The organism is Halomicrobium urmianum (genome assembly GCF_020217425.1).
In the GTDB taxonomy this organism is placed as follows: domain Archaea; phylum Halobacteriota; class Halobacteria; order Halobacteriales; family Haloarculaceae; genus Halomicrobium; species Halomicrobium urmianum.
The window spans coordinates 1-50,908 of sequence record NZ_CP084093.1; the positions used below are offsets into that span (position 1 = coordinate 1).

The following is a 50,908-nucleotide window of genomic DNA, read 5'->3' on the forward strand; positions in this document are numbered from 1 at the left end:
TTGATCGCGACTACAACGATGCGAAATATAGAACTCCAGGGTCTTCAAACCCCACGAAAGGCCGCTTCACAGTCATCGATTACTTACGGGTTATGTCCCGTTTGTGGAGCGGCTGTTGACGGCATCGATGCCGACGCGCGCGCCACCGCTGAGCCTTGCGGGCACGCGCTCGGAGAAGTAAGCCTTCGACTACTCACCATGACAGACTTCCCCGACACCGACGAGCATCGCGACCACCTGCGAGACATCTACGTGCGCGCTGGCGTCGTCGAGCCAGAGCGTGTCGAGGAGATCGCCACCGACGGCGGTCACGTCGAGCGCCAGCCCCTCCGAGAACTGGACGGTGCGACGGTTTACTACTACGACCACCGGGACTCGTCGACTCCGACACGGTCAGAGGACGTTCACGTCGAGATCTACGACGAGTGCGTTCGCCTGCGCTCGCCTGCTGACACGTGGATCCCCCGCCACCTCGTCGAAAAGGTGCTGCTATGAACGAGTGCCCGGACTGCGGGAGCGAGCACATCCACCCGTCGGGCGGCTGCCCGTTCTGCCCCGAGTGCGGGTGGTCGAAGTGCGGAGGTGGTCGCGCTTGAGTGCGCCCGTCGAGGATCCGAGTGAGCTGTCGGTCCGCGAGGTCTACGAGATGTTCCTCGACGCGAAGCAGCTCGACTACACGGACGAGACGCTCCGCGACTACGAGACCCGCCTTCGCCAGTTCGTCGAGTGGGCCGAGGACCAGGAGGCGATCGAGACCGTCGGCGACCTCTCGGGCTGGCACCTGGAGCAGTTCAAGCTGTTCCGGCAGGGGCAGGACCTCGCTCCAACGACGATCAAGGGCCAGATGGCGGCGTGCAAGGTCTTCCTCGAGTACGCCGCCGGCATCGAGGCCGTCGACGAGATGTTGCCCTACAAGGTCAACATCCCGAAGCTGGAGCAGAGCGAGGAGACCTCCGACGTCCGCCTCGACGCCGATCGCGCGTTCCGGCTAATCCAGCACTACCGTGATTCGCCGACTGAGTACGCCAGCGAGCGTCACGTCGCACTGGAACTGGCCTGGTTCACGGGTGCGCGGCTTGGTGCCCTCCGAGCGCTCGATCTCGACGACTACCGGTCGGACGACCAGATCCTCTGGTTCCGCCACCGGTTGCCGTCGACGCCGCTGAAAAAGAAGGAGCACGGCGAGCGTCCAGTCGCTGTTCCGGACCCCGTGTGCGAGGTGATCGACGCTTACCTGGAGGGCGTCCGCTACGACAAGCGCGACGAGCACGGTCGCGATCCGCTACTGTCTGGTCGCCAGGGACGCCCGGCGGCGTCGACGCTCCAGACCTGGGTTTACCAGGCTACGATTCCGTGCGCGGCTGCTCCGTGCCCGCACGACGAGGATCCGCGGTCTTGCGACTGGACCGCGCGCAACACTGCCAGTAGCTGCCCGTCCTCCCGATCTCCCCATCAGGTGCGTACGGGCAGCATCACCTGGCAGCTGAACAGTGGCCTCTCCTACGAGGCCGTGGCGGAGCGCGTCAACTCTGACCCTGATACGCTCCGTCGCTACTACGACAAGGCCGACGACGTTGAGCGGCTCGAGCAGCGTCGTCGGGAGTTTGTCGACCGACTGGAGTTCGATCCCGATGATCAGGACTAACCCCAACCGGCAGTCGAACGGCTCGTCGTATCGACAAGAAAGTGACGGAAAGTCGAAATACCGATACCCCTCCGACCCCACTCCGTATAAAAGTAAAGCGGCGCTTCTTGCCGCTTGTACTCCGCCACTCCAGAGCGGTGCGTTCGGGAGGTGGTCGGCGTGAGCCGGACTCGCCGGTCTCACGACCAGCCCCTCCCGCTCATCTGTGAGTTCTGCGGGAGCACCATCGAGGACGGAGAGCAAAGCTGTCCTGCTCTCGACGAAGGGAGGTGTCGGCCGTGAGCTCCGAGTCCGTTATCGGCGACACCGGCCACACGGAAGTCCGAAAGGACTCGGAGTTCATCTGTCCGCGCTGCCTCGCACGCTGCACTGAGTCGCCCAACAAGCCTATCGAGTACGGTCACTACGAGGGATGTCCTCGTCGAGACGACGATCTCCCGTGGGTCGGCTGTCGTACCTACAAGCCTGAGAAGGATCCGCTGCTAAAGGGATCACCCGAGGTCGCTGCCGACGGTGGCCGCCTCACTTGTGACGACTGCGGCGATGATATCGATCCCGACCAGCACAAGATCCAGATCCGGATCAACCAGCATCATCTGGACCTCTGCGCTGACTGCCAGAGCGAGTACAGGGCCGACCGGCAGTATGCTCCCGTCACCGACGGAGGTGAGCAGCAGTGACCTGGCCTGTCGAGGTCGACGACTGGGAGTTCCACCCGATCCCCCAGTCGTGGATCGAGCACGGTGTCGACGCCGACGCCGGCCAGAAACCCCGCGTCTACGCCGTCAGCGCGGCGACCGAGTACGGCGGCCGGATGCTTCAGATCCGGTACGCTCACCCCACCGAGCCCTACGTCATCCGCTACTCTCACGAAGGATACGAAGGCGAGAACGGCATCGTTCCTGCTGCGCTTTCCGATCGCCAGAGTGAGTGGCCACGTTCGCTCGTTCCAGCTACCGAACCGTCCGACGCGATTCGGGACTGCGAGTGGGATCACTTGCAAACGCTGTGGGGGGACCGCGTCGGGCGAATCCCCACACCTGACGACGCTGACGACCAACGGCTCATCGCTGACGGAGGACAGGTCGCGGAAGTTGATCGCACCGAGTTCCCGCGGCTGAAGGCCGATATTGGAGAAGACCCGGCTCGGTGGCTTGCACCGCAGACGGACATGGATCCGACACCACGGATCCGTGGCATCAGCGAGCCCGAGGTCGCCGCCGCGTGGCTCGCAGTCGCTCGCCGCCTTGGCGTCGATGGCGACGTCCGCGACAAGATCAAGCGTCGGCGCGATTATCTCGCTGATCGCGAGGCCGATCAACGGGGGGTCGACAAATGATCGTAGAGGAGGAGAACCCGATCGGCCTCGAGACTCACGGTCTGGGCCAGAACCTTCTCTGGGAGGATCACGGCCTCTCTCCGTACTGGGGCGTCGTCAGTGTCTTCGAGCCCGATCACGACGAGACTCTCGGCCCGTTCGAGGCCTGCGGCGAAACTTGGGAGATCGTCGGTGCCAAGCACTGGAACGGTCAGCTCGCCCATCCCGAGAATCCCGATGAGTTCGAAGACGGACTCTACGAATATCAGTACAAGCTCGAGGCTGTCGACGACTGGGGAGACCGTGACGCTGTTTTCCAGTTCCGGCCCGGCTTTCCCGACGCGATGAACGTCCACTCCGGGAACCCGATCCAGTCGATGCCTGACGACTGCCCGGAGTCAATTCGCGTCCAGTCCATCACGACAAACCTCTCAGTCGACGAGTCGCTCGAGTTGCTTCAGGCACTCGCTGATCACATCGGCCTGAACCCGGATTACTTCCACGAAAATCCGCACCCGTACTCCAGCATCTACCAGTTCGAACGCTACGGGCGTCTCGATCGGGCTGTCGCGCAGGATCACCTGACCGGGTCCGGCGGCATCATCGACGAGATTGCCGACTTCGCAAAGGATCAGCGCGGCCGTGGCGAGTACAAGTGGGACCACGAGGAGATTGAGGGCCACTACCAGAGCGTCGCGATCGATCCCGATACTTGGGACCTATTGCTTGAGGATCAGTCCTACGGTAAGCATTTCAAGTGCTATCACCCATTCCACGTTCGTTCAGAGAGTACGGACCGCGACGATGATCCGCTCGCCGATCCGAAGATCGAGATGTCCTATTCCAGTGAGTACCACCCCGGCGAGTCTCTCGACTGGCACGAGCGCGACGAGGTCGTCTCTGAGCTCGACGAGGCCGTCCACAACATCCTCTACTGGGCTGACGTTCCCGTCACGCCCGACGCGGACGTCTGGACCGACGAAGATCCCTACTTCGACGGCAACGCTGGCGACGCGGTCGAACTCGTCTCAAATCCGCTGCCTGACCTCCGCGATGCAACCGAGCATCACGTCGAAAGCGAGTTCGTTCGCGCTGACGTCACCGATACCGACCTCGAGATCGCGAAGGTCCTCACCGATGGCGGGAACCAGCACTACGAGGAACTCGCCGAGAACGCCGACGCCAGCACGTCGGCTGTCTACCGTCTCCTCGATAAGTTCTCCGCGCTCCTGGAGTCAGACAACGGGATCGTCAAGTTCATCGACGACGCTACGCGCCAGCACGCGACGGATATCCTCGAGCAGGTCCGCGAAACGACCGAATGGGCCGGAGACGCGATTCGTGAGGTCGTCGATCGGGATTCGCTGCTTCGTGGCGAAGGCACCTCTGCCCTTGAGAAGTGGATGCAGCGCCACGGGATCAAACTTGTCAACAGCCAGCGAGACCGTATTCGCCTCAAGCTCGGTCGGCGTGTCGGCGAGCGAGAGCTTATGAAGATTCTCCGCTCCGGGCTCGAGGCCGCCGAGGGCTCTGGTATCCCCACCGAGAAGATCAGGAACGGCCTGATTGACTGGGTCGACCGCGACGGCAATCCCCGGAAGGGCTGGCAGATCGTCGTCGACGGCAGCATCCTCAGGAAGGGCGGGGGCGACCCCTACGATTCAGTTTCGTTTACTGGCACGCCTGACGGGAACGTGAATAAGAGCGGCTGACGCCCGACAGGATAGAGGCATCACTATCCAGCCCCCTGTTTATTTTATAAAGGCAACCGCGTTCCAGCCGTTTTATTGCTGAAATATTACCAGTTCTCTCGACGCCTACGGTGGGCTGTTGGTCGCGCTTTGTCGTCGGCTGGGCATACCCCCTTTAGGGCGTGTACCTAAGGGCACGAATTTCAAATACACCCGGACCTTCGCTGGCGCTCGGTCCGGCTACCGCACTGCAACCGCAATACTACCGCCGATCAACAGCCAGTTGGGCTTTGAATGGGGGTTGATAGGTAGATACGTCGCCCCTACTGGCATGAGCGTCTCGAAAGCCAGACAGCTCGCTCTTCAGGGGAACTACCCAATGGCGGCCGTCGAGGCCGTCCCCGAGCCGGCGTTCGCGAGGATCTTCAACCTCCGCACACCACATCGCCTTGGACGACTTGCAGACGGCACCTGGCGACTCCAGCACGACCGCGACGGTCGGGACTGGATCGTGCCGCGTGCGCACGATGCACTCCGACTCTCACACATCGGCGCGGATCCACTGACCCGGACTCGAGAGAAGTACTTCGGTGCCACTCCGACCGAGTTCCACGATAGCGACCGAGACCACGTCGTCGACGTTGGCGCTTTCATCGGCGAGCTTGCCACCAGCCTCGAGGACGATCACGAGCGGATCCTCGCTGTGGAACCGGATCCACGGAACGCCACCTGCCTCCGACGCAACGTCGGCGAGAGAGTGGACGTAGACGGCCGTCTCGCGTGGCACTCGGACGAACCTGTCGAGATGGACCTCGCCACGGATGGCCCGAGTCCTCTGCTCTCGGTCTCGATCGAGGAACCACTGCTCGAGACACCACGTCGATCGACGGTCGAACCGTCACGACGATGGTCGACGAGTGGGGATACAACCCGGATCTGGTCAAGGTCGAAGCCGAGGGTGCAGAGCCAGAAGTCCTCGCCGGGACTGTCGATCTCGACTGCGAGATCGTCGTCGACGTCTCCGACGAGCGGGTCGGAGAGTCGACACGGACGATGTGCGAGGGGCTGCTCAACTCACACGGCTACGCTACCGAGTTCTGTGCAGCCGAGAGCGTTCTCTACGCCGAGCCATGATGGAGAACTGGGATTCGCTTTCTGAGTATCTCCTCGACGCCTACATTCACTTGCTGCTGCTCGTCGTTGGATTCCTGTCCGGCTGGCGAGCGAGCAACAACGCCACGCTACAGGAGGTGACGATTGGCTCTATCGGACAGATCCAGAACGCACCGATATCTGATCCTCCCGTCTGGATCTTCGCCTCGCTCCTTCCTGGAGTCGTCGTGATCCCGCTAAAGATTCGCGACTATCTCGACTGAAACAGCCGGCCAGTATTTCTCACTATGAGGTAGTGCCAATGGTGTTTGATCCGTTGTCTGTCACTGGCACCCCCACTATCGTATCCGCCACACCACCCGAGGTTCCAGAGCTAAATGTTATCGAACCGTTGCCACGGATCTTAGTGAGTAAACAATCAGGCTGATCGACTGTGATTGAGCCGCCCAGCCAGACCCGTTCAACAGCCGTCTCAGGCCCAGAGACTGTCCAATCCCCAGTTACGTATGTTGAATCTTGATATCTGATCCCTGTACCGACCAGCGTAATACCACCGAATGATCGATTAGAAGAATATTCCATCGGCTCAAGAAAGATAAGACTCCCTTCGCTCGGAGCGTCAGATAGCGCGTTATCTAATCTACTGTCAGGATCAGACCCATCGTACGCGCCAGCATAGAACCATCCGTTGGCCATCTCTTCTACACTGACCGGTCGCAGGAATTCGACTGCGCCCGTATCGTCGACGTCGGCGACGACATCCCCGCTGGGATCCTTCAGTTCGTCGAGGTAGACGTCGACCTCGTCGCCCGGCGCTCCGGCACGACGTGAGGACGTATCCGATCCGGATGCCGTTCCAGCCCCGAAGCCGAGCAGACCAGCGCCTGCCGCCGCTCCGCCGGCCTTCAGTACGTCTCGCCGGTTCGGCATCATCCGCTTGACCATGCTCTCCAGCTGCTCGATTCGCTCCTCCTGTTCGCGAACTCGCTGTCGCAGTTCGTTGGGATCTTCGTCGGTCATAGTTGTCTCGTTGGGTGACCCGCAACCTCGCCGATTTGCCGGGTCATCGGGAGCGGGTAGTCAGCGGATGGCTCTCAACAGGACCGTCGCGGCGACGACGCCGACGACGAATAGCGTCACCGGGTACGCCCACGTCGGGCCGATCCCGACCGTCAACATCGCGAACGTCGCGACGACGGCGATCACCGCACCTGCGACCGTCCCGACACCTGCACGGAACCCGGACGCCGCCATCACGCCACCGACGAGCAGGCCGGTCAGGAGTACGCCGGCACTGCCGACGCCGCCCTGGGCTGAGAACCCGCTCCCGATGATGAACGGACCGACCCTCGTCGCCATGTCGAGGATGCTCGAGAGCGATCCGTCGGTGACGCCCGACATCCACGTCTCGTTTCCGACCTCAGTGCTCTCGTTGTCGTAGTATGGCGCGTCGTTGGCGGCTGCTGCCGTTCCACCCATCGTGAGGGCCACAACAGTCAGCATCAGTACTCCGACCACGTACGCGGCCGCCACCGCCTGCTTGGTTCGTTTCTTCATCATGCACTCCCCCGGATCAGTCGGACAGTCGCTCCGATGAACGCCATCGAGAACGACCCGCCGAGCAGGACTGTCACGCGCGGCGGTGCGTTCGCGCTCTGGAGGACTGTAATCGGCCAGAACACGTAGCCGATCAATTTGACGATGAAGTTCCAAACTGCCAGAAGTGGACCACCCAGCTGCTGAAGCGACTGCTGGATCGGTCCACCCATATTTTCGAGATCGTCCGCGGTCGACTCGTTGGCGTCTACGCCGCCGGTCGTCGGGTCGTCGATGATGAAGCCCCCGACACCAGCCGAGTCCCACATGATCGCACCGCCACCCCACATGATTGCGCCGATCACGAAGTACGTGAGGATCACGTGCGAGAACCGCATCGTTAGATCCCCCTCCTGAGCGCGGTGAAGCTGATCCACGCCACGCTCGAGGCGAAGACCAGCCCGTACTGTACCCAGCCGATCACGCTGAACGCCGCGAGCACCAGCACGACCACCAGCCCGATCGACTCCGACGAGAGACGATAGTTGGTCGCCACAGCGCCCGCCATCAGGATCGACAGCAGGACCGACACCATCGTCTGGAACGCCGCCACGTCGCCAGCAGGCAGCAACGACGGCACGTCACCTGCGACGCTCAGTAGCGAGTTCGGATTCTCGAACTGCCGGTTGATCGAGTAATTCCGGTATCTGGTCCCGCTTCTGCCGGAGTCCATCTCGAACTGGGTCTTGACCACGAGTGTACTGTCGCTCATGTTGCTGAGGTCAAGTGAGAGCGTCAGGCTCCCGGCCCCTGTCGCCGAGTCGTTCGCGAGTACCGTCGAGTTCGTCTCGTTCTCGCGAATCGCCGTCACGTTGAACGACGACACCGACTCGTCGAGCTCGCGGACGTCGACCGTGACGTCCGTCTGGCCCGCCGGGACGACCCCGAGCATCGGCTTGTTGTTGACGATCGGCCCGACGTCGCGAATCTCGATCTCGCCGTCGGCGTGGACCCGAATCTGCTGTGCGCCGTCCGCAATGGGAGTGTATGGACCGAGGACCATTCGCTCGCCAGTCTCCGTGTTGAGGACAACGAGCCGATGCCTGACGTTATTCGCCAGTTGGACGCGGTACTCACCCGTCGATCCGATCACGTCGCCCTGGACAGTCCTCCACGATCCGTTGATCGCTCGCTGGACGAGGAGTGCCGTATTGTCTGCTCCGAATCGGCCAGTGTAATCGCTGTACTCGAAGACCTTCGAGTTGTATTCGGCCGACTCGTTCAGCAGGAACATGTCCTGCTGCTGGTAGAGCGACTCGACGTAGACTCGTCGTGGGAGGTATCCATCCGCGTCGACTAGCGCGACGAACTGCGCGTCGCTCGGCAGGCCGGTGAAGTTGACCGTCCCATCAGAGGACTGCCGTTCAACGACCTCCGTCGACTCCTTATCGTCGACGTAGAACCGAATCTCGGCAGAGACGTTATCAAGCAGTTCGTTGGTCTGCTCGTCCCTGATATACAGCGTCTCCGGCGTCTTCCGGATCCGGATGTCGTGGTCACCGCTGGACAGACCCTGGAACGTTGCCCGTCCGTCCGCGTTTGTCGTCGAGGTCGCCAGAATCTCGTCCGACTGGTCGTCGATTGCCGCGACGTCAGTGTCGCCCGGGAGGCCGCCGATCGAGACGTTCGCCGACGAGGTCGCCGAGTACCGGAAGTCGACAGTCCCGTCGTCCAGTTCGGTCGCGCTCTCGGGTTGCCACTCGATCGAGTCGAGGCCACCTCCGACCGTCACGCGCTGCTTGTCCGACGGGTTGATCGAGATGTCTCCCGTGCTGGCGTCGACTTCCGAGACCGTCGTCCACGACCCCTCGATGTTGTCGAGTCGGGCGCGCGTCCCCGCGGCACCGTCGACGGTCGCGTTCCCGGCCGTGGAGTTCACCACGATCGTCGACCCGCGCGTGAAGTTGCTCATGTCGACCTCGCACTCGCACTGGACGATCACGTCCGTCCCGTCGTCGTGACCGAGCGGGACGTTCCGCGTCGGAGTCCAGTAGTCGGCCGCCGCAGCGACGACGCCGGCCGTCAGCAGGAGTGCGATCACGACGTACACGCCGAGCCTGGCCCTCGGCGCGCTGTCGTCCGTCATCGTCGACCCCCCGCGGCGGCTTTCCTGAAGATGAGCCCGAAGATGACCAGGACCATCAGCGGCAGCATCAGACGGAACAGGTAGATCGTCCCCTGATCCATCTGGCCCAGATTATCCTCGAGGCCGGCCGCGAAAACTGGATACAGCGCTCCGACCATCGCTATCGCGCCGAGGAACATTGCGACGTCGGGCACCGTGATCCTGGCTCTGTCGTCCATGGTTACCCTCCTCGTCGAGCACTTGCGCCGATCGACAGGATCAGTCCGATCAGCAGGATCGGGATCGTCATCTGGAGGAGCAGGCTGCTGAACGGATCCGCTTCCGACGCTGCCATCGACGTGAACTTGCTGAAGAACGGTGCCATCGCGAGGATTGCGACGAGCGTGAATAACGCCAGGATGGCATCCGTCAGTTGGATTGCCGCGCGGTCGTTCATCATGCCGGACCACCCTCGAGCCACGATGCCAGGTAGAGCAACGCCAGCAGCGGGAACGTAATGTTCACCAGAAACGTTGACTCCGGGCTCAGGCTATCGACGGTCTGGAAGTTGTTGATGTACCAGAACCAGACCGGCGCGATCGCGACCAGCCCGAGGAACGTCAGGAGCGCAAACGGGACTTCAAAAACGTCCATCCCAGAACCCTCCTTCGCTCGAGTCGCCGCCGAAGGTGAACAGGTCCTCGGCGTCGGCGATCGCCTCGCGCGTCTCCGCGTCGCCGGTCACCTGTGCCTCCGTCGGCAGTTCGCCCGTCAGCCGGAGACCGAGTGGCTGGCCCTCGAGCGTCTCCGGATCGGGGGCGCGGGCCGCCTCGGGATCTGGGCCGAGTGCCGTCGAGACGACCGTCTCTTGGAACCAGCCCGTTGTGAGCGAGTTGCCCGAACTTCCACCACTGGCAGACCACGGATCGTCACCCCGGTCCGGCCCGTCCGCGCCGCTGAATTCGAAATCACGGGGCCTGCGGCGTCGGTTCCGGGAGTTGCTGAACTGGTTCGGATTCGGGAACTCATCGGGCTGTTGGAACCCTTGGCCTGTCTCAGGAGGAGACTCGAACGGATTACTGAGTTGCTGTGCCAGAGCAGGCTGTGCAACCGCAGCCGTATCGAGAGCTTCTAAACCGCGGGTCCGGGCATCTTCTCTGAACAGCGGCAGCGATCCGACGCCGGGTCGCGACAGAGGATCTGCTCTACCCGTCGATCCCTCTCCAACGCCGGTCTCTGGTCCGACACCGATTCCTTGGCCGATATCGGGCTGCTGAGCCGCTAACTCATCTGCCTCTTGGACTTGTCGTTCGCTCGCTTCATCTGACCTCTGCTGTGCTTCTTGCGACGACTGCTCAGCTGCGCTCTCTCCCGGGACCACGAGCGACGGGAGGTTTCGTTCTTGGAAGCTTGGTTCATCTTGCTCAGTCACTTCGCGCTGCTGTCCTTGCCTGTAGAGGTCCGAGATTCCGGAACCGCGCTCTTGATTGATCCGCTGCCCGGGGGCACGATTTCCAGGCTGCTCCGAGATGCGATCGTCGACGAGGTCCTCTTCCGTGATCTCGACGACATCGTCTCCAGTCTGTTCACCGACTTCGCCGATGACGATCTGTTCTGTCTGGATCGTCTGCGGATCAGTTTGGTCCTGCTGATCGGGAATCCCAATCTCAGAGGTGACCGTCGGATCTCGGATCGGGAGTTCCTGCTCAGTTGACTGCTGGTTCTCGGGCACCTGAAGTTCGCCAGTCTGCTCCTGCTGGTCGGGCACCTGGACCTCGGTCCGGTCTTCGACGGCGTCCCCCGGCTGAAGCTCTCCGTCGTCGGAGAACTCTCCGTAGGCGGCGAGTGCCGGGATGGCGACGGCACCAGCCGCCGCGCCGCCCAGACCGACGCTGGTCCCGCCAGCACCGCCGACACCAGTGCCGAGGCCTGTCCCAGTCCCGAAGCCCGTTCCGACGCCGGTTCCGGTTCCCACGCCCGTTCCGACGCCAGTCACGCCGACAGCCGCGGATGCACGTCCGAGATCTCCAGACGGCACGTCTGACGTGATGTCTTCCGCCTGCTGGTCAGCGTTCTCGATGACGGTATCGAACCCGTCAGTCACCCAGTCGACCCCACTGCGGACCGTGTTCGCTGCTTCCTGTCGCGTCTCTCGGACGGGCTCGCCGGGGATCCAGAACGCATCCTCGATGGTCTGAGCGATCGACTGCTCTGTCTGCCCTTCGACGCCGGTCGCCTCTTCGATGACCCCGAAGAACTGGCGCTCGGGACCGGTCTGCTGGGCATCGAGTTGAGCTTCTGGCGTGAGCCGGCCCGTCACTTGGCCACCCTCGCGTTCGAACTCCACGTCCTCGCGCGTGACGTCCATCCCAGTCTCGTCTTCCAGCTGCGCGATGATCTGCTGCTCCGGGTCGCGCTGCTGGCTGCGTTGTGGATTCTGGGGCGTCGGTGACTGCTGATCATTCTCGCCGAACACCCGCTCCTGGCCCGATTCTGTGAGCCCAGCCTGGACGTTCCCGTCGACGATCTGGACGTCGAAGTCATCAGTCGTCAGGTTCTCGTCGGTCTGGCTCTGGAGCCCCTGAATCGCCGCGATACGCGCCTGATCCCGTTCCTCGAGGCGCTCTTGCTCTGCGCGGGCCTGCCCGGTTTCGGTGACCTCGACGCTGAGTTGGTCGCCCTCCTGGACTACCCGAACGTCCTCCGGAGACTGGAGCGTGTCCGACTGCTCGATTGCCTGTTCTTCGTAGTACTGGGGCGTTATGTCGGCCTGAATCCCGGAGTCAGTCTCCTCCAGCACGAAGTCGTCGCCCCGCTCCAGCCCACGCTCCGACAGCTGGGAAGTAATCGATTCGGCTGCGCGCTGTTCGCGTGCGGCCGCTGCGGCTTGCTCTGCCTCTGGACCGACGTAGGCAGCGATATCGCCGGATGGCGTCTCAGCGAGTGCGATGTCGTCGCCCGGATCCGCTTGATCCCGGGCGCGGTTGAAGATGTTTCGGACCTGACTATCTGAGAGGTCGGTGTCTTCGTACGTGACCGCCGCGTCGGCTTGATAGACGGACAGTACTACGGATAGGTGACTCAGTTAGTGCAGAAGCATCACGTACACCATACTGACCAGTAGAACGCCAAACACTACTTTAACACTAAACACGGGATCCGCGGGAAGTTCGTCGTCTATTGAGCGTTCTCGATACTTTTCAGGACTGCGAACTGCAAGTACATCACTCTCTGTCGCCATTCCAAAAACTACGAGAAACGGTAGTAATACAATCAGAACCGTCAGCGGGTTGATCTCTACAGCTAAGATTCCCAGCGAAAGAATCCATGGGGGTAGCCAAAGGAATATAGACAGACCAGAAAGCCGTATTATCGCGCCGTCAATCGTCTCTATTCTTTTATGGCGAACAGCCTGCGGCACAAGCCCTCTTGCGATCCGCCAGTCGACTTCCGGGCCTGTATCCCCGAGTTTACCGACAGCCCAATGACTGCCCTCATGCAGATATGGTGCTATGATAAATCCAATCAGATAGACAGCAGCATACGCGAGAGTCCCTTCAACGTCGACCATATTGCCTGAAGGGGACCAGATTCTATAAAGTTAGTTTCCGCACCACGTCCTTCTCGGTCAGTCCCTACAGACCTCCAAGGTAGTACAGAACTGCACCGAACACCAGTAGGAATGCGAGAATCGCGAGTGCGTAATGGCGGATCAACCATAACGGGGCAAGTAGTATCGCCCGAAGCTTGTACCAGATCGATCTGATCATGCCACCCATCTGTTTCTCTTCTACCTTATATCTACAGATAAAGCCAGTCTGGTTACCACTTTCACTTTCACTACGCGTACAAGGATTTCCACTTTTACATAGGCTATCCTCGGTCGCTCCTGTCTATGTCCCAGAAGGAGCGCATCAACCTCGAAGACGACTACGATCGGTGGCAGTGGACCTGTCCGAACGGCCACCACGACTGGGAGCCGACGAACCACCACTTCTGGTGTGCCGCCTGCGCTCGGATTCCTGAAGTGGATGCCTCGTTCGACGAACTCCGAGATCAGAAGACTGGTCGGCTCTACGAGCGCGACGACGTCGAGCTCCACACGCCCGCTGGCCCCTACGACAGCGATCTCGACGGGAGGGGTTCCGCGTGATCCGAAGACAGTCAGACGTGAGGCTCGGGTTCGTCGCGGAGATCCTCCTCCTCGCGGAGATAGTCCTCTCCTTTCTCAGTAATCGCATAGTAAGATCCCTCTCCTTCGATCTCATAGATCAAGCCAGCTTCCTCCAACTTGGGGATTCTTCTCTTGAGAGTAGTGTAGGAGATGGACTGGCCCCTCTCCGCGAAGTTGTTCTCAATCCCGCGCAGACTGTGGCCGGCCCCCGTGTCTTCGAGGAACTCCAGAATACGATCGTCACTCCCAGTCATCCAGTCTGCCCGGAGACGGCCCATACTGTCTTGGCCAAAAAGCCAGTCAAAAGCGTCTTCGATAGCATTCATGATCCTGATATAATGGTTCTATTTGGTCCAAAGATAGCCCAATATTTATATCCAATGAACCATGATTGGGTCACTACGATCGACGCGGAGCTCCTCGGGGCGTCGTTGCGGAAAAGAGTCGACGCCCGTGTGGCAGCACGGGCGCCGCGTTGATCGCGACTACAACGATGCGAAATATAGAACTCCAGGGTCTTCAAACCCCACGAAAGGCCGCTTCACAGTCATCGATTACTTACGGGTTATGTCCCGTTTGTGGAGCGGCTGTTGACGGCATCGATGCCGACGCGCGCGCCACCGCTGAGCCTTGCGGGCACGCGCTCGGAGAAGTAAGCCTTCGACTACTCACCATGACAGACTTCCCCGACACCGACGAGCATCGCGACCACCTGCGAGACATCTACGTGCGCGCTGGCGTCGTCGAGCCAGAGCGTGTCGAGGAGATCGCCACCGACGGCGGTCACGTCGAGCGCCAGCCCCTCCGAGAACTGGACGGTGCGACGGTTTACTACTACGACCACCGGGACTCGTCGACTCCGACACGGTCAGAGGACGTTCACGTCGAGATCTACGACGAGTGCGTTCGCCTGCGCTCGCCTGCTGACACGTGGATCCCCCGCCACCTCGTCGAAAAGGTGCTGCTATGAACGAGTGCCCGGACTGCGGGAGCGAGCACATCCACCCGTCGGGCGGCTGCCCGTTCTGCCCCGAGTGCGGGTGGTCGAAGTGCGGAGGTGGTCGCGCTTGAGTGCGCCCGTCGAGGATCCGAGTGAGCTGTCGGTCCGCGAGGTCTACGAGATGTTCCTCGACGCGAAGCAGCTCGACTACACGGACGAGACGCTCCGCGACTACGAGACCCGCCTTCGCCAGTTCGTCGAGTGGGCCGAGGACCAGGAGGCGATCGAGACCGTCGGCGACCTCTCGGGCTGGCACCTGGAGCAGTTCAAGCTGTTCCGGCAGGGGCAGGACCTCGCTCCAACGACGATCAAGGGCCAGATGGCGGCGTGCAAGGTCTTCCTCGAGTACGCCGCCGGCATCGAGGCCGTCGACGAGATGTTGCCCTACAAGGTCAACATCCCGAAGCTGGAGCAGAGCGAGGAGACCTCCGACGTCCGCCTCGACGCCGATCGCGCGTTCCGGCTAATCCAGCACTACCGTGATTCGCCGACTGAGTACGCCAGCGAGCGTCACGTCGCACTGGAACTGGCCTGGTTCACGGGTGCGCGGCTTGGTGCCCTCCGAGCGCTCGATCTCGACGACTACCGGTCGGACGACCAGATCCTCTGGTTCCGCCACCGGTTGCCGTCGACGCCGCTGAAAAAGAAGGAGCACGGCGAGCGTCCAGTCGCTGTTCCGGACCCCGTGTGCGAGGTGATCGACGCTTACCTGGAGGGCGTCCGCTACGACAAGCGCGACGAGCACGGTCGCGATCCGCTACTGTCTGGTCGCCAGGGACGCCCGGCGGCGTCGACGCTCCAGACCTGGGTTTACCAGGCTACGATTCCGTGCGCGGCTGCTCCGTGCCCGCACGACGAGGATCCGCGGTCTTGCGACTGGACCGCGCGCAACACTGCCAGTAGCTGCCCGTCCTCCCGATCTCCCCATCAGGTGCGTACGGGCAGCATCACCTGGCAGCTGAACAGTGGCCTCTCCTACGAGGCCGTGGCGGAGCGCGTCAACTCTGACCCTGATACGCTCCGTCGCTACTACGACAAGGCCGACGACGTTGAGCGGCTCGAGCAGCGTCGTCGGGAGTTTGTCGACCGACTGGAGTTCGATCCCGATGATCAGGACTAACCCCAACCGGCAGTCGAACGGCTCGTCGTATCGACAAGAAAGTGACGGAAAGTCGAAATACCGATACCCCTCCGACCCCACTCCGTATAAAAGTAAAGCGGCGCTTCTTGCCGCTTGTACTCCGCCACTCCAGAGCGGTGCGTTCGGGAGGTGGTCGGCGTGAGCCGGACTCGCCGGTCTCACGACCAGCCCCTCCCGCTCATCTGTGAGTTCTGCGGGAGCACCATCGAGGACGGAGAGCAAAGCTGTCCTGCTCTCGACGAAGGGAGGTGTCGGCCGTGAGCTCCGAGTCCGTTATCGGCGACACCGGCCACACGGAAGTCCGAAAGGACTCGGAGTTCATCTGTCCGCGCTGCCTCGCACGCTGCACTGAGTCGCCCAACAAGCCTATCGAGTACGGTCACTACGAGGGATGTCCTCGTCGAGACGACGATCTCCCGTGGGTCGGCTGTCGTACCTACAAGCCTGAGAAGGATCCGCTGCTAAAGGGATCACCCGAGGTCGCTGCCGACGGTGGCCGCCTCACTTGTGACGACTGCGGCGATGATATCGATCCCGACCAGCACAAGATCCAGATCCGGATCAACCAGCATCATCTGGACCTCTGCGCTGACTGCCAGAGCGAGTACAGGGCCGACCGGCAGTATGCTCCCGTCACCGACGGAGGTGAGCAGCAGTGACCTGGCCTGTCGAGGTCGACGACTGGGAGTTCCACCCGATCCCCCAGTCGTGGATCGAGCACGGTGTCGACGCCGACGCCGGCCAGAAACCCCGCGTCTACGCCGTCAGCGCGGCGACCGAGTACGGCGGCCGGATGCTTCAGATCCGGTACGCTCACCCCACCGAGCCCTACGTCATCCGCTACTCTCACGAAGGATACGAAGGCGAGAACGGCATCGTTCCTGCTGCGCTTTCCGATCGCCAGAGTGAGTGGCCACGTTCGCTCGTTCCAGCTACCGAACCGTCCGACGCGATTCGGGACTGCGAGTGGGATCACTTGCAAACGCTGTGGGGGGACCGCGTCGGGCGAATCCCCACACCTGACGACGCTGACGACCAACGGCTCATCGCTGACGGAGGACAGGTCGCGGAAGTTGATCGCACCGAGTTCCCGCGGCTGAAGGCCGATATTGGAGAAGACCCGGCTCGGTGGCTTGCACCGCAGACGGACATGGATCCGACACCACGGATCCGTGGCATCAGCGAGCCCGAGGTCGCCGCCGCGTGGCTCGCAGTCGCTCGCCGCCTTGGCGTCGATGGCGACGTCCGCGACAAGATCAAGCGTCGGCGCGATTATCTCGCTGATCGCGAGGCCGATCAACGGGGGGTCGACAAATGATCGTAGAGGAGGAGAACCCGATCGGCCTCGAGACTCACGGTCTGGGCCAGAACCTTCTCTGGGAGGATCACGGCCTCTCTCCGTACTGGGGCGTCGTCAGTGTCTTCGAGCCCGATCACGACGAGACTCTCGGCCCGTTCGAGGCCTGCGGCGAAACTTGGGAGATCGTCGGTGCCAAGCACTGGAACGGTCAGCTCGCCCATCCCGAGAATCCCGATGAGTTCGAAGACGGACTCTACGAATATCAGTACAAGCTCGAGGCTGTCGACGACTGGGGAGACCGTGACGCTGTTTTCCAGTTCCGGCCCGGCTTTCCCGACGCGATGAACGTCCACTCCGGGAACCCGATCCAGTCGATGCCTGACGACTGCCCGGAGTCAATTCGCGTCCAGTCCATCACGACAAACCTCTCAGTCGACGAGTCGCTCGAGTTGCTTCAGGCACTCGCTGATCACATCGGCCTGAACCCGGATTACTTCCACGAAAATCCGCACCCGTACTCCAGCATCTACCAGTTCGAACGCTACGGGCGTCTCGATCGGGCTGTCGCGCAGGATCACCTGACCGGGTCCGGCGGCATCATCGACGAGATTGCCGACTTCGCAAAGGATCAGCGCGGCCGTGGCGAGTACAAGTGGGACCACGAGGAGATTGAGGGCCACTACCAGAGCGTCGCGATCGATCCCGATACTTGGGACCTATTGCTTGAGGATCAGTCCTACGGTAAGCATTTCAAGTGCTATCACCCATTCCACGTTCGTTCAGAGAGTACGGACCGCGACGATGATCCGCTCGCCGATCCGAAGATCGAGATGTCCTATTCCAGTGAGTACCACCCCGGCGAGTCTCTCGACTGGCACGAGCGCGACGAGGTCGTCTCTGAGCTCGACGAGGCCGTCCACAACATCCTCTACTGGGCTGACGTTCCCGTCACGCCCGACGCGGACGTCTGGACCGACGAAGATCCCTACTTCGACGGCAACGCTGGCGACGCGGTCGAACTCGTCTCAAATCCGCTGCCTGACCTCCGCGATGCAACCGAGCATCACGTCGAAAGCGAGTTCGTTCGCGCTGACGTCACCGATACCGACCTCGAGATCGCGAAGGTCCTCACCGATGGCGGGAACCAGCACTACGAGGAACTCGCCGAGAACGCCGACGCCAGCACGTCGGCTGTCTACCGTCTCCTCGATAAGTTCTCCGCGCTCCTGGAGTCAGACAACGGGATCGTCAAGTTCATCGACGACGCTACGCGCCAGCACGCGACGGATATCCTCGAGCAGGTCCGCGAAACGACCGAATGGGCCGGAGACGCGATTCGTGAGGTCGTCGATCGGGATTCGCTGCTTCGTGGCGAAGGCACCTCTGCCCTTGAGAAGTGGATGCAGCGCCACGGGATCAAACTTGTCAACAGCCAGCGAGACCGTATTCGCCTCAAGCTCGGTCGGCGTGTCGGCGAGCGAGAGCTTATGAAGATTCTCCGCTCCGGGCTCGAGGCCGCCGAGGGCTCTGGTATCCCCACCGAGAAGATCAGGAACGGCCTGATTGACTGGGTCGACCGCGACGGCAATCCCCGGAAGGGCTGGCAGATCGTCGTCGACGGCAGCATCCTCAGGAAGGGCGGGGGCGACCCCTACGATTCAGTTTCGTTTACTGGCACGCCTGACGGGAACGTGAATAAGAGCGGCTGACGCCCGACAGGATAGAGGCATCACTATCCAGCCCCCTGTTTATTTTATAAAGGCAACCGCGTTCCAGCCGTTTTATTGCTGAAATATTACCAGTTCTCTCGACGCCTACGGTGGGCTGTTGGTCGCGCTTTGTCGTCGGCTGGGCATACCCCCTTTAGGGCGTGTACCTAAGGGCACGAATTTCAAATACACCCGGACCTTCGCTGGCGCTCGGTCCGGCTACCGCACTGCAACCGCAATACTACCGCCGATCAACAGCCAGTTGGGCTTTGAATGGGGGTTGATAGGTAGATACGTCGCCCCTACTGGCATGAGCGTCTCGAAAGCCAGACAGCTCGCTCTTCAGGGGAACTACCCAATGGCGGCCGTCGAGGCCGTCCCCGAGCCGGCGTTCGCGAGGATCTTCAACCTCCGCACACCACATCGCCTTGGACGACTTGCAGACGGCACCTGGCGACTCCAGCACGACCGCGACGGTCGGGACTGGATCGTGCCGCGTGCGCACGATGCACTCCGACTCTCACACATCGGCGCGGATCCACTGACCCGGACTCGAGAGAAGTACTTCGGTGCCACTCCGACCGAGTTCCACGATAGCGACCGAGACCACGTCGTCGACGTTGGCGCTTTCATCGGCGAGCTTGCCACCAGCCTCGAGGACGATCACGAGCGGATCCTCGCTGTGGAACCGGATCCACGGAACGCCACCTGCCTCCGACGCAACGTCGGCGAGAGAGTGGACGTAGACGGCCGTCTCGCGTGGCACTCGGACGAACCTGTCGAGATGGACCTCGCCACGGATGGCCCGAGTCCTCTGCTCTCGGTCTCGATCGAGGAACCACTGCTCGAGACACCACGTCGATCGACGGTCGAACCGTCACGACGATGGTCGACGAGTGGGGATACAACCCGGATCTGGTCAAGGTCGAAGCCGAGGGTGCAGAGCCAGAAGTCCTCGCCGGGACTGTCGATCTCGACTGCGAGATCGTCGTCGACGTCTCCGACGAGCGGGTCGGAGAGTCGACACGGACGATGTGCGAGGGGCTGCTCAACTCACACGGCTACGCTACCGAGTTCTGTGCAGCCGAGAGCGTTCTCTACGCCGAGCCATGATGGAGAACTGGGATTCGCTTTCTGAGTATCTCCTCGACGCCTACATTCACTTGCTGCTGCTCGTCGTTGGATTCCTGTCCGGCTGGCGAGCGAGCAACAACGCCACGCTACAGGAGGTGACGATTGGCTCTATCGGACAGATCCAGAACGCACCGATATCTGATCCTCCCGTCTGGATCTTCGCCTCGCTCCTTCCTGGAGTCGTCGTGATCCCGCTAAAGATTCGCGACTATCTCGACTGAAACAGCCGGCCAGTATTTCTCACTATGAGGTAGTGCCAATGGTGTTTGATCCGTTGTCTGTCACTGGCACCCCCACTATCGTATCCGCCACACCACCCGAGGTTCCAGAGCTAAATGTTATCGAACCGTTGCCACGGATCTTAGTGAGTAAACAATCAGGCTGATCGACTGTGATTGAGCCGCCCAGCCAGACCCGTTCAACAGCCGTCTCAGGCCCAGAGACTGTCCAATCCCCAGTTACGTATGTTGAATCTTGATATCTGATCCCTGTACCGACCAGCGTAATACCACCGAATGATCGATTAGAAGAATATTCCATCGGCTCAAGAAAGATAAGACTCCCTTCGCTCGGAGCGTCAGATAGCGCGTTATCTAATCTACTGTCAGGATCAGACCCATCGTACGCGCCAGCATAGAACCATCCGTTGGCCATCTCTTCTACACTGACCGGTCGCAGGAATTCGACTGCGCCCGTATCGTCGACGTCGGCGACGACATCCCCGCTGGGATCCTTCAGTTCGTCGAGGTAGACGTCGACCTCGTCGCCCGGCGCTCCGGCACGACGTGAGGACGTATCCGATCCGGATGCCGTTCCAGCCCCGAAGCCGAGCAGACCAGCGCCTGCCGCCGCTCCGCCGGCCTTCAGTACGTCTCGCCGGTTCGGCATCATCCGCTTGACCATGCTCTCCAGCTGCTCGATTCGCTCCTCCTGTTCGCGAACTCGCTGTCGCAGTTCGTTGGGATCTTCGTCGGTCATAGTTGTCTCGTTGGGTGACCCGCAACCTCGCCGATTTGCCGGGTCATCGGGAGCGGGTAGTCAGCGGATGGCTCTCAACAGGACCGTCGCGGCGACGACGCCGACGACGAATAGCGTCACCGGGTACGCCCACGTCGGGCCGATCCCGACCGTCAACATCGCGAACGTCGCGACGACGGCGATCACCGCACCTGCGACCGTCCCGACACCTGCACGGAACCCGGACGCCGCCATCACGCCACCGACGAGCAGGCCGGTCAGGAGTACGCCGGCACTGCCGACGCCGCCCTGGGCTGAGAACCCGCTCCCGATGATGAACGGACCGACCCTCGTCGCCATGTCGAGGATGCTCGAGAGCGATCCGTCGGTGACGCCCGACATCCACGTCTCGTTTCCGACCTCAGTGCTCTCGTTGTCGTAGTATGGCGCGTCGTTGGCGGCTGCTGCCGTTCCACCCATCGTGAGGGCCACAACAGTCAGCATCAGTACTCCGACCACGTACGCGGCCGCCACCGCCTGCTTGGTTCGTTTCTTCATCATGCACTCCCCCGGATCAGTCGGACAGTCGCTCCGATGAACGCCATCGAGAACGACCCGCCGAGCAGGACTGTCACGCGCGGCGGTGCGTTCGCGCTCTGGAGGACTGTAATCGGCCAGAACACGTAGCCGATCAATTTGACGATGAAGTTCCAAACTGCCAGAAGTGGACCACCCAGCTGCTGAAGCGACTGCTGGATCGGTCCACCCATATTTTCGAGATCGTCCGCGGTCGACTCGTTGGCGTCTACGCCGCCGGTCGTCGGGTCGTCGATGATGAAGCCCCCGACACCAGCCGAGTCCCACATGATCGCACCGCCACCCCACATGATTGCGCCGATCACGAAGTACGTGAGGATCACGTGCGAGAACCGCATCGTTAGATCCCCCTCCTGAGCGCGGTGAAGCTGATCCACGCCACGCTCGAGGCGAAGACCAGCCCGTACTGTACCCAGCCGATCACGCTGAACGCCGCGAGCACCAGCACGACCACCAGCCCGATCGACTCCGACGAGAGACGATAGTTGGTCGCCACAGCGCCCGCCATCAGGATCGACAGCAGGACCGACACCATCGTCTGGAACGCCGCCACGTCGCCAGCAGGCAGCAACGACGGCACGTCACCTGCGACGCTCAGTAGCGAGTTCGGATTCTCGAACTGCCGGTTGATCGAGTAATTCCGGTATCTGGTCCCGCTTCTGCCGGAGTCCATCTCGAACTGGGTCTTGACCACGAGTGTACTGTCGCTCATGTTGCTGAGGTCAAGTGAGAGCGTCAGGCTCCCGGCCCCTGTCGCCGAGTCGTTCGCGAGTACCGTCGAGTTCGTCTCGTTCTCGCGAATCGCCGTCACGTTGAACGACGACACCGACTCGTCGAGCTCGCGGACGTCGACCGTGACGTCCGTCTGGCCCGCCGGGACGACCCCGAGCATCGGCTTGTTGTTGACGATCGGCCCGACGTCGCGAATCTCGATCTCGCCGTCGGCGTGGACCCGAATCTGCTGTGCGCCGTCCGCAATGGGAGTGTATGGACCGAGGACCATTCGCTCGCCAGTCTCCGTGTTGAGGACAACGAGCCGATGCCTGACGTTATTCGCCAGTTGGACGCGGTACTCACCCGTCGATCCGATCACGTCGCCCTGGACAGTCCTCCACGATCCGTTGATCGCTCGCTGGACGAGGAGTGCCGTATTGTCTGCTCCGAATCGGCCAGTGTAATCGCTGTACTCGAAGACCTTCGAGTTGTATTCGGCCGACTCGTTCAGCAGGAACATGTCCTGCTGCTGGTAGAGCGACTCGACGTAGACTCGTCGTGGGAGGTATCCATCCGCGTCGACTAGCGCGACGAACTGCGCGTCGCTCGGCAGGCCGGTGAAGTTGACCGTCCCATCAGAGGACTGCCGTTCAACGACCTCCGTCGACTCCTTATCGTCGACGTAGAACCGAATCTCGGCAGAGACGTTATCAAGCAGTTCGTTGGTCTGCTCGTCCCTGATATACAGCGTCTCCGGCGTCTTCCGGATCCGGATGTCGTGGTCACCGCTGGACAGACCCTGGAACGTTGCCCGTCCGTCCGCGTTTGTCGTCGAGGTCGCCAGAATCTCGTCCGACTGGTCGTCGATTGCCGCGACGTCAGTGTCGCCCGGGAGGCCGCCGATCGAGACGTTCGCCGACGAGGTCGCCGAGTACCGGAAGTCGACAGTCCCGTCGTCCAGTTCGGTCGCGCTCTCGGGTTGCCACTCGATCGAGTCGAGGCCACCTCCGACCGTCACGCGCTGCTTGTCCGACGGGTTGATCGAGATGTCTCCCGTGCTGGCGTCGACTTCCGAGACCGTCGTCCACGACCCCTCGATGTTGTCGAGTCGGGCGCGCGTCCCCGCGGCACCGTCGACGGTCGCGTTCCCGGCCGTGGAGTTCACCACGATCGTCGACCCGCGCGTGAAGTTGCTCATGTCGACCTCGCACTCGCACTGGACGATCACGTCCGTCCCGTCGTCGTGACCGAGCGGGACGTTCCGCGTCGGAGTCCAGTAGTCGGCCGCCGCAGCGACGACGCCGGCCGTCAGCAGGAGTGCGATCACGACGTACACGCCGAGCCTGGCCCTCGGCGCGCTGTCGTCCGTCATCGTCGACCCCCCGCGGCGGCTTTCCTGAAGATGAGCCCGAAGATGACCAGGACCATCAGCGGCAGCATCAGACGGAACAGGTAGATCGTCCCCTGATCCATCTGGCCCAGATTATCCTCGAGGCCGGCCGCGAAAACTGGATACAGCGCTCCGACCATCGCTATCGCGCCGAGGAACATTGCGACGTCGGGCACCGTGATCCTGGCTCTGTCGTCCATGGTTACCCTCCTCGTCGAGCACTTGCGCCGATCGACAGGATCAGTCCGATCAGCAGGATCGGGATCGTCATCTGGAGGAGCAGGCTGCTGAACGGATCCGCTTCCGACGCTGCCATCGACGTGAACTTGCTGAAGAACGGTGCCATCGCGAGGATTGCGACGAGCGTGAATAACGCCAGGATGGCATCCGTCAGTTGGATTGCCGCGCGGTCGTTCATCATGCCGGACCACCCTCGAGCCACGATGCCAGGTAGAGCAACGCCAGCAGCGGGAACGTAATGTTCACCAGAAACGTTGACTCCGGGCTCAGGCTATCGACGGTCTGGAAGTTGTTGATGTACCAGAACCAGACCGGCGCGATCGCGACCAGCCCGAGGAACGTCAGGAGCGCAAACGGGACTTCAAAAACGTCCATCCCAGAACCCTCCTTCGCTCGAGTCGCCGCCGAAGGTGAACAGGTCCTCGGCGTCGGCGATCGCCTCGCGCGTCTCCGCGTCGCCGGTCACCTGTGCCTCCGTCGGCAGTTCGCCCGTCAGCCGGAGACCGAGTGGCTGGCCCTCGAGCGTCTCCGGATCGGGGGCGCGGGCCGCCTCGGGATCTGGGCCGAGTGCCGTCGAGACGACCGTCTCTTGGAACCAGCCCGTTGTGAGCGAGTTGCCCGAACTTCCACCACTGGCAGACCACGGATCGTCACCCCGGTCCGGCCCGTCCGCGCCGCTGAATTCGAAATCACGGGGCCTGCGGCGTCGGTTCCGGGAGTTGCTGAACTGGTTCGGATTCGGGAACTCATCGGGCTGTTGGAACCCTTGGCCTGTCTCAGGAGGAGACTCGAACGGATTACTGAGTTGCTGTGCCAGAGCAGGCTGTGCAACCGCAGCCGTATCGAGAGCTTCTAAACCGCGGGTCCGGGCATCTTCTCTGAACAGCGGCAGCGATCCGACGCCGGGTCGCGACAGAGGATCTGCTCTACCCGTCGATCCCTCTCCAACGCCGGTCTCTGGTCCGACACCGATTCCTTGGCCGATATCGGGCTGCTGAGCCGCTAACTCATCTGCCTCTTGGACTTGTCGTTCGCTCGCTTCATCTGACCTCTGCTGTGCTTCTTGCGACGACTGCTCAGCTGCGCTCTCTCCCGGGACCACGAGCGACGGGAGGTTTCGTTCTTGGAAGCTTGGTTCATCTTGCTCAGTCACTTCGCGCTGCTGTCCTTGCCTGTAGAGGTCCGAGATTCCGGAACCGCGCTCTTGATTGATCCGCTGCCCGGGGGCACGATTTCCAGGCTGCTCCGAGATGCGATCGTCGACGAGGTCCTCTTCCGTGATCTCGACGACATCGTCTCCAGTCTGTTCACCGACTTCGCCGATGACGATCTGTTCTGTCTGGATCGTCTGCGGATCAGTTTGGTCCTGCTGATCGGGAATCCCAATCTCAGAGGTGACCGTCGGATCTCGGATCGGGAGTTCCTGCTCAGTTGACTGCTGGTTCTCGGGCACCTGAAGTTCGCCAGTCTGCTCCTGCTGGTCGGGCACCTGGACCTCGGTCCGGTCTTCGACGGCGTCCCCCGGCTGAAGCTCTCCGTCGTCGGAGAACTCTCCGTAGGCGGCGAGTGCCGGGATGGCGACGGCACCAGCCGCCGCGCCGCCCAGACCGACGCTGGTCCCGCCAGCACCGCCGACACCAGTGCCGAGGCCTGTCCCAGTCCCGAAGCCCGTTCCGACGCCGGTTCCGGTTCCCACGCCCGTTCCGACGCCAGTCACGCCGACAGCCGCGGATGCACGTCCGAGATCTCCAGACGGCACGTCTGACGTGATGTCTTCCGCCTGCTGGTCAGCGTTCTCGATGACGGTATCGAACCCGTCAGTCACCCAGTCGACCCCACTGCGGACCGTGTTCGCTGCTTCCTGTCGCGTCTCTCGGACGGGCTCGCCGGGGATCCAGAACGCATCCTCGATGGTCTGAGCGATCGACTGCTCTGTCTGCCCTTCGACGCCGGTCGCCTCTTCGATGACCCCGAAGAACTGGCGCTCGGGACCGGTCTGCTGGGCATCGAGTTGAGCTTCTGGCGTGAGCCGGCCCGTCACTTGGCCACCCTCGCGTTCGAACTCCACGTCCTCGCGCGTGACGTCCATCCCAGTCTCGTCTTCCAGCTGCGCGATGATCTGCTGCTCCGGGTCGCGCTGCTGGCTGCGTTGTGGATTCTGGGGCGTCGGTGACTGCTGATCATTCTCGCCGAACACCCGCTCCTGGCCCGATTCTGTGAGCCCAGCCTGGACGTTCCCGTCGACGATCTGGACGTCGAAGTCATCAGTCGTCAGGTTCTCGTCGGTCTGGCTCTGGAGCCCCTGAATCGCCGCGATACGCGCCTGATCCCGTTCCTCGAGGCGCTCTTGCTCTGCGCGGGCCTGCCCGGTTTCGGTGACCTCGACGCTGAGTTGGTCGCCCTCCTGGACTACCCGAACGTCCTCCGGAGACTGGAGCGTGTCCGACTGCTCGATTGCCTGTTCTTCGTAGTACTGGGGCGTTATGTCGGCCTGAATCCCGGAGTCAGTCTCCTCCAGCACGAAGTCGTCGCCCCGCTCCAGCCCACGCTCCGACAGCTGGGAAGTAATCGATTCGGCTGCGCGCTGTTCGCGTGCGGCCGCTGCGGCTTGCTCTGCCTCTGGACCGACGTAGGCAGCGATATCGCCGGATGGCGTCTCAGCGAGTGCGATGTCGTCGCCCGGATCCGCTTGATCCCGGGCGCGGTTGAAGATGTTTCGGACCTGACTATCTGAGAGGTCGGTGTCTTCGTACGTGACCGCCGCGTCGGCTTGATTAGACGACAGTACTACGGATAGGTGACTCAGTTAGTGCAGAAGCATCACGTACACCATACTGACCAGTAGAACGCCAAACACTACTTTAACACTAAACACGGGATCCGCGGGAAGTTCGTCGTCTATTGAGCGTTCTCGATACTTTTCAGGACTGCGAACTGCAAGTACATCACTCTCTGTCGCCATTCCAAAAACTACGAGAAACGGTAGTAATACAATCAGAACCGTCAGCGGGTTGATCTCTACAGCTAAGATTCCCAGCGAAAGAATCCATGGGGGTAGCCAAAGGAATATAGACAGACCAGAAAGCCGTATTATCGCGCCGTCAATCGTCTCTATTCTTTTATGGCGAACAGCCTGCGGCACAAGCCCTCTTGCGATCCGCCAGTCGACTTCCGGGCCTGTATCCCCGAGTTTACCGACAGCCCAATGACTGCCCTCATGCAGATATGGTGCTATGATAAATCCAATCAGATAGACAGCAGCATACGCGAGAGTCCCTTCAACGTCGACCATATTGCCTGAAGGGGACCAGATTCTATAAAGTTAGTTTCCGCACCACGTCCTTCTCGGTCAGTCCCTACAGACCTCCAAGGTAGTACAGAACTGCACCGAACACCAGTAGGAATGCGAGAATCGCGAGTGCGTAATGGCGGATCAACCATAACGGGGCAAGTAGTATCGCCCGAAGCTTGTACCAGATCGATCTGATCATGCCACCCATCTGTTTCTCTTCTACCTTATATCTACAGATAAAGCCAGTCTGGTTACCACTTTCACTTTCACTACGCGTACAAGGATTTCCACTTTTACATAGGCTATCCTCGGTCGCTCCTGTCTATGTCCCAGAAGGAGCGCATCAACCTCGAAGACGACTACGATCGGTGGCAGTGGACCTGTCCGAACGGCCACCACGACTGGGAGCCGACGAACCACCACTTCTGGTGTGCCGCCTGCGCTCGGATTCCTGAAGTGGATGCCTCGTTCGACGAACTCCGAGATCAGAAGACTGGTCGGCTCTACGAGCGCGACGACGTCGAGCTCCACACGCCCGCTGGCCCCTACGACAGCGATCTCGACGGGAGGGGTTCCGCGTGATCCGAAGACAGTCAGACGTGAGGCTCGGGTTCGTCGCGGAGATCCTCCTCCTCGCGGAGATAGTCCTCTCCTTTCTCAGTAATCGCATAGTAAGATCCCTCTCCTTCGATCTCATAGATCAAGCCAGCTTCCTCCAACTTGGGGATTCTTCTCTTGAGAGTAGTGTAGGAGATGGACTGGCCCCTCTCCGCGAAGTTGTTCTCAATCCCGCGCAGACTGTGGCCGGCCCCCGTGTCTTCGAGGAACTCCAGAATACGATCGTCACTCCCAGTCATCCAGTCTGCCCGGAGACGGCCCATACTGTCTTGGCCAAAAAGCCAGTCAAAAGCGTCTTCGATAGCATTCATGATCCTGATATAATGGTTCTATTTGGTCCAAAGATAGCCCAATATTTATATCCAATGAACCATGATTGGGTCACTACGATCGACGCGGAGCTCCTCGGGGCGTCGTTGCGGAAAAGAGTCGACGCCCGTGTGGCAGCACGGGCGCCGCGTTGATCGCGACTACAACGATGCGAAATATAGAACTCCAGGGTCTTCAAACCCCACGAAAGGCCGCTTCACAGTCATCGATTACTTACGGGTTATGTCCCGTTTGTGGAGCGGCTGTTGACGGCATCGATGCCGACGCGCGCGCCACCGCTGAGCCTTGCGGGCACGCGCTCGGAGAAGTAAGCCTTCGACTACTCACCATGACAGACTTCCCCGACACCGACGAGCATCGCGACCACCTGCGAGACATCTACGTGCGCGCTGGCGTCGTCGAGCCAGAGCGTGTCGAGGAGATCGCCACCGACGGCGGTCACGTCGAGCGCCAGCCCCTCCGAGAACTGGACGGTGCGACGGTTTACTACTACGACCACCGGGACTCGTCGACTCCGACACGGTCAGAGGACGTTCACGTCGAGATCTACGACGAGTGCGTTCGCCTGCGCTCGCCTGCTGACACGTGGATCCCCCGCCACCTCGTCGAAAAGGTGCTGCTATGAACGAGTGCCCGGACTGCGGGAGCGAGCACATCCACCCGTCGGGCGGCTGCCCGTTCTGCCCCGAGTGCGGGTGGTCGAAGTGCGGAGGTGGTCGCGCTTGAGTGCGCCCGTCGAGGATCCGAGTGAGCTGTCGGTCCGCGAGGTCTACGAGATGTTCCTCGACGCGAAGCAGCTCGACTACACGGACGAGACGCTCCGCGACTACGAGACCCGCCTTCGCCAGTTCGTCGAGTGGGCCGAGGACCAGGAGGCGATCGAGACCGTCGGCGACCTCTCGGGCTGGCACCTGGAGCAGTTCAAGCTGTTCCGGCAGGGGCAGGACCTCGCTCCAACGACGATCAAGGGCCAGATGGCGGCGTGCAAGGTCTTCCTCGAGTACGCCGCCGGCATCGAGGCCGTCGACGAGATGTTGCCCTACAAGGTCAACATCCCGAAGCTGGAGCAGAGCGAGGAGACCTCCGACGTCCGCCTCGACGCCGATCGCGCGTTCCGGCTAATCCAGCACTACCGTGATTCGCCGACTGAGTACGCCAGCGAGCGTCACGTCGCACTGGAACTGGCCTGGTTCACGGGTGCGCGGCTTGGTGCCCTCCGAGCGCTCGATCTCGACGACTACCGGTCGGACGACCAGATCCTCTGGTTCCGCCACCGGTTGCCGTCGACGCCGCTGAAAAAGAAGGAGCACGGCGAGCGTCCAGTCGCTGTTCCGGACCCCGTGTGCGAGGTGATCGACGCTTACCTGGAGGGCGTCCGCTACGACAAGCGCGACGAGCACGGTCGCGATCCGCTACTGTCTGGTCGCCAGGGACGCCCGGCGGCGTCGACGCTCCAGACCTGGGTTTACCAGGCTACGATTCCGTGCGCGGCTGCTCCGTGCCCGCACGACGAGGATCCGCGGTCTTGCGACTGGACCGCGCGCAACACTGCCAGTAGCTGCCCGTCCTCCCGATCTCCCCATCAGGTGCGTACGGGCAGCATCACCTGGCAGCTGAACAGTGGCCTCTCCTACGAGGCCGTGGCGGAGCGCGTCAACTCTGACCCTGATACGCTCCGTCGCTACTACGACAAGGCCGACGACGTTGAGCGGCTCGAGCAGCGTCGTCGGGAGTTTGTCGACCGACTGGAGTTCGATCCCGATGATCAGGACTAACCCCAACCGGCAGTCGAACGGCTCGTCGTATCGACAAGAAAGTGACGGAAAGTCGAAATACCGATACCCCTCCGACCCCACTCCGTATAAAAGTAAAGCGGCGCTTCTTGCCGCTTGTACTCCGCCACTCCAGAGCGGTGCGTTCGGGAGGTGGTCGGCGTGAGCCGGACTCGCCGGTCTCACGACCAGCCCCTCCCGCTCATCTGTGAGTTCTGCGGGAGCACCATCGAGGACGGAGAGCAAAGCTGTCCTGCTCTCGACGAAGGGAGGTGTCGGCCGTGAGCTCCGAGTCCGTTATCGGCGACACCGGCCACACGGAAGTCCGAAAGGACTCGGAGTTCATCTGTCCGCGCTGCCTCGCACGCTGCACTGAGTCGCCCAACAAGCCTATCGAGTACGGTCACTACGAGGGATGTCCTCGTCGAGACGACGATCTCCCGTGGGTCGGCTGTCGTACCTACAAGCCTGAGAAGGATCCGCTGCTAAAGGGATCACCCGAGGTCGCTGCCGACGGTGGCCGCCTCACTTGTGACGACTGCGGCGATGATATCGATCCCGACCAGCACAAGATCCAGATCCGGATCAACCAGCATCATCTGGACCTCTGCGCTGACTGCCAGAGCGAGTACAGGGCCGACCGGCAGTATGCTCCCGTCACCGACGGAGGTGAGCAGCAGTGACCTGGCCTGTCGAGGTCGACGACTGGGAGTTCCACCCGATCCCCCAGTCGTGGATCGAGCACGGTGTCGACGCCGACGCCGGCCAGAAACCCCGCGTCTACGCCGTCAGCGCGGCGACCGAGTACGGCGGCCGGATGCTTCAGATCCGGTACGCTCACCCCACCGAGCCCTACGTCATCCGCTACTCTCACGAAGGATACGAAGGCGAGAACGGCATCGTTCCTGCTGCGCTTTCCGATCGCCAGAGTGAGTGGCCACGTTCGCTCGTTCCAGCTACCGAACCGTCCGACGCGATTCGGGACTGCGAGTGGGATCACTTGCAAACGCTGTGGGGGGACCGCGTCGGGCGAATCCCCACACCTGACGACGCTGACGACCAACGGCTCATCGCTGACGGAGGACAGGTCGCGGAAGTTGATCGCACCGAGTTCCCGCGGCTGAAGGCCGATATTGGAGAAGACCCGGCTCGGTGGCTTGCACCGCAGACGGACATGGATCCGACACCACGGATCCGTGGCATCAGCGAGCCCGAGGTCGCCGCCGCGTGGCTCGCAGTCGCTCGCCGCCTTGGCGTCGATGGCGACGTCCGCGACAAGATCAAGCGTCGGCGCGATTATCTCGCTGATCGCGAGGCCGATCAACGGGGGGTCGACAAATGATCGTAGAGGAGGAGAACCCGATCGGCCTCGAGACTCACGGTCTGGGCCAGAACCTTCTCTGGGAGGATCACGGCCTCTCTCCGTACTGGGGCGTCGTCAGTGTCTTCGAGCCCGATCACGACGAGACTCTCGGCCCGTTCGAGGCCTGCGGCGAAACTTGGGAGATCGTCGGTGCCAAGCACTGGAACGGTCAGCTCGCCCATCCCGAGAATCCCGATGAGTTCGAAGACGGACTCTACGAATATCAGTACAAGCTCGAGGCTGTCGACGACTGGGGAGACCGTGACGCTGTTTTCCAGTTCCGGCCCGGCTTTCCCGACGCGATGAACGTCCACTCCGGGAACCCGATCCAGTCGATGCCTGACGACTGCCCGGAGTCAATTCGCGTCCAGTCCATCACGACAAACCTCTCAGTCGACGAGTCGCTCGAGTTGCTTCAGGCACTCGCTGATCACATCGGCCTGAACCCGGATTACTTCCACGAAAATCCGCACCCGTACTCCAGCATCTACCAGTTCGAACGCTACGGGCGTCTCGATCGGGCTGTCGCGCAGGATCACCTGACCGGGTCCGGCGGCATCATCGACGAGATTGCCGACTTCGCAAAGGATCAGCGCGGCCGTGGCGAGTACAAGTGGGACCACGAGGAGATTGAGGGCCACTACCAGAGCGTCGCGATCGATCCCGATACTTGGGACCTATTGCTTGAGGATCAGTCCTACGGTAAGCATTTCAAGTGCTATCACCCATTCCACGTTCGTTCAGAGAGTACGGACCGCGACGATGATCCGCTCGCCGATCCGAAGATCGAGATGTCCTATTCCAGTGAGTACCACCCCGGCGAGTCTCTCGACTGGCACGAGCGCGACGAGGTCGTCTCTGAGCTCGACGAGGCCGTCCACAACATCCTCTACTGGGCTGACGTTCCCGTCACGCCCGACGCGGACGTCTGGACCGACGAAGATCCCTACTTCGACGGCAACGCTGGCGACGCGGTCGAACTCGTCTCAAATCCGCTGCCTGACCTCCGCGATGCAACCGAGCATCACGTCGAAAGCGAGTTCGTTCGCGCTGACGTCACCGATACCGACCTCGAGATCGCGAAGGTCCTCACCGATGGCGGGAACCAGCACTACGAGGAACTCGCCGAGAACGCCGACGCCAGCACGTCGGCTGTCTACCGTCTCCTCGATAAGTTCTCCGCGCTCCTGGAGTCAGACAACGGGATCGTCAAGTTCATCGACGACGCTACGCGCCAGCACGCGACGGATATCCTCGAGCAGGTCCGCGAAACGACCGAATGGGCCGGAGACGCGATTCGTGAGGTCGTCGATCGGGATTCGCTGCTTCGTGGCGAAGGCACCTCTGCCCTTGAGAAGTGGATGCAGCGCCACGGGATCAAACTTGTCAACAGCCAGCGAGACCGTATTCGCCTCAAGCTCGGTCGGCGTGTCGGCGAGCGAGAGCTTATGAAGATTCTCCGCTCCGGGCTCGAGGCCGCCGAGGGCTCTGGTATCCCCACCGAGAAGATCAGGAACGGCCTGATTGACTGGGTCGACCGCGACGGCAATCCCCGGAAGGGCTGGCAGATCGTCGTCGACGGCAGCATCCTCAGGAAGGGCGGGGGCGACCCCTACGATTCAGTTTCGTTTACTGGCACGCCTGACGGGAACGTGAATAAGAGCGGCTGACGCCCGACAGGATAGAGGCATCACTATCCAGCCCCCTGTTTATTTTATAAAGGCAACCGCGTTCCAGCCGTTTTATTGCTGAAATATTACCAGTTCTCTCGACGCCTACGGTGGGCTGTTGGTCGCGCTTTGTCGTCGGCTGGGCATACCCCCTTTAGGGCGTGTACCTAAGGGCACGAATTTCAAATACACCCGGACCTTCGCTGGCGCTCGGTCCGGCTACCGCACTGCAACCGCAATACTACCGCCGATCAACAGCCAGTTGGGCTTTGAATGGGGGTTGATAGGTAGATACGTCGCCCCTACTGGCATGAGCGTCTCGAAAGCCAGACAGCTCGCTCTTCAGGGGAACTACCCAATGGCGGCCGTCGAGGCCGTCCCCGAGCCGGCGTTCGCGAGGATCTTCAACCTCCGCACACCACATCGCCTTGGACGACTTGCAGACGGCACCTGGCGACTCCAGCACGACCGCGACGGTCGGGACTGGATCGTGCCGCGTGCGCACGATGCACTCCGACTCTCACACATCGGCGCGGATCCACTGACCCGGACTCGAGAGAAGTACTTCGGTGCCACTCCGACCGAGTTCCACGATAGCGACCGAGACCACGTCGTCGACGTTGGCGCTTTCATCGGCGAGCTTGCCACCAGCCTCGAGGACGATCACGAGCGGATCCTCGCTGTGGAACCGGATCCACGGAACGCCACCTGCCTCCGACGCAACGTCGGCGAGAGAGTGGACGTAGACGGCCGTCTCGCGTGGCACTCGGACGAACCTGTCGAGATGGACCTCGCCACGGATGGCCCGAGTCCTCTGCTCTCGGTCTCGATCGAGGAACCACTGCTCGAGACACCACGTCGATCGACGGTCGAACCGTCACGACGATGGTCGACGAGTGGGGATACAACCCGGATCTGGTCAAGGTCGAAGCCGAGGGTGCAGAGCCAGAAGTCCTCGCCGGGACTGTCGATCTCGACTGCGAGATCGTCGTCGACGTCTCCGACGAGCGGGTCGGAGAGTCGACACGGACGATGTGCGAGGGGCTGCTCAACTCACACGGCTACGCTACCGAGTTCTGTGCAGCCGAGAGCGTTCTCTACGCCGAGCCATGATGGAGAACTGGGATTCGCTTTCTGAGTATCTCCTCGACGCCTACATTCACTTGCTGCTGCTCGTCGTTGGATTCCTGTCCGGCTGGCGAGCGAGCAACAACGCCACGCTACAGGAGGTGACGATTGGCTCTATCGGACAGATCCAGAACGCACCGATATCTGATCCTCCCGTCTGGATCTTCGCCTCGCTCCTTCCTGGAGTCGTCGTGATCCCGCTAAAGATTCGCGACTATCTCGACTGAAACAGCCGGCCAGTATTTCTCACTATGAGGTAGTGCCAATGGTGTTTGATCCGTTGTCTGTCACTGGCACCCCCACTATCGTATCCGCCACACCACCCGAGGTTCCAGAGCTAAATGTTATCGAACCGTTGCCACGGATCTTAGTGAGTAAACAATCAGGCTGATCGACTGTGATTGAGCCGCCCAGCCAGACCCGTTCAACAGCCGTCTCAGGCCCAGAGACTGTCCAATCCCCAGTTACGTATGTTGAATCTTGATATCTGATCCCTGTACCGACCAGCGTAATACCACCGAATGATCGATTAGAAGAATATTCCATCGGCTCAAGAAAGATAAGACTCCCTTCGCTCGGAGCGTCAGATAGCGCGTTATCTAATCTACTGTCAGGATCAGACCCATCGTACGCGCCAGCATAGAACCATCCGTTGGCCATCTCTTCTACACTGACCGGTCGCAGGAATTCGACTGCGCCCGTATCGTCGACGTCGGCGACGACATCCCCGCTGGGATCCTTCAGTTCGTCGAGGTAGACGTCGACCTCGTCGCCCGGCGCTCCGGCACGACGTGAGGACGTATCCGATCCGGATGCCGTTCCAGCCCCGAAGCCGAGCAGACCAGCGCCTGCCGCCGCTCCGCCGGCCTTCAGTACGTCTCGCCGGTTCGGCATCATCCGCTTGACCATGCTCTCCAGCTGCTCGATTCGCTCCTCCTGTTCGCGAACTCGCTGTCGCAGTTCGTTGGGATCTTCGTCGGTCATAGTTGTCTCGTTGGGTGACCCGCAACCTCGCCGATTTGCCGGGTCATCGGGAGCGGGTAGTCAGCGGATGGCTCTCAACAGGACCGTCGCGGCGACGACGCCGACGACGAATAGCGTCACCGGGTACGCCCACGTCGGGCCGATCCCGACCGTCAACATCGCGAACGTCGCGACGACGGCGATCACCGCACCTGCGACCGTCCCGACACCTGCACGGAACCCGGACGCCGCCATCACGCCACCGACGAGCAGGCCGGTCAGGAGTACGCCGGCACTGCCGACGCCGCCCTGGGCTGAGAACCCGCTCCCGATGATGAACGGACCGACCCTCGTCGCCATGTCGAGGATGCTCGAGAGCGATCCGTCGGTGACGCCCGACATCCACGTCTCGTTTCCGACCTCAGTGCTCTCGTTGTCGTAGTATGGCGCGTCGTTGGCGGCTGCTGCCGTTCCACCCATCGTGAGGGCCACAACAGTCAGCATCAGTACTCCGACCACGTACGCGGCCGCCACCGCCTGCTTGGTTCGTTTCTTCATCATGCACTCCCCCGGATCAGTCGGACAGTCGCTCCGATGAACGCCATCGAGAACGACCCGCCGAGCAGGACTGTCACGCGCGGCGGTGCGTTCGCGCTCTGGAGGACTGTAATCGGCCAGAACACGTAGCCGATCAATTTGACGATGAAGTTCCAAACTGCCAGAAGTGGACCACCCAGCTGCTGAAGCGACTGCTGGATCGGTCCACCCATATTTTCGAGATCGTCCGCGGTCGACTCGTTGGCGTCTACGCCGCCGGTCGTCGGGTCGTCGATGATGAAGCCCCCGACACCAGCCGAGTCCCACATGATCGCACCGCCACCCCACATGATTGCGCCGATCACGAAGTACGTGAGGATCACGTGCGAGAACCGCATCGTTAGATCCCCCTCCTGAGCGCGGTGAAGCTGATCCACGCCACGCTCGAGGCGAAGACCAGCCCGTACTGTACCCAGCCGATCACGCTGAACGCCGCGAGCACCAGCACGACCACCAGCCCGATCGACTCCGACGAGAGACGATAGTTGGTCGCCACAGCGCCCGCCATCAGGATCGACAGCAGGACCGACACCATCGTCTGGAACGCCGCCACGTCGCCAGCAGGCAGCAACGACGGCACGTCACCTGCGACGCTCAGTAGCGAGTTCGGATTCTCGAACTGCCGGTTGATCGAGTAATTCCGGTATCTGGTCCCGCTTCTGCCGGAGTCCATCTCGAACTGGGTCTTGACCACGAGTGTACTGTCGCTCATGTTGCTGAGGTCAAGTGAGAGCGTCAGGCTCCCGGCCCCTGTCGCCGAGTCGTTCGCGAGTACCGTCGAGTTCGTCTCGTTCTCGCGAATCGCCGTCACGTTGAACGACGACACCGACTCGTCGAGCTCGCGGACGTCGACCGTGACGTCCGTCTGGCCCGCCGGGACGACCCCGAGCATCGGCTTGTTGTTGACGATCGGCCCGACGTCGCGAATCTCGATCTCGCCGTCGGCGTGGACCCGAATCTGCTGTGCGCCGTCCGCAATGGGAGTGTATGGACCGAGGACCATTCGCTCGCCAGTCTCCGTGTTGAGGACAACGAGCCGATGCCTGACGTTATTCGCCAGTTGGACGCGGTACTCACCCGTCGATCCGATCACGTCGCCCTGGACAGTCCTCCACGATCCGTTGATCGCTCGCTGGACGAGGAGTGCCGTATTGTCTGCTCCGAATCGGCCAGTGTAATCGCTGTACTCGAAGACCTTCGAGTTGTATTCGGCCGACTCGTTCAGCAGGAACATGTCCTGCTGCTGGTAGAGCGACTCGACGTAGACTCGTCGTGGGAGGTATCCATCCGCGTCGACTAGCGCGACGAACTGCGCGTCGCTCGGCAGGCCGGTGAAGTTGACCGTCCCATCAGAGGACTGCCGTTCAACGACCTCCGTCGACTCCTTATCGTCGACGTAGAACCGAATCTCGGCAGAGACGTTATCAAGCAGTTCGTTGGTCTGCTCGTCCCTGATATACAGCGTCTCCGGCGTCTTCCGGATCCGGATGTCGTGGTCACCGCTGGACAGACCCTGGAACGTTGCCCGTCCGTCCGCGTTTGTCGTCGAGGTCGCCAGAATCTCGTCCGACTGGTCGTCGATTGCCGCGACGTCAGTGTCGCCCGGGAGGCCGCCGATCGAGACGTTCGCCGACGAGGTCGCCGAGTACCGGAAGTCGACAGTCCCGTCGTCCAGTTCGGTCGCGCTCTCGGGTTGCCACTCGATCGAGTCGAGGCCACCTCCGACCGTCACGCGCTGCTTGTCCGACGGGTTGATCGAGATGTCTCCCGTGCTGGCGTCGACTTCCGAGACCGTCGTCCACGACCCCTCGATGTTGTCGAGTCGGGCGCGCGTCCCCGCGGCACCGTCGACGGTCGCGTTCCCGGCCGTGGAGTTCACCACGATCGTCGACCCGCGCGTGAAGTTGCTCATGTCGACCTCGCACTCGCACTGGACGATCACGTCCGTCCCGTCGTCGTGACCGAGCGGGACGTTCCGCGTCGGAGTCCAGTAGTCGGCCGCCGCAGCGACGACGCCGGCCGTCAGCAGGAGTGCGATCACGACGTACACGCCGAGCCTGGCCCTCGGCGCGCTGTCGTCCGTCATCGTCGACCCCCCGCGGCGGCTTTCCTGAAGATGAGCCCGAAGATGACCAGGACCATCAGCGGCAGCATCAGACGGAACAGGTAGATCGTCCCCTGATCCATCTGGCCCAGATTATCCTCGAGGCCGGCCGCGAAAACTGGATACAGCGCTCCGACCATCGCTATCGCGCCGAGGAACATTGCGACGTCGGGCACCGTGATCCTGGCTCTGTCGTCCATGGTTACCCTCCTCGTCGAGCACTTGCGCCGATCGACAGGATCAGTCCGATCAGCAGGATCGGGATCGTCATCTGGAGGAGCAGGCTGCTGAACGGATCCGCTTCCGACGCTGCCATCGACGTGAACTTGCTGAAGAACGGTGCCATCGCGAGGATTGCGACGAGCGTGAATAACGCCAGGATGGCATCCGTCAGTTGGATTGCCGCGCGGTCGTTCATCATGCCGGACCACCCTCGAGCCACGATGCCAGGTAGAGCAACGCCAGCAGCGGGAACGTAATGTTCACCAGAAACGTTGACTCCGGGCTCAGGCTATCGACGGTCTGGAAGTTGTTGATGTACCAGAACCAGACCGGCGCGATCGCGACCAGCCCGAGGAACGTCAGGAGCGCAAACGGGACTTCAAAAACGTCCATCCCAGAACCCTCCTTCGCTCGAGTCGCCGCCGAAGGTGAACAGGTCCTCGGCGTCGGCGATCGCCTCGCGCGTCTCCGCGTCGCCGGTCACCTGTGCCTCCGTCGGCAGTTCGCCCGTCAGCCGGAGACCGAGTGGCTGGCCCTCGAGCGTCTCCGGATCGGGGGCGCGGGCCGCCTCGGGATCTGGGCCGAGTGCCGTCGAGACGACCGTCTCTTGGAACCAGCCCGTTGTGAGCGAGTTGCCCGAACTTCCACCACTGGCAGACCACGGATCGTCACCCCGGTCCGGCCCGTCCGCGCCGCTGAATTCGAAATCACGGGGCCTGCGGCGTCGGTTCCGGGAGTTGCTGAACTGGTTCGGATTCGGGAACTCATCGGGCTGTTGGAACCCTTGGCCTGTCTCAGGAGGAGACTCGAACGGATTACTGAGTTGCTGTGCCAGAGCAGGCTGTGCAACCGCAGCCGTATCGAGAGCTTCTAAACCGCGGGTCCGGGCATCTTCTCTGAACAGCGGCAGCGATCCGACGCCGGGTCGCGACAGAGGATCTGCTCTACCCGTCGATCCCTCTCCAACGCCGGTCTCTGGTCCGACACCGATTCCTTGGCCGATATCGGGCTGCTGAGCCGCTAACTCATCTGCCTCTTGGACTTGTCGTTCGCTCGCTTCATCTGACCTCTGCTGTGCTTCTTGCGACGACTGCTCAGCTGCGCTCTCTCCCGGGACCACGAGCGACGGGAGGTTTCGTTCTTGGAAGCTTGGTTCATCTTGCTCAGTCACTTCGCGCTGCTGTCCTTGCCTGTAGAGGTCCGAGATTCCGGAACCGCGCTCTTGATTGATCCGCTGCCCGGGGGCACGATTTCCAGGCTGCTCCGAGATGCGATCGTCGACGAGGTCCTCTTCCGTGATCTCGACGACATCGTCTCCAGTCTGTTCACCGACTTCGCCGATGACGATCTGTTCTGTCTGGATCGTCTGCGGATCAGTTTGGTCCTGCTGATCGGGAATCCCAATCTCAGAGGTGACCGTCGGATCTCGGATCGGGAGTTCCTGCTCAGTTGACTGCTGGTTCTCGGGCACCTGAAGTTCGCCAGTCTGCTCCTGCTGGTCGGGCACCTGGACCTCGGTCCGGTCTTCGACGGCGTCCCCCGGCTGAAGCTCTCCGTCGTCGGAGAACTCTCCGTAGGCGGCGAGTGCCGGGATGGCGACGGCACCAGCCGCCGCGCCGCCCAGACCGACGCTGGTCCCGCCAGCACCGCCGACACCAGTGCCGAGGCCTGTCCCAGTCCCGAAGCCCGTTCCGACGCCGGTTCCGGTTCCCACGCCCGTTCCGACGCCAGTCACGCCGACAGCCGCGGATGCACGTCCGAGATCTCCAGACGGCACGTCTGACGTGATGTCTTCCGCCTGCTGGTCAGCGTTCTCGATGACGGTATCGAACCCGTCAGTCACCCAGTCGACCCCACTGCGGACCGTGTTCGCTGCTTCCTGTCGCGTCTCTCGGACGGGCTCGCCGGGGATCCAGAACGCATCCTCGATGGTCTGAGCGATCGACTGCTCTGTCTGCCCTTCGACGCCGGTCGCCTCTTCGATGACCCCGAAGAACTGGCGCTCGGGACCGGTCTGCTGGGCATCGAGTTGAGCTTCTGGCGTGAGCCGGCCCGTCACTTGGCCACCCTCGCGTTCGAACTCCACGTCCTCGCGCGTGACGTCCATCCCAGTCTCGTCTTCCAGCTGCGCGATGATCTGCTGCTCCGGGTCGCGCTGCTGGCTGCGTTGTGGATTCTGGGGCGTCGGTGACTGCTGATCATTCTCGCCGAACACCCGCTCCTGGCCCGATTCTGTGAGCCCAGCCTGGACGTTCCCGTCGACGATCTGGACGTCGAAGTCATCAGTCGTCAGGTTCTCGTCGGTCTGGCTCTGGAGCCCCTGAATCGCCGCGATACGCGCCTGATCCCGTTCCTCGAGGCGCTCTTGCTCTGCGCGGGCCTGCCCGGTTTCGGTGACCTCGACGCTGAGTTGGTCGCCCTCCTGGACTACCCGAACGTCCTCCGGAGACTGGAGCGTGTCCGACTGCTCGATTGCCTGTTCTTCGTAGTACTGGGGCGTTATGTCGGCCTGAATCCCGGAGTCAGTCTCCTCCAGCACGAAGTCGTCGCCCCGCTCCAGCCCACGCTCCGACAGCTGGGAAGTAATCGATTCGGCTGCGCGCTGTTCGCGTGCGGCCGCTGCGGCTTGCTCTGCCTCTGGACCGACGTAGGCAGCGATATCGCCGGATGGCGTCTCAGCGAGTGCGATGTCGTCGCCCGGATCCGCTTGATCCCGGGCGCGGTTGAAGATGTTTCGGACCTGACTATCTGAGAGGTCGGTGTCTTCGTACGTGACCGCCGCGTCGGCTTGATAGTCGGTCGGACTCTCGGTTCCGACGTCTGATCGGTCTGGTTCCGACGTTTCCAGCCCCTGATCACTGTCCGGGAGTCGATCTTCGGCCTCTCGTGCCCGGTCGATCTCCGGCGCGGATGGCGACGACTGGTCGGCCGTCTGATCCGGAACGCCTCTGGACTCCGACGGGGACGGCTGTCCGCGAGACACCGGATCGTCCATTTCGGACTCCGTTTCCTGGGTCGACCGGTCGACCGGATCGGACGGCGTCGGTGCTCCGCGAGACTGTGAGGGTGATGGTTCCGAGCTGCTACTGCCGCTGGACTCATCACTGTCCTCGTCCCCGTTCCGGTCGTTTCGAGACGAGTCCTGTGTCGACCGGTCGACTGGATCGGACGGCGTCGGTGCTCCGCGAGACTGTGAGGGTGATGGTTCCGAGCTGCTACCGCCGTTGGATCCCCCGCTATCCTCGTTTCCGACGCTGTCGTTCCGAGACGAGTCCTGCGTCGATCGGTCGATGGGATCAGTCGGCATTGGTGCTCCACGTGATTGCGAGGGCGACGGAGCCGGGCTGCTATCGGTGGTCGACCCATTGCCATCGTCAGGGCCGCTGCTGGTCGAGCCAGATCCGCTCTCAGACGATTCGTCTTCATGACCCGACAAGAATCCGGGATTGTCAACCATCCCGTCACCGTCCTCGTCTCCAGCAACCATCACTCGTCACCTCCCCAGAACGGTGAGTCGAACGTCATCGGGTCGTCGCTGTCCTCGCGATCGTCGTCGCCCCCGCTGACGACGAACGATTCCATGTCCAGGTCGTTGTCATCGCTGGTCGCTTCGAATCCCGGCCCGTCGCTGTGAACGAACGACTCCATTTCACCGTCACCGCCGTTCCCGGCGGCCAGGTGCTCGACCTGTTCGGGTCGTCCAGGGACCAGTGTCGCGTCGACCGGTGCGGCCGTTGAGGCGTTCTCTTCCGCACGGGCGAACATCCGCTCGGCCTCGTCCTCGGGAGGATCAGACCGACCTCCCGAGCCACTGTCTAGCTCCGCGGCCATCTGCCTGAGTTCGAGATCGGACAGCTGCCGTCGTGCCTGGTTGCCGGCACGACTCGCGGCGTCGCGCCCGTGACCGGCAGCGTTACGGAGCTTCTCTCTCAGTCCCATGATTCACCTCCCATGGCCTCGATCTTCTCGCGGAGTTCCTCGAGGCTGTCCGCCGAGACGATCTCCTCCTTGCCGTACTGCCCACGCTTCTGGATTACGGAGTACTCGGAACGTCTGGTGCTCATGGCAGACCACCGCCGAACATCCCCTGGAGGACTGCCAGCGCGATGATCCCGGCGATGAGGTAGGTCATCACGTCGGACTTGTCCATGTCGATCCGGTCGAACAGGGACGGAGCCTTGCTCGTGACGCGCATGTTGAGCCACTCTTCGGCCTGGTCTGCGGAGAGGGCGTACTCGGTCGGGTCGTGGAGTGGGATCGGATCCAGCTCCCCGGACTTGTGGACGACGGTCCACATCCCGGTCGATCGATCTGGCAGGAACGCCTCCCTGGGGAACAGGTAGCGCTGGCCGTTGTGCTCGAGTTCCCTGACGCCGCCGCCCTTCTTCTCGGGCTTGACGAACTTCGGCGACGGGAACGAGTCCTCGACGAGATACCAGCGTACGTAGCCCTTCCCAGCCAGTTTCTGGAGCTTCCTCTGATGCTTGTACTGTTTCCAGACCTTTCCGAACGTCCCCAGCCGAGACTTGAGTCGCGGCGGGTCGAGTGTAACAACGTCAGGATCCTCGTCTGGATCCTCGTCGACGGCTGGCGTCACGTCTTCGGGGAGATCAGGACCGACGTCAGAGCCGTCTGTTGCTTCGGTCGCCATCACTTATCCCTCCGGAGGAGCGAGCGGCCCTTGTCCTCCGTTTCGTCCATGATCCGCTTTACCGACTCGCGCCCGAACAGGTTGTCCAGCAGGCGAGCGCCGCGCGATCGCGACGTCTCGTGCCGCACCGCGACCATTCGCCAGTGGGGAGGCGTCCAGCGCTGATCGACGCCCGTCGCCGTCTCCAGCGCCTCTCGGCGCTGTTCGTCGGATAGGGCCTTCCAGATCTCCTCGCCCTTGCGCTCGATGAACCGGCGTCGATCCTTCTCCTCGCGGTCGTCTTCGTCGAGATCTTCCCAGCCCTCGATCGCACGCGGCGTCTCTGCTCGCTCGTCGTAGAACGCCTCGCCTTCCAGGGCGAGCTTGCGCTTGGTTTCCTCCACCGCACGGTCGATGATGCGGTCGCCGAACGCCGACGCTCCGAACATTCCGTAGCGGTAGGACTCGACCTGCTGCCAGCGCTCGCCGTCCTCGTAGTAGCCCAGGCCGAGGTTGTTATCGTCGAGGAACTCGTCGACCTCCGACGAGTCGATTGCTTTGCCGTACACGTCCAGACCGTCGCGCGGGCGACCGTCGTCTGCCGTCTCGTTGAGGTTTGGCTGTCTGTTAGGCATCTGGATCGACACCTCGCATAACTAAAACGCCACCGAGCAGCATCCAGACGAATCCGAGGCTGAAGCTGCCGATGAAGTCGATCTCGGACGTCTGGTACGAGATCTCCGTCGTGTTCGAGTCGACTTGCTCCTCGACCTTGCCGTCGCGCTGCTCGAGGCCTTCAGTCATCACCATCGCGCCGACTGCCACGACCAGCACGGCACCGATCGACGCGAGACCATTCAGGTTGAAGATATAGCCGGCTCCCCAGACGACGAAGCCGACCAGCGTTATCGTAACTGCGGGTACTAAAAGCATGGAATTCTGGGGATGGGGGACTACATCCGGTCCATCACGGCTCTCGCCAGCACGACCAGGATGAGCAGTGCGAGGAACAGCGGGAGCAGTCCCGCGATCGTCGTCGTCGTTCCGCTGGTGCTCTCGTAGTCGTAACTGGTGTAGACCGTCTCTCCGTCGGAGATGTTACCGCCGCTGAGGGCCTGCAACTCGCCCGATTCGTAGTCCACTTCGTAGTCCGATCCCTCGGAGTACGAGGTCCCATCTTCTGCTTCGACGGTTACCGAGCCGTCGACCAGCTGGTAGCCGTCGAGTTCGACGTAGTTGCCGACGTCAGCCGTCACTGACTCGTTGGCGACACTCTGCTCGCCAACGTTCGAGTCGACGACGCTGATGAATGGACTCACTAAAACGACGGCTATCACCGCAACGATCGCGACACGAGCTACATTCGTTGCCATGATGATGTGACCCCGTTAGATGCGGCGCATGAGCGGTGCGGCCAGCGCGATCATCACGAGCAGCGCGCCGAAGAGCGGCAGCAGCTCGAGGATCGTCTGCGTCGTCCCGCTTGCGTTCGAGGACGCAACCGCATCGTTGACGGTCGGGATGAACACCTGAATGACGACGATTGCGCTGATCAGAACACCGATGATGAGGCTTGTGAGGTTACCCTGTGCGCGGTCGTCGTCCGGGGTCAGCTTGCTTAGTTTGTTAAACATGTGGGGTATTTTTCGTCACCACCTACTCACCACAGCGAGGTCTTAACATATAATTAGTTCGGGGAATTGATAGGTGTTCTATTGCCGATTAACCGATTAGCTATGCTTTGCTGGTGGTTTTTTAATCGCTTCCTAGACGATTAGACATATGGCGACATCACACCGCCGCCAGCAAACTGGACCAGAGCGGAAGATTGTTGGATCGTTCAAACTTACCGGCGACGAGGACAACACGCGGTTGACGATATCCTCAAATCTTGACCCCGAACCGTTTCCCAACGAGAAGGGAACGAAGGTCTCCGTCGAGTTCGTGAACCCTGACGACGGCCCGGCCTTCCTCGAAGTCCATCCTCATGAGTAGCATGAGCGACGATCAGGAACGCGGAGTGAGCACGCGCTGGCAGGGATATAGTGACTACCAATCCGTCAGTCGGCGGATTGCTGAGTCGATACAAGACGCGACCGACGCCTGGGCCACACTTCAGCGAGCGCACGTTGAGGACGCCCGTGTCAGTGCCGAACTCGCATCACGGGCCGGATCCCAGATGCTTGCCCCGGCAATACTGCTCAAGCAGCATATGGAACGCGATCGCGAGTCGGTCAAGGAGTACGACGAGATTCTCAGTCGATGGGAGGGTAGTGCCGACGACGTCGAGCGGGGTTATCTTGAGGAGCTTCGGCGCGTCCAGCTCCATCGCAAGTGTCCCGACTGGCTCGAGCAGTTCGTCCAGGACCTCAACACGGCTGGGCTCGAGCTTGGCTACCTCGCTGCCGGCCGGAGCGAGAAGCAGGAAGAAGCGCTCGATCCCATCGACGAATCAGTCAAGGACATGTTCGAATGACGTGGTTCCTGTTGACCATCGCTGTTGGATACGTCGCCGTCGGCCACGTCCTGCTCCTCGCTATCCTGTTCCAGCATAGTCGCGTCAGTAACTCCGGCATAAGGATGTAACCATGAAGCCCTTAGAACCTACTCGACGGTACTACGAACGGTTGTATCGAGACAAAATCACGGAAGACTTCGATGCAGTCATTCCGATTATCGGTGACGAGGGGATGGGTAAGTCGACATTTATCCTCCAATCAATCTGGATATATCAGCAGGTACGTGGTGTCGAGCCTACGCCAGAATCCGTACTCGACACGATCGTCTGGGGTGGCCGGGACGAATTCAAGCAGGCGCTGTCAAACCGCCCTGAAGAATCGGCGATTTGCAGTATGGACGCTGCTCGGGTGATGTATAAGAAGGATGCAATGGACCCAGATCAGAAGAATCTGGAAAAGGACCTGTTGGACGTCAGGATGAAGAATAACGTCTATTTTCTCGGTTTTCAAGACTGGGAAATTGTTCCTACGATGCTTCAAGAGCGGAGGGCGAAGTACGCGTTCTATATCCCATCACGAGGTGCTGTTCGCGGATATAGTCGAGAGTCGATTGACAAGCGGAACGAAACGGGCTCCTGGCCCGCTGCCGACATGAAGGACAAGTTCCCAGATCTGGAAGGAACAGACCTCTGGAAGTCGTTTAGGGAACTCGACAAGCAGCATAAGATCGACCGGATCGACAGCAGCGATGACGACGGGGATGTCGAAGACTCATCGCACAGTCTGAAAGACGTCGTCTCGGACATCAAGGACACTGGAATACAGGACTTCATCTCAATCAACCCAGGAAACAAGCAGCCCTACATCGACCCGGATCTCATCGAATTCGAATACGAGTTGAGCGCCAGAAAGGCGAAGAAGGTCAAGAAGGTCCTGGCGAAGGATCCCGATGTCGAGATTCCAGACGAAGTGGCGAGCGCATAGCGCGCCCGCAACGCACACACCATACTCAGTTTTCCATTATATTTGCGCGTGAGCGTTGCCCGCGCGGGCGCGCGCGCCCGGGTCGAGTTGATCGGCGAAGAGAACCCGCTGATCCCGACTGTTCTCCTTCGAGCTCGCTGTCAACGACGATCGTCGTCGACGGATCCAGAACAGGGCCGATTTTGACGCTGGTGACGATCTCCACTCCGAGGACTGCACCCGTAGCTGGTAGCAAGTGCAACTATCCAGAACAGTCTCACGAGAACTCCGCTGTGATTAGCCTCGAGGCCGCCAGCGTTGCATCAGTCCGGGTGATTCGCGTGCGGCCCACGATGGTCATATCTCACCCAGCAGCATCGCCGCAGCCACCGCCCAGAACATCATGCCGACTACACCGGCCAGGTAGTCGAGCGGACGATCGGCCTCGTCTCGGAAGATGCTGACCGGCGCAACGGCGACCACGTACATCGTCGCAACCATCAACGCAACCGGTGTTAGTCGGAAAGCAATCCTGATGCGCTGAAGCCAGTCCGCTTCGCTGTTTGTTCCGGTCATTCGAACACCCTCCAGAGTCGCTTTACGGTTACCTCAATAGCCGGCGCCATCATTACCAGCAACGCGGCGATCATCATTACCCCAGCCAACTTACCACCCCGCTCGAAGTAGCCCATCTCACCCATCCAGAGGTGAAAGACCAGGGCTAGCGTCATTATCCGAGTGGCGGCAGCCATGTTGGGTGGGCTAACACCGTCTGATTTGGGCATAGTTCCGGTCATCGTTCGCAGCCCTCCGATACTTTATGTGAGTACGCCGGGTACAGAGACGGATATTCCGCCTTGTTTTCCCACGGCCTCTCAAGTGCTGAAGCGACAACCCCGGCGATGCTCAGGGACACTGCGCTCTCTTGTAGCCGGTGGAGCGAATCTACGCGATCGTCTGCTTTCGGAGTGCTATCGTTCATACTCTGGAACCTCCACGAAATCCTCCGCTGTCCAGTCGTCTGACGTGCCGATACCCATCCGCTCGCAGTGGACGCACCGGGCGGTGAGTCCGCCGCTGGCACTCTCCATGAGTACCCACGTCCGAGAGCCACACTCGCACTGCGCACGCTCGCCGATCCGGTCCGGCGGCACTACTGCTCACCCCCGTCCGACCCTCCGCCGTTCTCGGACCCCTCGATTATCGCGCTCACTTCCTCCGCGTAGCAGCTATCACAGAGCGCGTGAAACACGTCGTTGAACGGTTCGTATCTTTCCTCCCGCCGCCAGTGCGGTTCCTCCATCTCGTCGCTCTCCGGGTCCTGCTCGACCTCCGCGCCGCACTCCTCGCACTCGACAGTCCGCTCGTGGAGCGAAAACTCGTAGAGGTCCTTTTCCAGTACGGTCGTCATGCCGATCCCTCCAGCATCTCGTGAATCTCGTCGTCGTCCATCTCGGCGATTGCCTCGGCCCACGGGTCGTACTCGTACCCCTTCGGGCCGCAGTTGTCGCAGTGGAACACCTCGCAGTAGGACGGGCCGCGCCACTCGTAGCGAACGCCGCCGAAGCGACCGCAGTTTCCGCAGCGCGGCGGGTTACTCATCGCTATCACCGTCCGGAACGGGAGTGTTGTCGGGCCTGAGCTGATACACCCATTTCCGCCTCTCGTAGTCCTCCCACGTGTCGCGGTCCTCGCCGTGGGAGAGCCAGCCGGAACCGTCCGCCTGCCTCACTTGGGTACACTCGAAACCCGCTGCCTCGTAGACTGTTCCGTAGTTCCCGGCGACGCCTGAATTGGCGCTAAACGTATCGAAGCCCTCCAGGCGAGCCCAATCGCGGGCGCGGGCGATGAGCCACGAGCCCGTGTTCGCCGGGCGGTCGTCGCGGCGACAGTAGCGCGTGATGCTCAACTCCGTCCCGTCGTCCGCCATGCGAGCGACCGGGCGACCGACGACCACCACGGCGACGATGCTACCGCGATACCGAGCGGAGAAGCACGCTTTCCAGCCGGGGACACCGCCGAGCGGATGGCGCTGTTCCAGAAACTCATTGATCGGTGCCTTCTCTCGCTCGCGCACGAGCTCAAGGTCGTCGACCGACGAGGGGCTCGGCGGCTCCGCGATCGTGCCGACATTCTTCGTCTGCTTTGGCTCACTCATCGGTACCACCAACCGATTCATGCGTGGGACCGGTCCCACCCTCGCGCTCCTCGAAGCGGAGTCGGTTGTAGGGGGAGAACGTCGCGCCGGAGAACGCCCACCCGGCCCGCCGCATGATCGTTGCGACGTCCTCGGTCCCGCGACCTGCGTCGTCCTCGAACCCGACCGTGATAGTCGTCGGTCGCCAGTCCTCGTCCTCGCCGTCGACGAGGAGCTCGATAACGCACGGGAGGTCGTAGACCATGTTCGCCAGCTCCTGGCGATCGAGGTCGTCGCGCGCGCGTTCCTTCGCCTGTTCGTAGGCGTTCGGAGTAGTGTTCATGGCTCGTAGTTCGGGTCGAACTTCTCCGCCTGTTCGTGCTCGTCGATCAGTAGGACCGTCTCGTCGTCCGCCTCCGCGCCGCAGTACGGGCAGAACGTCGCGTCGTCGTGGCTCTCCTTGAAGCGGTTCGCCCCGACGATATGGGCGTCAGCGCCGCACTCGCCGCAGTCGACGTGATAGACGCCGCGGAGGTCGTTGTTCTCTTTGAGGTACTCTATCAGGTTCATAGGCCAGCTCCCTCGTAGCGACAGTCGGGACAGACGCGCTTCGGGTCGTAGGTGCGTCCGTCGCAGTAGCGGCATTCTTTCGGCTCCGGTTCTTCTCGCGAGACTTTCCGCGGGTCGTTGCCTAAGCTCATTGTTCGTTCTCCTGTGTCCGGGAAGGCCCGGAGTCGGGACGGTCCATTTCCGGCTGGAATGAACGGCCACATTCCGGGCAAGCGAGCCCGTCGTCCGTCTCCTGTAGCACGAGTTTGCACTCCGGACAGGCGGGGATCGTGGAGCCAGTGCCGCTCATTGACGGAACACCTCGACCTCGTCAACCTCGCTACTCTCTTCGACGATTCCTTTGATTGCCTCGGCTTCCGCCCTGGTTTCCATACCCGGCCCCTCGAACGTGACACCGCCGAGGTGGACCTGGACGTTCCAGTCGTATTGGTTCGCGTTCATCGGTCACCACCGTCCCGGTTTGGTGCTGAGTCGGCACCCGTCATAGGACACCGACCTCCTCGTCAGTCGGGTCGATGACCTCGATGTCGTGGTCCTCCGGATCGATATTGAACTCGTCGCGCAGCTCCTCGGCGACCCAGTGCGTCACCGCGTCGGGGTGCATCGAGCTATCGCCAGCCCCGATCTGGGCGTCGTACGTGTCCACGACCGGGTTGTGGCCCCGAACGATCGCCGGCTGGTTGACGTTGACCCAGTTGAAGACCTCGGTCTCTTCGCCATCCTGTACGACCGTCAGCCGCTCTTTCCGCCGAAGTTCTTGCTCGCTGAAGCTCATGCTGAGTCCTCCACGTCGAACGGGCCAGCGACTTGATAGACCTCGTAGGAGTCGCTGATGCCGATGATAGAGTCGATGCCGCGCTTGGCCATCTCGACGGCCTTCTCTTCGGCTGTCTCCTCGTCGGAGGCCCGCGGGTGGTAGTGTTCCCAGCGAGCTTCGCCGGGCTCGTCGTCGGGGCCGTACGCTCTGATTCCGACCTCCCACTCGGGATCTTGCACGTCGTCGTTGTCCTCCGTCAGATTTGGTGCTTTCTCGGACATGTCTATCTGAGGTTGGCTTCGTCCATCATCTCGACCGCGAGTTCGTCCGTCTCACGGCCCAGATAGTTGTTCACGAACGTGTCTCGATCAGACCAGCCTCCCCAGCGCATGATGCAATCGACGGCGTAGTGCGAGTCGAGTGCGTAGTACGTCGTCGTCGCCCAGGTGCGCCGGAGATCGTGCGGAGAAACGTGGCACCAGTCGTCGTCCTCGAGCTTCTCTGCCAGCTCCTCGCCGGCCCGACTGACCCAGCGGCGAACGGTCCGACCCGTCGCTTGGATCAGTTCGTCGTCCTTCCGGATCCCGCGAGCGTTTTTGAGCATCACCATCTGCTCCTTCATCTTCGTCGAGACCGGCGCCTCGCGGTACCCGGTCTTGCCGCCGCGGACGCGCAGCTTGTACGCCTCGGGCTCCGTGTCGAGCCGGCGGATGCTGTCCGTTCGTACCCACTGGAGTTCGTCCGACCGGAGCCCGTGGAGCATCCCGCGCACGGCCAGCTGGCGCTGAGGCTTCTCCGACAGGTGATCGATCAGTTCCTCCTGCTCGTTCTGCGACAACCAGCATCGATACTCGTCGCTTTCTGGCATCGGTTCAAGTTGCATTTCTGATAGCCGGTCTACCAGATATGGGCGGCAAATCGGTCATAAAGCCCCATTCAAAGCTAACTCGTGAGCGCCGATAGGCGGTTCAGACGGAGATTGAGGAACGAAACTCGGCCGAGAAGGATGATAGACGGACAGTACTACGGATAGGTGACTCAGTTAGTGCAGAAGCATCACGTACACCATACTGACCAGTAGAACGCCAAACACTACTTTAACACTAAACACGGGATCCGCGGGAAGTTCGTCGTCTATTGAGCGTTCTCGATACTTTTCAGGACTGCGAACTGCAAGTACATCACTCTCTGTCGCCATTCCAAAAACTACGAGAAACGGTAGTAATACAATCAGAACCGTCAGCGGGTTGATCTCTACAGCTAAGATTCCCAGCGAAAGAATCCATGGGGGTAGCCAAAGGAATATAGACAGACCAGAAAGCCGTATTATCGCGCCGTCAATCGTCTCTATTCTTTTATGGCGAACAGCCTGCGGCACAAGCCCTCTTGCGATCCGCCAGTCGACTTCCGGGCCTGTATCCCCGAGTTTACCGACAGCCCAATGACTGCCCTCATGCAGATATGGTGCTATGATAAATCCAATCAGATAGACAGCAGCATACGCGAGAGTCCCTTCAACGTCGACCATATTGCCTGAAGGGGACCAGAT

The 50,908-nt window shown here is 61.5% G+C and carries 76 protein-coding genes; 26 read left to right on the forward strand and 50 right to left on the reverse strand.

Annotation, left to right across the window (positions count from 1 at the left end; translation table 11 throughout):
- Positions 1–198 precede the first annotated feature (198 nt).
- The 5 genes from LCY71_RS20760 (at position 199) to LCY71_RS20780 (ending at position 4,675) form a co-directional block, all read left to right on the forward strand.
- Positions 199–495, forward strand: coding sequence for a hypothetical protein (locus LCY71_RS20760; protein ID WP_225334271.1), 297 nt, complete (start codon positions 199–201; stop codon positions 493–495).
- A gap of 97 nt (positions 496–592) precedes the next feature.
- Positions 593–1,645, forward strand: a complete 1,053-nt coding sequence (locus LCY71_RS20765; protein WP_225334272.1) for a tyrosine-type recombinase/integrase — start codon at positions 593–595, stop codon at positions 1,643–1,645.
- 278 nt (positions 1,646–1,923) lie between these two features.
- Positions 1,924–2,325, forward strand: a complete 402-nt coding sequence (locus LCY71_RS20770; RefSeq protein WP_225334238.1) for a hypothetical protein — start codon at positions 1,924–1,926, stop codon at positions 2,323–2,325.
- Positions 2,322–2,984, forward strand: a complete 663-nt coding sequence (locus LCY71_RS20775; protein ID WP_225334239.1) for a hypothetical protein — start codon at positions 2,322–2,324, stop codon at positions 2,982–2,984. The genes LCY71_RS20770 and LCY71_RS20775 overlap by 4 nt, the downstream gene beginning before the upstream one ends.
- The gene (locus tag LCY71_RS20780) at positions 2,981–4,675 is read left to right on the forward strand and encodes a DUF7845 domain-containing protein (protein WP_225334240.1); all 1,695 of its coding nucleotides are present in this window, start codon (positions 2,981–2,983) and stop codon (positions 4,673–4,675) included. Before LCY71_RS20775 ends, LCY71_RS20780 begins: the two co-directional genes overlap by 4 nt.
- Positions 4,676–5,195: 520 nt before the next feature.
- On the opposite strand, the gene LCY71_RS20785 is transcribed toward LCY71_RS20780, so the two are convergent.
- A complete protein-coding gene (locus tag LCY71_RS20785) occupies positions 5,196–5,441 on the reverse strand; it encodes a hypothetical protein (RefSeq protein ID WP_225334241.1) in 246 nt (81 codons plus the stop codon).
- Positions 5,442–5,560: 119 nt separating this feature from the next.
- On the opposite strand from LCY71_RS20785, the gene LCY71_RS20790 reads away from it, so the two are divergent.
- Together LCY71_RS20790 and LCY71_RS20795 are read left to right on the forward strand one after the other, a co-directional pair.
- Positions 5,561–5,788 carry a hypothetical protein gene (locus LCY71_RS20790; RefSeq protein WP_225334242.1) on the forward strand — a complete coding sequence of 76 codons (228 nt, stop codon included), beginning with the start codon at positions 5,561–5,563 and terminating at the stop codon, positions 5,786–5,788.
- Positions 5,785–6,030: a hypothetical protein gene (locus LCY71_RS20795; RefSeq protein WP_225334243.1), complete on the forward strand. Its 246-nt coding sequence runs from the start codon at positions 5,785–5,787 to the stop codon at positions 6,028–6,030. The genes LCY71_RS20790 and LCY71_RS20795 overlap by 4 nt, the downstream gene beginning before the upstream one ends.
- Before the next feature lie 22 nt (positions 6,031–6,052).
- Here the strand turns inward: LCY71_RS20795 and LCY71_RS20800 are convergent, their stop codons facing one another.
- The 9 genes from LCY71_RS20800 to LCY71_RS20840 form a co-directional block, all read right to left on the reverse strand.
- Positions 6,053–6,787, reverse strand: a complete 735-nt coding sequence (locus tag LCY71_RS20800; protein WP_225334244.1) for a twin-arginine translocation signal domain-containing protein — start codon at positions 6,785–6,787, stop codon at positions 6,053–6,055.
- A gap of 60 nt (positions 6,788–6,847) precedes the next feature.
- Complete coding sequence (locus LCY71_RS20805; RefSeq protein ID WP_225334245.1) at positions 6,848–7,327, reverse strand: hypothetical protein; 480 nt, start codon at positions 7,325–7,327, stop codon at positions 6,848–6,850.
- Positions 7,324–7,701 carry a hypothetical protein gene (locus LCY71_RS20810; protein ID WP_225334246.1) on the reverse strand — a complete coding sequence of 126 codons (378 nt, stop codon included), beginning with the start codon at positions 7,699–7,701 and terminating at the stop codon, positions 7,324–7,326. The genes LCY71_RS20805 and LCY71_RS20810 overlap by 4 nt, the downstream gene beginning before the upstream one ends.
- Positions 7,702–7,703: 2 nt before the next feature.
- Positions 7,704–9,449 (reverse strand): hypothetical protein, encoded by a 1,746-nt coding sequence (locus LCY71_RS20815; protein WP_225334247.1) that lies wholly within the window; start codon positions 9,447–9,449, stop codon positions 7,704–7,706.
- Positions 9,446–9,667: a hypothetical protein gene (locus LCY71_RS20820; RefSeq protein WP_225334248.1), complete on the reverse strand. Its 222-nt coding sequence runs from the start codon at positions 9,665–9,667 to the stop codon at positions 9,446–9,448. The genes LCY71_RS20815 and LCY71_RS20820 overlap by 4 nt, the downstream gene beginning before the upstream one ends.
- A 2-nt stretch (positions 9,668–9,669) precedes the next feature.
- Positions 9,670–9,888, reverse strand: coding sequence for a hypothetical protein (locus LCY71_RS20825; RefSeq protein WP_225334249.1), 219 nt, complete (start codon positions 9,886–9,888; stop codon positions 9,670–9,672).
- Positions 9,885–10,082, reverse strand: coding sequence for a hypothetical protein (locus LCY71_RS20830; RefSeq protein ID WP_225334250.1), 198 nt, complete (start codon positions 10,080–10,082; stop codon positions 9,885–9,887). The genes LCY71_RS20825 and LCY71_RS20830 overlap by 4 nt, the downstream gene beginning before the upstream one ends.
- Positions 10,069–12,228 carry a hypothetical protein gene (locus LCY71_RS20835; RefSeq protein WP_225336648.1) on the reverse strand — a complete coding sequence of 720 codons (2,160 nt, stop codon included), beginning with the start codon at positions 12,226–12,228 and terminating at the stop codon, positions 10,069–10,071. The genes LCY71_RS20830 and LCY71_RS20835 overlap by 14 nt, the downstream gene beginning before the upstream one ends.
- A 285-nt stretch (positions 12,229–12,513) precedes the next feature.
- Positions 12,514–12,999 (reverse strand): hypothetical protein, encoded by a 486-nt coding sequence (locus tag LCY71_RS20840; protein WP_225334268.1) that lies wholly within the window; start codon positions 12,997–12,999, stop codon positions 12,514–12,516.
- A gap of 324 nt (positions 13,000–13,323) precedes the next feature.
- Here LCY71_RS20840 and LCY71_RS20845 point away from each other — a divergent pair, with 324 nt between their 5' ends.
- The gene (locus tag LCY71_RS20845; RefSeq protein ID WP_225334269.1) at positions 13,324–13,581 is read left to right on the forward strand and encodes a hypothetical protein; all 258 of its coding nucleotides are present in this window, start codon (positions 13,324–13,326) and stop codon (positions 13,579–13,581) included.
- Between the two features lie 11 nt (positions 13,582–13,592).
- Here LCY71_RS20845 and LCY71_RS20850 read toward each other — a convergent pair whose 3' ends face one another.
- Positions 13,593–13,928: a winged helix-turn-helix domain-containing protein gene (locus LCY71_RS20850; protein ID WP_225334270.1), complete on the reverse strand. Its 336-nt coding sequence runs from the start codon at positions 13,926–13,928 to the stop codon at positions 13,593–13,595.
- Positions 13,929–14,275: 347 nt separating this feature from the next.
- On the opposite strand from LCY71_RS20850, the gene LCY71_RS20855 reads away from it, so the two are divergent.
- From LCY71_RS20855 to LCY71_RS20875, 5 genes are all read left to right on the forward strand, one after another.
- Positions 14,276–14,572 carry a hypothetical protein gene (locus LCY71_RS20855; protein WP_225334271.1) on the forward strand — a complete coding sequence of 99 codons (297 nt, stop codon included), beginning with the start codon at positions 14,276–14,278 and terminating at the stop codon, positions 14,570–14,572.
- Between the two features lie 97 nt (positions 14,573–14,669).
- Positions 14,670–15,722 carry a tyrosine-type recombinase/integrase gene (locus LCY71_RS20860; protein ID WP_225334272.1) on the forward strand — a complete coding sequence of 351 codons (1,053 nt, stop codon included), beginning with the start codon at positions 14,670–14,672 and terminating at the stop codon, positions 15,720–15,722.
- A gap of 278 nt (positions 15,723–16,000) precedes the next feature.
- Positions 16,001–16,402 carry a hypothetical protein gene (locus LCY71_RS20865; RefSeq protein WP_225334238.1) on the forward strand — a complete coding sequence of 134 codons (402 nt, stop codon included), beginning with the start codon at positions 16,001–16,003 and terminating at the stop codon, positions 16,400–16,402.
- Positions 16,399–17,061: a hypothetical protein gene (locus LCY71_RS20870; protein WP_225334239.1), complete on the forward strand. Its 663-nt coding sequence runs from the start codon at positions 16,399–16,401 to the stop codon at positions 17,059–17,061. Before LCY71_RS20865 ends, LCY71_RS20870 begins: the two co-directional genes overlap by 4 nt.
- On the forward strand, positions 17,058–18,752 hold the full coding sequence (locus tag LCY71_RS20875) for a DUF7845 domain-containing protein (RefSeq protein ID WP_225334240.1): 1,695 nt from the start codon (positions 17,058–17,060) through the stop codon (positions 18,750–18,752). Before LCY71_RS20870 ends, LCY71_RS20875 begins: the two co-directional genes overlap by 4 nt.
- A gap of 520 nt (positions 18,753–19,272) precedes the next feature.
- Here the strand turns inward: LCY71_RS20875 and LCY71_RS20880 are convergent.
- Positions 19,273–19,518, reverse strand: coding sequence for a hypothetical protein (locus LCY71_RS20880; RefSeq protein WP_225334241.1), 246 nt, complete (start codon positions 19,516–19,518; stop codon positions 19,273–19,275).
- A 119-nt stretch (positions 19,519–19,637) separates the two neighbouring features.
- On the opposite strand from LCY71_RS20880, the gene LCY71_RS20885 reads away from it, so the two are divergent.
- Positions 19,638–19,865 carry a hypothetical protein gene (locus LCY71_RS20885; RefSeq protein WP_225334242.1) on the forward strand — a complete coding sequence of 76 codons (228 nt, stop codon included), beginning with the start codon at positions 19,638–19,640 and terminating at the stop codon, positions 19,863–19,865.
- A complete protein-coding gene (locus LCY71_RS20890) occupies positions 19,862–20,107 on the forward strand; it encodes a hypothetical protein (protein WP_225334243.1) in 246 nt (81 codons plus the stop codon). The genes LCY71_RS20885 and LCY71_RS20890 overlap by 4 nt, the downstream gene beginning before the upstream one ends.
- Positions 20,108–20,129: 22 nt before the next feature.
- On the opposite strand, the gene LCY71_RS20895 is transcribed toward LCY71_RS20890, so the two are convergent.
- The 9 genes from LCY71_RS20895 to LCY71_RS20935 all read right to left on the reverse strand — a co-directional run bounded on the left by LCY71_RS20895 (position 20,130) and on the right by LCY71_RS20935 (position 27,076).
- Positions 20,130–20,864, reverse strand: a complete 735-nt coding sequence (locus tag LCY71_RS20895) for a twin-arginine translocation signal domain-containing protein (RefSeq protein WP_225334244.1) — start codon at positions 20,862–20,864, stop codon at positions 20,130–20,132.
- A 60-nt stretch (positions 20,865–20,924) separates the two neighbouring features.
- Complete coding sequence (locus LCY71_RS20900) at positions 20,925–21,404, reverse strand: hypothetical protein (RefSeq protein WP_225334245.1); 480 nt, start codon at positions 21,402–21,404, stop codon at positions 20,925–20,927.
- On the reverse strand, positions 21,401–21,778 hold the full coding sequence (locus LCY71_RS20905) for a hypothetical protein (protein WP_225334246.1): 378 nt from the start codon (positions 21,776–21,778) through the stop codon (positions 21,401–21,403). The genes LCY71_RS20900 and LCY71_RS20905 overlap by 4 nt, the downstream gene beginning before the upstream one ends.
- A gap of 2 nt (positions 21,779–21,780) precedes the next feature.
- The gene (locus LCY71_RS20910; RefSeq protein ID WP_225334247.1) at positions 21,781–23,526 is read right to left on the reverse strand and encodes a hypothetical protein; all 1,746 of its coding nucleotides are present in this window, start codon (positions 23,524–23,526) and stop codon (positions 21,781–21,783) included.
- Complete coding sequence (locus tag LCY71_RS20915) at positions 23,523–23,744, reverse strand: hypothetical protein (RefSeq protein WP_225334248.1); 222 nt, start codon at positions 23,742–23,744, stop codon at positions 23,523–23,525. Before LCY71_RS20915 ends, LCY71_RS20910 begins: the two co-directional genes overlap by 4 nt.
- 2 nt (positions 23,745–23,746) lie before the next feature.
- Positions 23,747–23,965, reverse strand: coding sequence for a hypothetical protein (locus tag LCY71_RS20920; protein WP_225334249.1), 219 nt, complete (start codon positions 23,963–23,965; stop codon positions 23,747–23,749).
- Positions 23,962–24,159 carry a hypothetical protein gene (locus tag LCY71_RS20925; RefSeq protein WP_225334250.1) on the reverse strand — a complete coding sequence of 66 codons (198 nt, stop codon included), beginning with the start codon at positions 24,157–24,159 and terminating at the stop codon, positions 23,962–23,964. Before LCY71_RS20925 ends, LCY71_RS20920 begins: the two co-directional genes overlap by 4 nt.
- On the reverse strand, positions 24,146–26,305 hold the full coding sequence (locus tag LCY71_RS20930) for a hypothetical protein (protein WP_225336648.1): 2,160 nt from the start codon (positions 26,303–26,305) through the stop codon (positions 24,146–24,148). The genes LCY71_RS20925 and LCY71_RS20930 overlap by 14 nt, the downstream gene beginning before the upstream one ends.
- 285 nt (positions 26,306–26,590) lie before the next feature.
- Positions 26,591–27,076, reverse strand: coding sequence for a hypothetical protein (locus LCY71_RS20935; protein WP_225334268.1), 486 nt, complete (start codon positions 27,074–27,076; stop codon positions 26,591–26,593).
- Between the two features lie 324 nt (positions 27,077–27,400).
- Here LCY71_RS20935 and LCY71_RS20940 point away from each other — a divergent pair, with 324 nt between their 5' ends.
- Positions 27,401–27,658: a hypothetical protein gene (locus LCY71_RS20940; RefSeq protein ID WP_225334269.1), complete on the forward strand. Its 258-nt coding sequence runs from the start codon at positions 27,401–27,403 to the stop codon at positions 27,656–27,658.
- Positions 27,659–27,669: 11 nt separating this feature from the next.
- Here LCY71_RS20940 and LCY71_RS20945 read toward each other — a convergent pair whose 3' ends face one another.
- The gene (locus LCY71_RS20945; protein WP_225334270.1) at positions 27,670–28,005 is read right to left on the reverse strand and encodes a winged helix-turn-helix domain-containing protein; all 336 of its coding nucleotides are present in this window, start codon (positions 28,003–28,005) and stop codon (positions 27,670–27,672) included.
- Between the two features lie 347 nt (positions 28,006–28,352).
- Between LCY71_RS20945 and LCY71_RS20950 the strand changes: the two genes are divergently transcribed.
- The 5 genes from LCY71_RS20950 (at position 28,353) to LCY71_RS20970 (ending at position 32,829) form a co-directional block, all read left to right on the forward strand.
- Positions 28,353–28,649, forward strand: coding sequence for a hypothetical protein (locus LCY71_RS20950; protein ID WP_225334271.1), 297 nt, complete (start codon positions 28,353–28,355; stop codon positions 28,647–28,649).
- Positions 28,650–28,746: 97 nt separating this feature from the next.
- Complete coding sequence (locus LCY71_RS20955; RefSeq protein ID WP_225334272.1) at positions 28,747–29,799, forward strand: tyrosine-type recombinase/integrase; 1,053 nt, start codon at positions 28,747–28,749, stop codon at positions 29,797–29,799.
- A gap of 278 nt (positions 29,800–30,077) precedes the next feature.
- Complete coding sequence (locus tag LCY71_RS20960; RefSeq protein ID WP_225334238.1) at positions 30,078–30,479, forward strand: hypothetical protein; 402 nt, start codon at positions 30,078–30,080, stop codon at positions 30,477–30,479.
- Entirely contained in the window at positions 30,476–31,138 is a 663-nt protein-coding gene (locus LCY71_RS20965; protein WP_225334239.1) for a hypothetical protein, read from the forward strand. Before LCY71_RS20960 ends, LCY71_RS20965 begins: the two co-directional genes overlap by 4 nt.
- Positions 31,135–32,829, forward strand: a complete 1,695-nt coding sequence (locus LCY71_RS20970; protein WP_225334240.1) for a DUF7845 domain-containing protein — start codon at positions 31,135–31,137, stop codon at positions 32,827–32,829. Before LCY71_RS20965 ends, LCY71_RS20970 begins: the two co-directional genes overlap by 4 nt.
- Positions 32,830–33,349: 520 nt before the next feature.
- Here the strand turns inward: LCY71_RS20970 and LCY71_RS20975 are convergent.
- Entirely contained in the window at positions 33,350–33,595 is a 246-nt protein-coding gene (locus LCY71_RS20975) for a hypothetical protein (protein ID WP_225334241.1), read from the reverse strand.
- 119 nt (positions 33,596–33,714) lie between these two features.
- Between LCY71_RS20975 and LCY71_RS20980 the strand changes: the two genes are divergently transcribed.
- Both LCY71_RS20980 and LCY71_RS20985 read left to right on the forward strand, forming a co-directional pair.
- Entirely contained in the window at positions 33,715–33,942 is a 228-nt protein-coding gene (locus LCY71_RS20980) for a hypothetical protein (protein WP_225334242.1), read from the forward strand.
- Positions 33,939–34,184, forward strand: a complete 246-nt coding sequence (locus LCY71_RS20985) for a hypothetical protein (RefSeq protein ID WP_225334243.1) — start codon at positions 33,939–33,941, stop codon at positions 34,182–34,184. Before LCY71_RS20980 ends, LCY71_RS20985 begins: the two co-directional genes overlap by 4 nt.
- 22 nt (positions 34,185–34,206) lie before the next feature.
- On the opposite strand, the gene LCY71_RS20990 is transcribed toward LCY71_RS20985, so the two are convergent.
- The 15 genes from LCY71_RS20990 to LCY71_RS21055 all read right to left on the reverse strand — a co-directional run bounded on the left by LCY71_RS20990 (position 34,207) and on the right by LCY71_RS21055 (position 44,107).
- Complete coding sequence (locus LCY71_RS20990; RefSeq protein ID WP_225334244.1) at positions 34,207–34,941, reverse strand: twin-arginine translocation signal domain-containing protein; 735 nt, start codon at positions 34,939–34,941, stop codon at positions 34,207–34,209.
- Positions 34,942–35,001: 60 nt separating this feature from the next.
- Positions 35,002–35,481 carry a hypothetical protein gene (locus LCY71_RS20995; protein ID WP_225334245.1) on the reverse strand — a complete coding sequence of 160 codons (480 nt, stop codon included), beginning with the start codon at positions 35,479–35,481 and terminating at the stop codon, positions 35,002–35,004.
- A complete protein-coding gene (locus tag LCY71_RS21000) occupies positions 35,478–35,855 on the reverse strand; it encodes a hypothetical protein (RefSeq protein ID WP_225334246.1) in 378 nt (125 codons plus the stop codon). Before LCY71_RS21000 ends, LCY71_RS20995 begins: the two co-directional genes overlap by 4 nt.
- A 2-nt stretch (positions 35,856–35,857) precedes the next feature.
- Positions 35,858–37,603 (reverse strand): hypothetical protein, encoded by a 1,746-nt coding sequence (locus LCY71_RS21005; RefSeq protein WP_225334247.1) that lies wholly within the window; start codon positions 37,601–37,603, stop codon positions 35,858–35,860.
- Entirely contained in the window at positions 37,600–37,821 is a 222-nt protein-coding gene (locus LCY71_RS21010) for a hypothetical protein (protein ID WP_225334248.1), read from the reverse strand. The genes LCY71_RS21005 and LCY71_RS21010 overlap by 4 nt, the downstream gene beginning before the upstream one ends.
- Before the next feature lie 2 nt (positions 37,822–37,823).
- On the reverse strand, positions 37,824–38,042 hold the full coding sequence (locus tag LCY71_RS21015) for a hypothetical protein (protein WP_225334249.1): 219 nt from the start codon (positions 38,040–38,042) through the stop codon (positions 37,824–37,826).
- Positions 38,039–38,236, reverse strand: a complete 198-nt coding sequence (locus LCY71_RS21020; protein ID WP_225334250.1) for a hypothetical protein — start codon at positions 38,234–38,236, stop codon at positions 38,039–38,041. The genes LCY71_RS21015 and LCY71_RS21020 overlap by 4 nt, the downstream gene beginning before the upstream one ends.
- Complete coding sequence (locus LCY71_RS21025; RefSeq protein ID WP_225334251.1) at positions 38,223–40,838, reverse strand: hypothetical protein; 2,616 nt, start codon at positions 40,836–40,838, stop codon at positions 38,223–38,225. The genes LCY71_RS21020 and LCY71_RS21025 overlap by 14 nt, the downstream gene beginning before the upstream one ends.
- A gap of 491 nt (positions 40,839–41,329) precedes the next feature.
- The gene (locus tag LCY71_RS21030) at positions 41,330–41,782 is read right to left on the reverse strand and encodes a hypothetical protein (protein ID WP_225334252.1); all 453 of its coding nucleotides are present in this window, start codon (positions 41,780–41,782) and stop codon (positions 41,330–41,332) included.
- Positions 41,773–41,907 (reverse strand): hypothetical protein, encoded by a 135-nt coding sequence (locus LCY71_RS21560; RefSeq protein WP_263654210.1) that lies wholly within the window; start codon positions 41,905–41,907, stop codon positions 41,773–41,775. The genes LCY71_RS21030 and LCY71_RS21560 overlap by 10 nt, the downstream gene beginning before the upstream one ends.
- Positions 41,904–42,494: a hypothetical protein gene (locus LCY71_RS21035; protein WP_225334253.1), complete on the reverse strand. Its 591-nt coding sequence runs from the start codon at positions 42,492–42,494 to the stop codon at positions 41,904–41,906. The genes LCY71_RS21560 and LCY71_RS21035 overlap by 4 nt, the downstream gene beginning before the upstream one ends.
- Positions 42,494–43,108, reverse strand: coding sequence for a hypothetical protein (locus LCY71_RS21040; RefSeq protein ID WP_225334254.1), 615 nt, complete (start codon positions 43,106–43,108; stop codon positions 42,494–42,496). Before LCY71_RS21040 ends, LCY71_RS21035 begins: the two co-directional genes overlap by 1 nt.
- The gene (locus tag LCY71_RS21045; protein ID WP_225336639.1) at positions 43,101–43,406 is read right to left on the reverse strand and encodes a hypothetical protein; all 306 of its coding nucleotides are present in this window, start codon (positions 43,404–43,406) and stop codon (positions 43,101–43,103) included. Before LCY71_RS21045 ends, LCY71_RS21040 begins: the two co-directional genes overlap by 8 nt.
- A 20-nt stretch (positions 43,407–43,426) precedes the next feature.
- A complete protein-coding gene (locus tag LCY71_RS21050; RefSeq protein ID WP_225336640.1) occupies positions 43,427–43,846 on the reverse strand; it encodes a hypothetical protein in 420 nt (139 codons plus the stop codon).
- A 15-nt stretch (positions 43,847–43,861) separates the two neighbouring features.
- Positions 43,862–44,107 carry a hypothetical protein gene (locus LCY71_RS21055; protein ID WP_225334256.1) on the reverse strand — a complete coding sequence of 82 codons (246 nt, stop codon included), beginning with the start codon at positions 44,105–44,107 and terminating at the stop codon, positions 43,862–43,864.
- A 148-nt stretch (positions 44,108–44,255) separates the two neighbouring features.
- Here LCY71_RS21055 and LCY71_RS21060 point away from each other — a divergent pair, with 148 nt between their 5' ends.
- The 3 genes from LCY71_RS21060 to LCY71_RS21070 all read left to right on the forward strand — a co-directional run bounded on the left by LCY71_RS21060 (position 44,256) and on the right by LCY71_RS21070 (position 45,916).
- Complete coding sequence (locus tag LCY71_RS21060) at positions 44,256–44,468, forward strand: hypothetical protein (protein WP_225334257.1); 213 nt, start codon at positions 44,256–44,258, stop codon at positions 44,466–44,468.
- 217 nt (positions 44,469–44,685) lie between these two features.
- Entirely contained in the window at positions 44,686–44,949 is a 264-nt protein-coding gene (locus tag LCY71_RS21065) for a hypothetical protein (protein ID WP_225334258.1), read from the forward strand.
- 112 nt (positions 44,950–45,061) lie between these two features.
- Positions 45,062–45,916: a hypothetical protein gene (locus tag LCY71_RS21070; protein WP_225334259.1), complete on the forward strand. Its 855-nt coding sequence runs from the start codon at positions 45,062–45,064 to the stop codon at positions 45,914–45,916.
- 336 nt (positions 45,917–46,252) lie between these two features.
- Here LCY71_RS21070 and LCY71_RS21075 read toward each other — a convergent pair whose 3' ends face one another.
- From LCY71_RS21075 to LCY71_RS21130, 12 genes are all read right to left on the reverse strand, one after another.
- Positions 46,253–46,471 (reverse strand): hypothetical protein, encoded by a 219-nt coding sequence (locus LCY71_RS21075; protein WP_225334260.1) that lies wholly within the window; start codon positions 46,469–46,471, stop codon positions 46,253–46,255.
- Positions 46,468–46,647, reverse strand: a complete 180-nt coding sequence (locus LCY71_RS21080; RefSeq protein ID WP_225336641.1) for a hypothetical protein — start codon at positions 46,645–46,647, stop codon at positions 46,468–46,470. Before LCY71_RS21080 ends, LCY71_RS21075 begins: the two co-directional genes overlap by 4 nt.
- Positions 46,648–47,048: 401 nt before the next feature.
- Positions 47,049–47,306 (reverse strand): hypothetical protein, encoded by a 258-nt coding sequence (locus tag LCY71_RS21085; protein ID WP_225334261.1) that lies wholly within the window; start codon positions 47,304–47,306, stop codon positions 47,049–47,051.
- Positions 47,303–47,497 carry a hypothetical protein gene (locus tag LCY71_RS21090; RefSeq protein WP_225334262.1) on the reverse strand — a complete coding sequence of 65 codons (195 nt, stop codon included), beginning with the start codon at positions 47,495–47,497 and terminating at the stop codon, positions 47,303–47,305. The genes LCY71_RS21085 and LCY71_RS21090 overlap by 4 nt, the downstream gene beginning before the upstream one ends.
- Positions 47,490–48,053, reverse strand: a complete 564-nt coding sequence (locus tag LCY71_RS21095) for an XF1762 family protein (protein ID WP_225336642.1) — start codon at positions 48,051–48,053, stop codon at positions 47,490–47,492. Before LCY71_RS21095 ends, LCY71_RS21090 begins: the two co-directional genes overlap by 8 nt.
- Positions 48,046–48,375 carry a hypothetical protein gene (locus tag LCY71_RS21100; RefSeq protein ID WP_225336643.1) on the reverse strand — a complete coding sequence of 110 codons (330 nt, stop codon included), beginning with the start codon at positions 48,373–48,375 and terminating at the stop codon, positions 48,046–48,048. The genes LCY71_RS21095 and LCY71_RS21100 overlap by 8 nt, the downstream gene beginning before the upstream one ends.
- On the reverse strand, positions 48,372–48,602 hold the full coding sequence (locus LCY71_RS21105) for a phage terminase large subunit family protein (RefSeq protein WP_225336644.1): 231 nt from the start codon (positions 48,600–48,602) through the stop codon (positions 48,372–48,374). The genes LCY71_RS21100 and LCY71_RS21105 overlap by 4 nt, the downstream gene beginning before the upstream one ends.
- A gap of 285 nt (positions 48,603–48,887) precedes the next feature.
- Positions 48,888–49,043 carry a hypothetical protein gene (locus LCY71_RS21110; RefSeq protein ID WP_225334264.1) on the reverse strand — a complete coding sequence of 52 codons (156 nt, stop codon included), beginning with the start codon at positions 49,041–49,043 and terminating at the stop codon, positions 48,888–48,890.
- Between the two features lie 40 nt (positions 49,044–49,083).
- A complete protein-coding gene (locus LCY71_RS21115) occupies positions 49,084–49,377 on the reverse strand; it encodes a hypothetical protein (protein WP_225334265.1) in 294 nt (97 codons plus the stop codon).
- Entirely contained in the window at positions 49,374–49,640 is a 267-nt protein-coding gene (locus tag LCY71_RS21120) for a hypothetical protein (protein ID WP_225334266.1), read from the reverse strand. The genes LCY71_RS21115 and LCY71_RS21120 overlap by 4 nt, the downstream gene beginning before the upstream one ends.
- Before the next feature lie 2 nt (positions 49,641–49,642).
- Entirely contained in the window at positions 49,643–50,227 is a 585-nt protein-coding gene (locus LCY71_RS21125) for a site-specific integrase (RefSeq protein ID WP_225334267.1), read from the reverse strand.
- 174 nt (positions 50,228–50,401) lie between these two features.
- Positions 50,402–50,887: a hypothetical protein gene (locus tag LCY71_RS21130; protein WP_225334268.1), complete on the reverse strand. Its 486-nt coding sequence runs from the start codon at positions 50,885–50,887 to the stop codon at positions 50,402–50,404.
- Between the last annotated feature and the right edge of the window lie 21 nt (positions 50,888–50,908).

What these genes read in the sequence shown, in the direction of transcription:
- LCY71_RS21105 (WP_225336644.1), bottom strand. Translation starts at nt 48,602, where the DNA reads ATGAACCTGATAGAGTACCTCAAAGAGAACAACGACCTCCGCGGCGTC.
- LCY71_RS21120 (WP_225334266.1), bottom strand. Translation starts at nt 49,640, where the DNA reads ATGTCCGAGAAAGCACCAAATCTGACGGAGGACAACGACGACGTGCAA.
- LCY71_RS20950 (WP_225334271.1), top strand. Translation starts at nt 28,353, where the DNA reads ATGACAGACTTCCCCGACACCGACGAGCATCGCGACCACCTGCGAGAC.
- LCY71_RS20970 (WP_225334240.1), top strand. Translation starts at nt 31,135, where the DNA reads ATGATCGTAGAGGAGGAGAACCCGATCGGCCTCGAGACTCACGGTCTG.
- LCY71_RS20760 (WP_225334271.1), top strand. Translation starts at nt 199, where the DNA reads ATGACAGACTTCCCCGACACCGACGAGCATCGCGACCACCTGCGAGAC.
- LCY71_RS20995 (WP_225334245.1), bottom strand. Translation starts at nt 35,481, where the DNA reads ATGATGAAGAAACGAACCAAGCAGGCGGTGGCGGCCGCGTACGTGGTC.
- LCY71_RS21090 (WP_225334262.1), bottom strand. Translation starts at nt 47,497, where the DNA reads ATGAGTAACCCGCCGCGCTGCGGAAACTGCGGTCGCTTCGGCGGCGTT.
- LCY71_RS20925 (WP_225334250.1), bottom strand. Translation starts at nt 24,159, where the DNA reads ATGGACGTTTTTGAAGTCCCGTTTGCGCTCCTGACGTTCCTCGGGCTG.
- LCY71_RS20875 (WP_225334240.1), top strand. Translation starts at nt 17,058, where the DNA reads ATGATCGTAGAGGAGGAGAACCCGATCGGCCTCGAGACTCACGGTCTG.
- LCY71_RS21050 (WP_225336640.1), bottom strand. Translation starts at nt 43,846, where the DNA reads ATGGCAACGAATGTAGCTCGTGTCGCGATCGTTGCGGTGATAGCCGTC.
- LCY71_RS21035 (WP_225334253.1), bottom strand. Translation starts at nt 42,494, where the DNA reads ATGGCGACCGAAGCAACAGACGGCTCTGACGTCGGTCCTGATCTCCCC.
- LCY71_RS20795 (WP_225334243.1), top strand. Translation starts at nt 5,785, where the DNA reads ATGATGGAGAACTGGGATTCGCTTTCTGAGTATCTCCTCGACGCCTAC.
- LCY71_RS20985 (WP_225334243.1), top strand. Translation starts at nt 33,939, where the DNA reads ATGATGGAGAACTGGGATTCGCTTTCTGAGTATCTCCTCGACGCCTAC.
- LCY71_RS20845 (WP_225334269.1), top strand. Translation starts at nt 13,324, where the DNA reads ATGTCCCAGAAGGAGCGCATCAACCTCGAAGACGACTACGATCGGTGG.
- LCY71_RS20990 (WP_225334244.1), bottom strand. Translation starts at nt 34,941, where the DNA reads ATGACCGACGAAGATCCCAACGAACTGCGACAGCGAGTTCGCGAACAG.
- LCY71_RS20850 (WP_225334270.1), bottom strand. Translation starts at nt 13,928, where the DNA reads ATGAATGCTATCGAAGACGCTTTTGACTGGCTTTTTGGCCAAGACAGT.
- LCY71_RS20780 (WP_225334240.1), top strand. Translation starts at nt 2,981, where the DNA reads ATGATCGTAGAGGAGGAGAACCCGATCGGCCTCGAGACTCACGGTCTG.
- LCY71_RS21080 (WP_225336641.1), bottom strand. Translation starts at nt 46,647, where the DNA reads ATGGCTGCCGCCACTCGGATAATGACGCTAGCCCTGGTCTTTCACCTC.
- LCY71_RS20905 (WP_225334246.1), bottom strand. Translation starts at nt 21,778, where the DNA reads ATGCGGTTCTCGCACGTGATCCTCACGTACTTCGTGATCGGCGCAATC.
- LCY71_RS20855 (WP_225334271.1), top strand. Translation starts at nt 14,276, where the DNA reads ATGACAGACTTCCCCGACACCGACGAGCATCGCGACCACCTGCGAGAC.
- LCY71_RS21020 (WP_225334250.1), bottom strand. Translation starts at nt 38,236, where the DNA reads ATGGACGTTTTTGAAGTCCCGTTTGCGCTCCTGACGTTCCTCGGGCTG.
- LCY71_RS20895 (WP_225334244.1), bottom strand. Translation starts at nt 20,864, where the DNA reads ATGACCGACGAAGATCCCAACGAACTGCGACAGCGAGTTCGCGAACAG.
- LCY71_RS20820 (WP_225334248.1), bottom strand. Translation starts at nt 9,667, where the DNA reads ATGGACGACAGAGCCAGGATCACGGTGCCCGACGTCGCAATGTTCCTC.
- LCY71_RS21055 (WP_225334256.1), bottom strand. Translation starts at nt 44,107, where the DNA reads ATGTTTAACAAACTAAGCAAGCTGACCCCGGACGACGACCGCGCACAG.
- LCY71_RS20890 (WP_225334243.1), top strand. Translation starts at nt 19,862, where the DNA reads ATGATGGAGAACTGGGATTCGCTTTCTGAGTATCTCCTCGACGCCTAC.
- LCY71_RS20940 (WP_225334269.1), top strand. Translation starts at nt 27,401, where the DNA reads ATGTCCCAGAAGGAGCGCATCAACCTCGAAGACGACTACGATCGGTGG.
- LCY71_RS21095 (WP_225336642.1), bottom strand. Translation starts at nt 48,053, where the DNA reads ATGAGTGAGCCAAAGCAGACGAAGAATGTCGGCACGATCGCGGAGCCG.
- LCY71_RS21110 (WP_225334264.1), bottom strand. Translation starts at nt 49,043, where the DNA reads ATGAACGCGAACCAATACGACTGGAACGTCCAGGTCCACCTCGGCGGT.
- LCY71_RS20980 (WP_225334242.1), top strand. Translation starts at nt 33,715, where the DNA reads ATGGTCGACGAGTGGGGATACAACCCGGATCTGGTCAAGGTCGAAGCC.
- LCY71_RS20900 (WP_225334245.1), bottom strand. Translation starts at nt 21,404, where the DNA reads ATGATGAAGAAACGAACCAAGCAGGCGGTGGCGGCCGCGTACGTGGTC.
- LCY71_RS20800 (WP_225334244.1), bottom strand. Translation starts at nt 6,787, where the DNA reads ATGACCGACGAAGATCCCAACGAACTGCGACAGCGAGTTCGCGAACAG.
- LCY71_RS21075 (WP_225334260.1), bottom strand. Translation starts at nt 46,471, where the DNA reads ATGACCGGAACAAACAGCGAAGCGGACTGGCTTCAGCGCATCAGGATT.
- LCY71_RS20915 (WP_225334248.1), bottom strand. Translation starts at nt 23,744, where the DNA reads ATGGACGACAGAGCCAGGATCACGGTGCCCGACGTCGCAATGTTCCTC.
- LCY71_RS20810 (WP_225334246.1), bottom strand. Translation starts at nt 7,701, where the DNA reads ATGCGGTTCTCGCACGTGATCCTCACGTACTTCGTGATCGGCGCAATC.
- LCY71_RS20790 (WP_225334242.1), top strand. Translation starts at nt 5,561, where the DNA reads ATGGTCGACGAGTGGGGATACAACCCGGATCTGGTCAAGGTCGAAGCC.
- LCY71_RS20825 (WP_225334249.1), bottom strand. Translation starts at nt 9,888, where the DNA reads ATGATGAACGACCGCGCGGCAATCCAACTGACGGATGCCATCCTGGCG.
- LCY71_RS21070 (WP_225334259.1), top strand. Translation starts at nt 45,062, where the DNA reads ATGAAGCCCTTAGAACCTACTCGACGGTACTACGAACGGTTGTATCGA.
- LCY71_RS20815 (WP_225334247.1), bottom strand. Translation starts at nt 9,449, where the DNA reads ATGACGGACGACAGCGCGCCGAGGGCCAGGCTCGGCGTGTACGTCGTG.
- LCY71_RS20885 (WP_225334242.1), top strand. Translation starts at nt 19,638, where the DNA reads ATGGTCGACGAGTGGGGATACAACCCGGATCTGGTCAAGGTCGAAGCC.
- LCY71_RS20840 (WP_225334268.1), bottom strand. Translation starts at nt 12,999, where the DNA reads ATGGTCGACGTTGAAGGGACTCTCGCGTATGCTGCTGTCTATCTGATT.
- LCY71_RS20935 (WP_225334268.1), bottom strand. Translation starts at nt 27,076, where the DNA reads ATGGTCGACGTTGAAGGGACTCTCGCGTATGCTGCTGTCTATCTGATT.
- LCY71_RS21060 (WP_225334257.1), top strand. Translation starts at nt 44,256, where the DNA reads ATGGCGACATCACACCGCCGCCAGCAAACTGGACCAGAGCGGAAGATT.
- LCY71_RS21560 (WP_263654210.1), bottom strand. Translation starts at nt 41,907, where the DNA reads ATGAGCACCAGACGTTCCGAGTACTCCGTAATCCAGAAGCGTGGGCAG.
- LCY71_RS21040 (WP_225334254.1), bottom strand. Translation starts at nt 43,108, where the DNA reads ATGCCTAACAGACAGCCAAACCTCAACGAGACGGCAGACGACGGTCGC.
- LCY71_RS20920 (WP_225334249.1), bottom strand. Translation starts at nt 23,965, where the DNA reads ATGATGAACGACCGCGCGGCAATCCAACTGACGGATGCCATCCTGGCG.
- LCY71_RS21065 (WP_225334258.1), top strand. Translation starts at nt 44,686, where the DNA reads ATGGAACGCGATCGCGAGTCGGTCAAGGAGTACGACGAGATTCTCAGT.
- LCY71_RS20805 (WP_225334245.1), bottom strand. Translation starts at nt 7,327, where the DNA reads ATGATGAAGAAACGAACCAAGCAGGCGGTGGCGGCCGCGTACGTGGTC.
- LCY71_RS20910 (WP_225334247.1), bottom strand. Translation starts at nt 23,526, where the DNA reads ATGACGGACGACAGCGCGCCGAGGGCCAGGCTCGGCGTGTACGTCGTG.
- LCY71_RS21085 (WP_225334261.1), bottom strand. Translation starts at nt 47,306, where the DNA reads ATGACGACCGTACTGGAAAAGGACCTCTACGAGTTTTCGCTCCACGAG.
- LCY71_RS21130 (WP_225334268.1), bottom strand. Translation starts at nt 50,887, where the DNA reads ATGGTCGACGTTGAAGGGACTCTCGCGTATGCTGCTGTCTATCTGATT.
- LCY71_RS20945 (WP_225334270.1), bottom strand. Translation starts at nt 28,005, where the DNA reads ATGAATGCTATCGAAGACGCTTTTGACTGGCTTTTTGGCCAAGACAGT.
- LCY71_RS21025 (WP_225334251.1), bottom strand. Translation starts at nt 40,838, where the DNA reads ATGGACGATCCGGTGTCTCGCGGACAGCCGTCCCCGTCGGAGTCCAGA.
- LCY71_RS21030 (WP_225334252.1), bottom strand. Translation starts at nt 41,782, where the DNA reads ATGGGACTGAGAGAGAAGCTCCGTAACGCTGCCGGTCACGGGCGCGAC.
- LCY71_RS21005 (WP_225334247.1), bottom strand. Translation starts at nt 37,603, where the DNA reads ATGACGGACGACAGCGCGCCGAGGGCCAGGCTCGGCGTGTACGTCGTG.
- LCY71_RS21010 (WP_225334248.1), bottom strand. Translation starts at nt 37,821, where the DNA reads ATGGACGACAGAGCCAGGATCACGGTGCCCGACGTCGCAATGTTCCTC.
- LCY71_RS21125 (WP_225334267.1), bottom strand. Translation starts at nt 50,227, where the DNA reads ATGCCAGAAAGCGACGAGTATCGATGCTGGTTGTCGCAGAACGAGCAG.
- LCY71_RS21045 (WP_225336639.1), bottom strand. Translation starts at nt 43,406, where the DNA reads ATGCTTTTAGTACCCGCAGTTACGATAACGCTGGTCGGCTTCGTCGTC.
- LCY71_RS21115 (WP_225334265.1), bottom strand. Translation starts at nt 49,377, where the DNA reads ATGAGCTTCAGCGAGCAAGAACTTCGGCGGAAAGAGCGGCTGACGGTC.
- LCY71_RS20830 (WP_225334250.1), bottom strand. Translation starts at nt 10,082, where the DNA reads ATGGACGTTTTTGAAGTCCCGTTTGCGCTCCTGACGTTCCTCGGGCTG.
- LCY71_RS21000 (WP_225334246.1), bottom strand. Translation starts at nt 35,855, where the DNA reads ATGCGGTTCTCGCACGTGATCCTCACGTACTTCGTGATCGGCGCAATC.
- LCY71_RS21015 (WP_225334249.1), bottom strand. Translation starts at nt 38,042, where the DNA reads ATGATGAACGACCGCGCGGCAATCCAACTGACGGATGCCATCCTGGCG.
- LCY71_RS21100 (WP_225336643.1), bottom strand. Translation starts at nt 48,375, where the DNA reads ATGAACACTACTCCGAACGCCTACGAACAGGCGAAGGAACGCGCGCGC.